The sequence below is a fragment of the Wolbachia endosymbiont (group B) of Silvanus unidentatus genome, from assembly GCF_964028615.1.
Taxonomy (GTDB): domain Bacteria; phylum Pseudomonadota; class Alphaproteobacteria; order Rickettsiales; family Anaplasmataceae; genus Wolbachia.
This window is the reverse complement of the sequence record NZ_OZ034795.1, coordinates 1,671,977-1,729,647: the sequence shown is the minus strand read 5'-3', so window position 1 is coordinate 1,729,647 and position 57,671 is coordinate 1,671,977. Positions and strand designations below refer to the sequence as shown.

Sequence of the window (57,671 nt, the reverse complement as noted above, 5' to 3'; positions counted from 1 at the left end):
TAATCCTAATACTGTGCCGTTTATAGATTCTCCACTATTTATCTTTTGATTTAATTCATTAAGTTTCTTTTCTTTTATACTCTTATCCTGTGTTGTGTTTTTTAGTGTAAATGACTCGCCTTTTATCGCTTCATCTTGATGCTTAAAAAACAACGTTGATATTAAAGCACCTAATATAGTTGGTCTTAGTTTTACTTCTCCTTTTTCCTTTCTTAGTTCCTCTAGCTCGTTCATGAGTTTTTCTTTGCTAATCCTGTTTTTATTTATTACCTTTTTTCCTAGATATTCTAGTTGATATACGAGATCTTCACTGCTCATTTTTTTCATATCTTTCTCTATTCCTTGATCTAACAAATCTTGTATAGAACTTTTGTAAGATTGTTTATCTTCCACCCATGAACTTATTACATCTGCTACTGTTTCTTTTATCATATTGTAGGCTTCACGAAATTCTTGCTTCTCTTGAAACACTTTCCATCTCATGAAGCGAATACAATGATAAATATCACCACTTAACATTACTGATACTGTATCTTTGTAACCCAATTTAATTGCTTTCTTTAAAAACTCTTTTATAACTGAATCTTGGTAATCAAAGTTTTTTTTCATCTGCACAACTCGGCTTTTATCAAGGTACTGTTCTCCATTACACAAAATATGTGCTCTTCTATATATTTTTTTTGCAATACATAGTACTATTTCAGGAGGACATGGCTGCTTAAGTACATATTGTAATAAGTCTATTGGTTTTGAATAACCAGTAAAAGTTCCTTTCCATTTGTATTGACTCTCTACTATATTTTTTCCTTTATTTTTCTCCTCTTTTTGACAAATCATTTCCAGTAACTGTACGTTACCCCTTTGACATACAAGTTCTACAATTTCTTTACGCTTCTCTTTTGTTATTTCGTCGTTAATAAGCTCAAAGTGTTTAAATGTATCTTCTACATCTACACAAGTCTTACTACCAACAGCAAGAATATTGATTCCTTTTTTTATCTCACTCACTGCCTTAGATATTAAATCCTCTTTTTCTTCATCTGTAGGTCCTCCTTCACCCTTCTTTTGCTTGAGATCAAGTATAGTTCTTCTCGTCAATCCACTAAAAGCTAGTTCATCACTACTACAATCCTCTTTTGCTTTTTTCTCAGAGGACATCTCATTTACATCCCTCATAAAGTGATCACTAATACTAGCTAAACAACAACTACTTGGAATTTCTGACGTTGTAATTTGACTGGATAATATTTCAACATCAAAAAACTGTAAAACATCAATCACATTTTCATGAATTTCTTCACCCTTTAGTAATTCTTCCATTGGCTCTTTACATATAGCAGCACAAACTGCCTTTAACTGATCTAAATTCTCATTCACAACTTTTGCTAACACTTCTCTAAAGAACCAGTTACTAGACAAATGAGAACCTAAGTTCAATGATTTGATTAACTCTAATACTATGCCGTCTATACGTTCTCCACTATTTATCTTTTGATTTAATTCATTAAGTTTCTTTTCTTTTTCGCTCTTCTCCACTCTTGTGTTTTTTAGTGTAAATGACTCGCCTTTTATCGCTTCATCTTGATGCTTAAAAAACAACGTTGATATTAAAGCACCTAATATAGTTGGTCTTAGTTTTACTTCTCCTTTTTCCTTTCTTAGTTCCTCTAGCTCGTTCATGAGTTTTTCTTTGCTAATCCTGTTTTTATTTATTACCTTTTTTCCTAGATATTCTAGTTGATATACGAGATCTTCACTGCTCATTTTTTTCATATCTTTCTCTATTCCTTGATCTAACAAATCTTGTATAGAACTTTTGTAAGATTGTTTATCTTCCACCCATGAACTTATTACATCTGCTACTGTTTCTTTTATCATATTGTAGGCTTCACGAAATTCTTGCTTCTCTTGAAACACTTTCCATCTCATGAAGCGAATACAATGATAAATATCACCACTTAATATTACTGATACTGTATCTTTGTAACCTAATTTTATTGCTTGCTTTAAAACCTCTTTTGAATCTTGTACAGCATAATGCAAGTTTCCTTTTATCCTTGCAGCTTGTTTGCTACCAAGATATTGTTCTCCATTACACAAAATATGTGCTCTTCTATATATTTTTTTTGCAATACATAGTACTATTTCAGGAGGACATGGCTGCTTAAGTACATATTGTAATAAGTCTATTGGTTTTGAATAACCAGTAAAAGTTCCTTTCCATTTGTATTGCCTTTCTAACTTCTTGTCTCCTTTATCCTTCTCCTCTCTTTGACAAATCATTTCCAATAACTGCACGTTACCCTTTTGACATACAAATTCCACGAAATTCTTACGATCTGATTGCTCTATTAGATCATTAGCCACTTCAAATAATGCAAATATCCTTTTTGCATCAAACTTTGCGTATTTATTATCCTGTTCTTCATTTTCGTTTTCTGGATCATATTCTGTATTTTTAGCTAAACATAGTTCGTATGCTAGCCTTATTAGTAGTTCAGACTTATTTTGGGAAGCCAACTCTGGATGTTCTTTCATCCACTTTTTTGCATTAATATCTAAACCTATTTTTTCTTTTAATAACTCATACCAACGTTCTCCTTCCGCAACCACTTTTGCAGAACTTGTAGCTAGTGGTTCACATCTATCAGTAGATTTACTTCCAGTTTCTTTAGCAGATTTCTTGGAAGATTTTTGCCTTTTTTTGACCGGCTTAGATGCTTCATCTCCCTTGGAAGAAGAGGAAGGTTTTGAAGTATTTGGCATAGTTACCCCTTATATCTATGAATAAAAAACACTGTATATACCATAAAAAACTAATAGTTTAATAGACATATTTTCAAACCCTGTCAATTAGCTTTGCAAACCCTCACTTTTTTGTGATTTTTGGAAAAAGTAAACAATAAAATCTTTTGTGAAGCTAATTAGCATGATGTTTTTGCTGAAAATATTTTTTAAAAAAGTGGTTGATTTATGGTTTTCTATCCTAATAATAGTATTAGCACAAGTATATTTATTATGTAATGTTGAATGGAGGATAAAATGAATTTTGACCAATATGTTAAAGGTGATTCCTTAATAATGAATACTAAAGGTACTGTAGTGGACATAGAAAGATTGGTAAGCTTTTTACAAAATAATACACACATTAAAAAGCTTTCTCTAGCCAGTTCAGATATTGGCGATGAAGGTGTAAGAGAATTAGCTAATGCTAATCTTATAAATCTTACTTCTCTCCATCTGGAATGGAATAAAATTGGTAATGAAGGTGCAAAAGCTTTAGCTAACGGCAATCTTACAAACCTTACTTCTCTCCATCTAAAATGGAATAGAATTGGTGATAAAGGTGCAAAGGCTTTAGCTAACGGCAATCTTACAAATCTTACTTCTCTTACTTTGGTAGGGAATGAAATTGGTTATATAGGTGCAAGAGCTTTAGCTAAGCTTTCAAATCTTACTTCGTTTACTTTGGTAGGGAATGAAATTGGTGTTAAAGGTGCAGAAGCTTTAGCTAAAGGCAATCTCACAAATCTTACTTTTCTTCATTTAGAATGTAATAAAATTGGTGATGAAGGTGCAAAGGCTTTAGCTAACGGCAATCTTACAAATCTTACTTCTCTTGCTTTAGGATGGAATGAAATTGGTTATATAGGTGTAAAAGCTTTAGCTAAAGGCAATCTTACAAACCTTACTTCTCTTCATTTGAAATTGAATACAATTGGCGCTGAAGGTGCAAAAGCTTTAGCTAACAGCAATCTTACAAATCTTACTTCTCTTCATTTGATGGTGAATGGAATTGATCATAGAGGTGCAAAAGCTTTAGCTAACGGCAATCTTACAAATCTTACTTCTCTTAGTTTGGTAGGGAATAAAATTGGTGATGAAGGTGCAGAAGCTTTAGCTAAAGGCAATCTTACAAATCTTACTTCTCTTCATTTGGAACGGAATAAAATTGGTTATATAGGTGCAACCGCTTTAAGGAAAGCATTAAAGAAGGGTAAGTTTCCAAATCTTGCTTCTCTTAGTTTGGTAGGGAATAAAATTGGTGATGAAGGTACAGAAGCTTTAACTAAGTGTACAAGTCTTACTTCTCTTCATTTAATAGAGAATAAAAAATGGGCAACTACGCCATCTAGAGATACTTTAAATAGAAGGTTTTCCTTAGAGCCAGTATCTATAGAATCTTTCAACAAATTTATACAAAGAGCAAAGCAGCAAGAGGCTGGTGCAGTTGTAGGTTATGATGAAGTTAGTAAAGAGAAGCAAAAGGATTTTAGCCAATATGTGAATGGCAACGCTTTAGTAGTATCAAGTGCTATAATCAATATAAACGAGCTAGTAAGCTTTCTACAAAGTAGAACAGACATTACAAAACTTAGTTTAAAAAGCGCAAGGGTTGGTGCTGAAGATGCAAGAGAATTAGCTAAGCTTACAAACCTTACTTCTCTTCATTTGGAACTTAATACAATTGGTGCCAAAGGTGCAAAAGCTTTAGCTAACGGCAATCTTACAAACCTTACTTCTTTTGATTTGAAATGGGATACAATTGGTGATAAAGGTGCAAAAGCTTTAGCTAACGGGAATCTTACAAATCTTACTTCTCTTAGTTTGATAGGGAATAGAATTGGTGCCAAAGGTGCAAAAGCTTTAGCCAAGGGCAATCTTACAAATCTTACTTCTCTTGATTTGAAATGGGATACAATTGGTGATAAAGGTGCAAAAGCTTTAGCTAACGGGAATCTTACAAATCTTACTTCGCTTAATTTAAAGGGTAGCAAGATTGGTGATAAAGGTGCAAAAGCCTTAAGTGAAGCATCAAAGAGTGGTAAGCTTCCAAATCTTACTTCTCTTGATTTTGGAATGACTCTTGACCAGCATGTTAGAGGTAATTCTTTAATCATAATAGGTACTAAAATAAATATAAGTAAATTGGTACGCTTTTTACAAAATAGAACAAATATTACTAAACTTAGTTTACAAGAGGTAAAAATCGATGATAAAAGCGCAAAGGAATCAGCTCATTTGATGAATAAAATTGGTGTTGAATGTGCAAAAGTTTTATCTAAGCTTCCAGATCTTGCTCCTTCTTATGTGGTAAGGAATAAAATTGGTGCTGAAGATCTGAAAAAATTAGCTAAGCTTCCAAATCTTACTTCTCTTCATTTGATAGGAAATGAAATTGATTATAAAGGTGTAAAAGCTTTAGCTAACGGCAATCTTACAAAGCTTACTTCTCTTAATTTAAGGGGTAGCAAAATTGGTGCTGAAGGTGCAAAAGCTTTAAGTGAAGCATTAAAAGATGGTAAGCTTCCAAATCTTACTTCTCTTGATTTGGGATGGAATGAAATTGGTGCTGAAGGTGCAAAAGCTTTAAGTGAAGCATTAAAAGATGGTAAGCTTCCAAATCTTACTTCTCTTGATTTGGGATGGAATGAAATTGGTGCTGAAGGTGCAAAAGCTTTAAGTGAAGCATTAAAAGATGGTAAGCTTCCAAATCTTACTTCTCTTGATTTGGGATGGAATGAAATTGGTGCTGAAGGTGCAAAAGCTTTAAGTGAAGCATTAAAAGATGGTAAGCTTCCAAATCTTACTTCTCTTGATTTGGGATGGAATGAAATTGGTGCTGAAGGTGTAAAAGCTTTAAGTGAAGCATTAAAAGATGGTAAGCTTTCAAATCTTACTTCTCTTGATTTGGAATGGAATGAAAAAATTAGTAAAGAGAAGCAAAAGGATTCTAATGTAGGTAAATGGGCTATTGTTAAGAGTACACTTTCTGGTATATCTACTGCTAAGCATTCTACAACGTTGCAGGCTTCATCCAAATGATTAAGTATACACAACAAGCTCTTCTTTGTAGTAATCCAGCATAACGCAGAATTGGCCTACTTTTGCCATATGGACTGCTGATCTTCTATGAAAACTCAAACATTGCAAAATAATAAAAATATTATGTTGAAATTAGCTTGACTCATGTTATATATTATATACAATATATTATTTATCTATACTAGGAGGGGAGTATGGTTGGGGTTAAAGAATCTGTGGAACATATCTTGCCAGTGGGTAATAAACAAACTAACGCACAAGAACTAAATTATGAATTAAATCCTGAGCAAGAGTATTTTTATAAATTAAATCTTGAGCAAGAGTATTTTGAAACAGATGAACTATTTGATGATGAATATGAGTTAATTAAATCAGAACATCTATCACAAGTTCTGTGTAATGATCCGTTAGAAACCTTAAGAAAGCGAGGATACTCAGAGAGTGAGATAGATGAAATATACAATCAGGGTGATTCTTGGTGGACTCAAACAGTCATTTCGCCATTTGAAAGTTATAATATGGTGCCACCATCTTTGATGGATAGTCGAGATTCATTACGTAAACAAGTGTGTGTTTGGTTTACTGAAGAACATAAACTTACAGAAAGTGAAGAGGAGTTAAACAAAGAGCTACTAAATATTTTAAAGTATCTAGACTGGTATGATGAAAGTGTTCCCTTTGATTATGATAATGGTGGTGTTTATGAGCTTGAAGAATTTTTAAAAAATAATAAAAGCAATCCGGATCTAAAAGTTGTTCTTAACCTTAAAAGAGGGGAATCTGATGCAACAGTACTGCATGCGGTTTCAGGGGCTCATATATATGAAGTGGGTCGCAATCAGGAAGATCAAGCTGTAAGTTTGCTCTTGGCAGCAGGAGCAGATCCCAACACAAAAAACATCGAAGGAGAGACGCCTTTGCACTATGCTGCTGCTAGTGGTAATAGTAAAGGTGTAAGCTCACTACTTCGGGGAGGTGCTAATCCAAATATATGTGATAGACAAGGAAAAACTCCACAACAGGTTGCAATTGATAATGGTCATTACAATGTGGCAGGGCTTCTTTTAACTAAAGAACAAGAGGAATTGAAACAAGAATTATGCAACATTTGGTTCAATCATTCAGATTTTTTTGCCTTAAATAAATTAAAAGAGCTTGTAAAAAAGTTTTTAGATGAACATAAGAGTAACCTAGACCTAAAAGTGGTATTAAATATTTGGGGAGCGTTATTTCTTAAATACGCTGATGATATTTGTTATTGTAACGCAGGTATTTCTGATGTTAATGAAGCTATTGGTGCAGAAATAAGAGACTTATTTTTGAAGGCAGGTGCATCATGTGATGTACCTCATTGCATAGCAGAGGAAAAACGTCCCCTCGTTTTATGGCACCATTTAATGCCAGATCAAAAGAAAAAATTAGATGATTTTTTAGACAGGGTATCTAAAGCTGAAGATATGGACAAACTAGAAAAAGTTGTAGATGAGGCAATCAGATCTGGAGTGCGGCTAAATTTTAACAAAGACTTTTCTCCAGAAGACCCTATTGCATGTAACTGGTATAGTTTCACAGATTATGTGATAAAAAGAATTGGTGAGTTAAATAAGTTAAAAAGGAATTCTGAAGTTGCTAGTGATATAGTGTATAATTTGGTATCAGCAGGGGCAGTATTGTATAATGAAAATAGTATTAATGTAATTAACGAACTGGAATTAGAATTTAAGTATCATAAAAATAATATCTTTGATGCTTATGCGAGCTACGTCGATAATGCTTATAAACTTGTTAAAATTGCAAGAAGTGCAGCCAATAATAAGCTGAATGATGTAAGAATGGATAACTCTGTTCTTTATTTGGAATATTCAAAAGATAGCACAATAAATGTTGCAATGATCACAGATAAAGTAAGAGATCTAGAGCTAAATCAGAAAGAGGTAGGATATAGAAGAAGTATAATAAAGATCGGAAAAAGCGAGGTGGATATTATAACAGAAAATGGTATAAGGAATTACACTAACCTTGCAGATAATAGTGATATAGTGTTAACTTTCCCTACCAGTCAGGGAGAGTTAGAAGTTAGATTATATCCTGATAAGCAAAATGAAGGTCAAATAAGGGTAGAAGTAAATAATCAAGATCTGCTAGAGCAATTAAAAAATTGTGGAGAAAAATTAGGTAAGAATTGTTTACTTGGTGGATATTCGGTTTATGATGCTATTGAGCAGGGGTATTTTAAAAGGTATGGAAAACCTAGTCAATCTCATAGTACATCTAAAACTTGGGCAGATAAAGTACAAGAATCAAGGAAAAGTCAGCGTGAGGAGATATTAAATTTATGAGCAAAAAATGAAGCGAAAGATATTGGCTTTGCTATTTCAAAAACATCTTGCTTTATTTTATTATTTTAGTAGTAGTATAATATTTTGGGAGGATTTATGCATAATGCAATAGAACAAAACAACCTTAGTAAGGTTAAAGAGCTTGTTAGAAATGGAGCAAGTATTCACACTAGAGATGTAAGTGGCAGAAAGCCTATGCATTCAGCTGCCAAGTTTGGTCGTAATAATATTATAGAGTTTTTGTTAAGCAAAAAAGTAAGTATTGATGATGTTAACAGTAATGACAGTACACCACTACACTTTGCTGCTGGATATGGTCAGTTAGATACTGTAAAGTTTCTTGTAGGCAAAGGAGCTAACATTAATTTTAAGAATAGCATTGGTGGCAGAAAACCTATACATGATGCTATCATTGGAGGTCATAAAAATATTGTGGAGTTCTTATTAAGCAAGGGAGTGAGTGTTAATGATGCTGATGAAATTGGTAGGACCACATTACACTATGCTGCATCCGAGAATAAATTAGAAGTGGCAAAATTTCTAATTGATAAAGGGGCTAATATTTATGCTAATAATACTTGTGGTCAAGAGCCTATACATCTTGCTGCTTACGCAGGGCGCGTAAATATTATAGATTTGTTCTTGAGTAAGGGAGTAAGCATTGAAAATACCGATAAAAATGGTTTAACCCCACTACACTATGCTGCTCGATTTGATCACTTAGATCTTACAAAATTTCTACTTAATAAAGGAGCTAATATTCATGCTAAAACCATTAAGGGTCAAAAACCTATACATCTTGCTGCCCGCGGAGGATACAAAACTGCTAATACTGCTAATATTGTAAAGTGCTTCTTAAGCAGCGGAGTAAGTATTAATGATACTGATACAAATGGGTTAACTCCGCTACATTATGCTGCTAAACATGCTGAATTGGAGGCTGTAAAACTGCTAATAGATGAAGGGGCTGATATTCATGCTCAAACTGTTGATGGTCAAAAGCCTATACATCTTGCCGCTCGCGGAGGAGGACGCACAACTCCTAATATTATAGAGCTATTCTTAAATAAGGGAGTAAGCATTAATGAAATTGATGCAAATGGTTTGACTCCGCTACACTATACTGCTGGTGTTGATGGGTATTTTAAAGAAATCACTGCAAGGTTTCTAATTAATAGAGGTGCCAATACTCAAGTTAAAGATAATAATGGCAAAACACCTTTAGATCTTGCTAGAGAAACTGGACGTATGGGAATTGCAAGTATGTTAAGTACTACAAAAGTGACGGATGTATCATTACACCAGCACTCTGGATCAAGTAAATTTCTCAGTAGAGTTTGAGAAGGATAACGGGAGAAAAACTTTATCTATTTAAAGTAGAAAATTATCATAAATTTTGTGTTAATTTAAAACTAATTAGTGTTAAAAATTTAAGTGATCTAGCTGTTTCTAATAACCACAATCAGCATACGCGAGAACAAGTTTTTTTGGGATGGGTTGGTCTACCACTTGACCCATACGAACTTTTTAATATAGTAACTTTACTATAACGCTAAAATTAGCCATATTAGCCCATTTTATCCATATCTACATACGAACTGGTTTGCCTAATTTTGTTGCAAAGATTTCAAACTTTTATTTTCATAACACCGCTTTTACGTAAAAAGTTCTCAAAAATATACGATCTTTTTTGTAATTTTAGAAAGAGTCAATAATTGAATTTTTTGTGATGCTAAATGAGAGAACCTTTTGAAAATATTCAACCAATAAAAAAGCTTGTATCTCCTACCTAGTGCTCTCTCTTGCATACTTGAAAAAACTACTCAAAAAACTTATACACCAGCCCCACTACCTTTCCCAATTCCTACACTTGCACCTTGGCTTACATTCACATCATCTAAAACAGTTTCTGGATCTACCCCCATTCTTCTTAACATTTCTTCAAATTTTGTTGCCTTTTGAGCTTCTTGTTCTGCCGTTTGCTCTGCCCTTTGTCTTGCCTGAATTGACTGTTCTCTACTTTGCTCTAATGCTCTAATTCTAACTTCTATTTCTTCTATGCGCCTCCTTATATCATTTGATTCTTCTATTGCTTTTTTTGTTCTTTTCTTTTCTTTTTCAAAAAAGGTTTCTTTTTTCTCAAACTTTTTTTCAAGCAACTCTGTTAACTGATTTAGCGCAAAAACTGATATACTTCCTATTTCTCTCCTTTTTGGATTGCCACCGTTGTAATACTGACCTACCACCTCTTGTAACCCTTTGCCATTTTCCTTATTATAATAATAATTTACCATAAGGTTTGCAAATTTGAATAATTCCTGACACGAGAGCTTTTTTATATACTCCTTACTTATTTCAGTAAATTCAGTTTCATCTGCTCCTAACACAAATTTCTGTTGCTCAAAAAAATCACTATTATCCCAACAGAAACAACTTTCTATATTCTCACACAATTTTATTATCAATTTGTAGTATGAATTTATCAAATCAGAATACTCCAATATTGGCTCTACAAATATTTCGTCAGGTTGTACTTTATCTTTTTTGTGACTCTTTAATATTTTATATTGTGTTTCACCTTCTTTTAATAACTTACCCACTTCCAATTTTATTATCTCCAACTCTTTACAATTTTTACATTCCTTACTTAACGATTTTAGATTTTCTATCCAAATCTCTTCATAGAATTTTTGATACTCTTCATTACGTTGTTCAAATTTCTTTCTTATCTCTTTTGTTGAGTCAAGAATGTTTCTTGCTTCTCTTATAGACATTTCCTCATCAAGTATCTTTTTCACAAAACCTAAGTTATTTTTTAATGGCTTTATATAGTGTTCTCTTACTTCTTCCAAATATTGATTCCTTGATTCCATTAACCTTCCTTCTTCCCAATACGCTATATAATGCAACTTATTACATGCAGCTATATTGATTATCTTAAATAAATCTTGACCGCTATTAATTAGATTGACTGAAATTTCTCCAAATAATCTATATATGTAACCATACCCTTGCTTTTCTTTCATTACATAATCATGTACATTATTTAGTGCTTTCAGTATTGCATTAATTCTCTGTTGCATACTATTTGCATTTTGTATACCTGCTTGCACATCTGGATGATACTTTAACGATAGTCTCTTAACATCATTAATTCTATCCTTAGCATATCTATTATGTTCTTCTTTGCTCTTTTTACCCACTTCTACATCTTTCAGGCTTATATCAAGATTCATCAGTAACCATTTTAATTCAAATGATTCCAGTACTTCATTTAAAGTTGCATTAGAATCATTATCAATGTTATTACTTAAAATAACTGCTCTAATCAGATTACTAAACTTATCTGCTATTGCTAGCGTTCCTACTTCTGCAGTATGTCTACCAGCAAGATAAGAAGAACCTGCAGCTATAATTCCTGCTACACATATTGTTACTCCTGCACCTAATGCCGTAGCTCCTGCTCCTAACATTTTTTTTCCCATATCTTTTCCAGCATCTAGCATGTATCCCTCCTTTGTTAGCTGTTGATAATTATAAATATATCCATATTGAACAATATGCCATTGATGTACTATCACATTTGTAAATACACTAAGCACTAATCTCTGCAAAAAAGAGTAGCTATCGTAATTTATCGCTCTTTCACACTGTTCTTTAGTTAGCTCAACATCTTTGATTTTTTTGCTCCATGGCCACCACCAATAAACTCTCATTTCACCAAATGCTTCAAGTAACATCAGGTATTCATTTTCTGATACCTCACCATTTTTATTCTTTTGTAGTAGTACCTTAGAATCAAAACCCTTTTGTTTGCATAAATGCTCAAATAAAGTAGGACCAAACTCCCACAAAAGTACCCGATATTTTCTATGTTCAGAAAAACGTCTAATTATATTGTTTTGCCATAAAGGTAAACTAACACTACCAAATGTATATTCAGGAAAAATTGGTTCCATTAATTTCTCTCAATTCCTGCACTTGCACCTTGGCTTACATTCACATCATCCAAAGCAGTACCTGGATCGACTCCCATTCTTCTCAACATCTCTTCAAGTTTAGCTGACCTTTGAGCTTCTTGTTCTGCCCTTTGCTCTGCCCTTTGTCTCGCTTGATCTGACTGTTCAATACTTTGCTCTAGTGCTCTCTCCCTAGCTCCCGACTCTGCTAGTCTTACACTCTCTTCATGTCTCTCTGCTTTTTCTACCTCTTCAAACTTGTTTTTTGACCATTCTCCTACATCTGTACGATAATCAGGTCCTGTTAATATTTCCTCCCATGCTGGACTCCAGGTTATTGTACGGGAAATATATCTACAAAACCTAGCAATATACATTGATTTAGGCAGGTCATTATAATCATATAAAAGCGTAAGAAAGTTCTTATACAACTTCTTCAGATATGGATTGTTAGATTTTCTTGCTTCCTCTTCTATCTCATTTATATAATCCACTATTACTCTGTCACATCCTGTTCTTATTGCTAAGTAACCAACCTCAATACACTCATAAAGTTTGGCATATGCCTCTTCACGATCTTTTTCAGATGGCTCAGCTTTACCTACAAAAAATTCTACAATTGAACCGAAAAATGAAGTATTACGAGTATTAATATTTTCTACGCAAGTTTTCAATAGACTCATAAACTCTCTTTCACCCTGACCACCTATCTCATTTAGTAATGGCACCTTCTCCCCACTTTTTACAAAAGACCCGTCCTCAGAAGGAGTTTCTGATACTAGTTTAAGTAAATCTACTTCTTCCTTTCCTACAATCGAAAAATCAAATAGCAATTTATGAACCTTTCTCATTACTGTAAAAATCGATTTATCTATTAGAGCTTTATATTCTCCCCCCAATCCTTGCAACCTCTCCTTTATTGTAATTGATTGATTTGTGCTCGGATCTATAACACAACTTGCTAATAAAGATGCACCATTGACTATCAACACACTGATGATATGCATACTAGGTTGATCTTTATCAGCAGCATATTCCATATACTCTTTCAAAAGTTCATGCCTATTGTTTTTCTTGACCTGTTCCTTTATTCTTTCTTTTATTATTCCAATCTTTTGCTCCTTATCTCCTTCCGTGTTGTTGCATTCTTGATATAAAGGATGATGTCCTTCCTCAATTGCAGCATTGAGTACGTTATCAATTAGTTTATCATAAACTTCCTCAATAAATTCACCATTACGTATTCCATTCACTACTTCTTTACTAATACTGGTTAATATCGACCTTAATTTATCATCACCATCCCTTAAACCATCAAGCTTTTTTACTAGTGATTCATTACCTTCATATAAAAGACGAATTGCCTGACCATTTCTAATTCTCAACTGATATTCTTGAGTAATCTTTGTATACATATCACCATATACTTTATTATAATGATCGGATACATCTAACTTTAATACTGGCTGCAAAGCAAGATGGCTCTTAAATGCTTCAGTAATTTCCTTTAAATACTTATTCCCTTCTGTATAATCATCGCCATCATAAGAATAAACAAATCTTCCTGCTGGATCAAACATGTCTTGCACGTTGAATACTTGATATTTATTTTCTACAGTTTCATGCTTAAAACCCTTATATCTTTCTAGTATTTCCCGCTCCACATTTTCTAATTCTTTATTTACTTTTTCTACATCATAATTACTCGCTCTTACATCTAAAAGTTCATCAGGCTGTGCAATGTTACTTCTGGTCGGTAACCTGCCATGTATAAGACGGCCGAAGTTTTTGTCTAAAACTTGTTTTTGTGCAGCAATTATATTAATAGGCAACTGATATTTTAAAGTTTGAGTTATTCCAATAACTTTATAAGAAAGTATGGAGTGAGTAAGCCAATCTTCCCATAATTGACAATATTTAGTGCTCAATAATATCTGCAGTAACTTAGGATCATTTCTATCTATCGCTTCTTTTACCCGTTCACTAAATTGCTTGTCAAAAAAATTAGGCATACTACCTCTCTAGCTATACAATATAGCATACCTTAACTATCATTAAACCACAAATCAACAATTTTTTTTGCATAAACTTTTAATTAATTTTGAGCTAAATTTTAATAAAAATCTCTATAGCAGCTCTTTTGTAGTGTTTCTTATTTTTCAGTAATAAACTGAAATATTTTCTTTTTTCATTGTCATCTCTTCTTGTTACTTTTATAAACGTTACATCGCTAATCCATAAAATTTTTCTATTTGCTCGCTCCACAGCATCGGTATTTCTCTTAAATCCACTAACCTCAAACCCCTTGGCTGCCTCCCATTTACTATATCTTCTTTAATTTTTGGTGCTAAATAATTTAATCTTAAAATTTGTTGTATACGTCTTGTACCTATATTAACTTTAGCACTCAGCTCTTTTATATTTGCGTATTTTCCTTCCTCTAGCTGACGTTTCCATAGGTGAGCCCTCACCACTGCTTTCAGTAATGCATTGTTTGTTTTCCCCTCTGGCTCTACTACTGTGCATTTGTTTCCTTTCTTTTTTATTGGTATAAATTCCACCTTATCCTCTGAGCTCACCTCTATTCCATCTTCTTTTACCATTACTCCCTTTATTAACTTTTTTACTACTTCTTTCTGCTTTCCAAAACTTAAATTTTTCCACTCTTCCGCTTTTTCTTCCCATTTTTCATATAGCTTCTCTGTCTTCCTCATTACTTCTTTTTCCACTTCTCCTGCTACTACATTTCGATTTACTGATTCACAACCCTTTCCCCTTAAATGATTGTTACATACGTAATATCTATACCTTTTGTTCTCTTTTTTTGAGTATGTCAGCGTCATATTTACATCACAGCTCTTGCACTTTATTATTCCCTTTAGCAGTGCTTCCTCATATTTTGCTTTTCTATATGGTTGATTCTTTATCAATTCTTGTGCTTTTTGCCATTTTTCCTCTTTTATTATTGCTTCATGCTTTCCCTCATACTCTTTCTCATAATGCCGTATTTTTCCCATATATATTGGATTTGTTATTATTCTCCTCACCGTTGCTTTTTTAAAGATATCAAACCTTGCTTTCGTTCTGTAACCTTGACTATTTAACTCCCTTGCCAATTCTGCCATTGATTTTAGCTCCATATACCTCTCAAATATATGTTTTACCGTCTTTGCTTCTTTTCCATTTATTATTAATTCCTTATCTTTTACATCATACCCAAGTGGCACAGTTCCACCCATCCATAACCCCTGCTCCTTTGATGTTGCTATTTTATTTTTTACTCTCTCTACTATCATTTCTCTTTCTAGTTGTGCTGCTCCTGACAATACCGTTTGTACAAATTTTCCCATTGGCGTATTATTGTCAAATATTTGTGTTACTGCTATAAAATTTACTCGATGCCTTCTAAAAAATGATGTCACTTCTATGCTGTCTTTTGTTTCTCTTGAGAGCCTATCTAGCGTATATACTATTACACAATCTACTTCTCCTCCTTTAACATCTTCAAATAACTCCTTTATTGCTGGTCTTTCTAAGTTTTTTCCTGAATATCCGCCATCATCGTACCTTTTTGCCAATGCTACCCAGCCTTCTTTGCTCTTTATGTACTTTTCACATGCTACTCGCTGGGCATCAAGGCTATTAAACTTTTGTTCTAGCCCATCCTCATTTGATTTTCTTGTATATATCGCACACCTTACTTCTTTTAGCATTTTCAACTTCCATTTTTATCACGCATTCCAAATAATAAAGGTCCGTTGTAGCTCATTCCCATTATTTTTCCGGCTACTGCTGATAATGACGTAAAAAATTCTTCTCTATAGATTAAACCCTTATCTGTCACCATTACCGCATGCGTCTCTTCTCCTCTCTCTAGTATCAACTCTGTTCCTGCTACTGGTAATTTGTCACTACTTATTCTTTTTCCCTTCTCTAGCCGATCTGCCAGATACTCTAGTCTTTTTGCTCCTTTTCTTGACATTTCTCCATATGCTTCCTCCTGTATTCTATATGCTAATCTTGGTATCAGGTATTTCTTTGAGTATCTAGGCGCTTCTTCTCCATATACCTTCTTCCATATTTTCCTCAGCTCTTCCAATGTTTTTTTCTCCAAACCTTTTACCTTTCTTGCTATTTCTTCCTCCATATTTTTAGCCTTTTATAATTTCTCAAATAACTTTTCAATTCTGTCTGTTTCTTTCTTCAATATTTCAGTTATCTCTTTGCTGTTTTTCGCATAATCCATCCCTGTCATTCCAAATTTATCTGCTTGCTCTATTTCTGCTCCTGCTTTTACTAGCTCCTCCACTATTTCTTTTTCTCCTACCATGCACGCAAGGTGTAGAGGTATGCATTTATTTCCATATTCCTCAGCATTTACTTCTGCTCCTGATTTTATCAATTCTCTCACGATTTCTAGACGTTTCTCCGTTACCGCTAGGTGCAGTGCTGTGTATCCTTTCACATCTGCTGCATTCACATTCACTCCTTTTTCAACTAACAACTTCACTGTTTTTGCGTCTACTGCATAATGCAGAGCTGTTCTTTCCTTCTTGTCTCTTGCATAAATATTTTTAAATGAGTTCTCTAATAGTGACTCCTCTTTTCCTTTTTTACTCATAACCTACCTCACCTTTTTTTGAATTTTAAGCCCTCCTTTTCACCACCTCATCTATCATTTCACTTACTTGGCTTATTATTTTGCTTGCTAAATTTTCACATTCTTCCTTTATTAGTGATTTGTCTCTCTTCCTTATTTCTCCTATCTCTATTATTTTTAGCTCCGGTAAATAACTCCCATTCAACATGTCTGCTATTTCTCCCACTAGCCTCTCTATTTCATAGCATGTCAGTTCTCTACTTTTTGTTACTCCTCCTTTTTCTCTCAAAAATTTACTTGCCTTTTCACTCCCTTTGCTATCACATAGACGATACTTTTCACTTTCCCAGATGTAATACATTGGCGTTGCGCCATACTTATTCAGTTGATTAACCTCAGCTCCTGCTTTTACTAGCTCTTTTATTATTTCAACTCCTGCTCCTTTGCACGCAGAGTGCAGTGGCGTACATCCAGTGACATATTGAGTAGCATTTACTTCTGCTCCTTCCCTTAGCAGCACTTTTACATTTTCTAAACTCTTTGCGAATACTGCACAGTGTAGAGGTGTATAACCATTTTTATCTCTTGCATTTACCTCTGCTCCTTTCTTTATTAAGAACCTCACTGTTTTGTAATCGGAGATTTCTACTGCTTGATGCAAGATCGTCTCTCCTTCTTCATTTCTTTTATTAATATCTTTACTTGATACTTCTTTAAAAAACTTACTCTTGCTAAAACTCATTTCATACCTCACAAAATTAGCTTTTCTAGCGCCAGATAAATTTCTTATGTTTACCTGCTGCTATTCAAGTCATGTCCGTTTTAGCATGAGAAAGCAAGTCCTTTTCTTTTTATTTCATACACTTTAAACTATTATTAATATAATATATGAGGATCTAAATATAAGTATTTAACTTATTATACATATTGCTTGACTATTTTTCCAACTTCTGTGCAAATGTCGATGTTCGTGCCATTTCAGTACTCCCGGGTAAAACACTAAAATGTGCTTTTCTAATTCGTGTATTGAGTCTTTTTGCTCTGAATATAAGTCGTTTTTATAGTAAATGTTGTGTTCTGCTAAAACATATTTTCTGACCTTCTGATCTGTATAATTTTCTACTTTGTAACGATGGATAATACTGAATCTTTCTAAAATTGGCTTGTGTTTTAAACTCCAATGTTGCCCTGAAAGTTTATCGCTTCCCAATACAAATTTATTTCCTCTTTCTTCTACGCTACTAACTGGAAAGCACGTATTTATGTCTCCTAAATCCCAACTGTTTGATAATACTATCTGCGCTTTTGCAAACTTTATTTCTGGCAATAAGCTCTGTGGTAATGGATATAGTGCTTTTAAATTGTACCACAAATGATTTCTTTCATAAATACCGTTATAATTCTTTGTGTGAGGCTCGGTTTCTCCAAGGATTGCTACATCTAGGCGATATATATCATTGCTTAAAGCTCGTTCATAATGATCGCGTAGATAGTTTTCTATAATCCTAATAACTGGACCACTAGACCTGAAAAAATTTATTCTTCCAAACGATAACACTGGCCCATCTTTTTCAACTTTTCTACCTGAGTAATCCGACAACAAACTTCCAAAAAAGCTTTCATCTAAAATAAACCTGTCAACATTGTAGTGATCATTGAAAATCCTCATTAGCCTTGATCTTGCTGGTAATGATAGTTTTGCAAGTTCTACTACTGCATCCACAAAAAAGTCATTTGGAACATCCTTTATTCCTATTTGCAACTCGAAAAAATGTTTACCGGGTGGCTCTTCAATAATTGTAATATCTTCTATATTTGCCCACTTGAGTGCTATTTTGAGTGATGCTGGGGTTCCACGTAGTCTTTGAAATTTTACTCCTTCTACTACGGCTTTTCTTCTATCTTTTACCCAACGCAGTATCTCTTCTAAACCATATTCTTCTATTATCCACGGCAATGTTTCTTCTTTAAGACTAAACTTAAATCCTCTGATACAGTTTGGATCTACTTTATAATCTATCGCATCTACCAATGCTTTTTCTTGTTTTGTTGCGTTTAGTGGCAATAGCATTTTAAATTTCGCAAATTTGCACACTCATTCCCCAGTACCACAACATCCTCTTTTGGCTCGATTAATTCCACATTTTCTACACCATCTACAAATAAATTCGCTATTATCCAAGATCTTGTCACACTCCACCCTAATCTTTTTGCTAATTCAAACCTTTCAATAAACTGCTTCTTGATTTCTTCTTCTGATATTAAAGGACTTATGCTCATTCTGCTGTGAATATCTATTTCCATAATATTGCAACCAACTACTGTTACTGTATCTGTTAAAACCCTTATATCATCTCTAGTAACCTGCTTTTTTACAATTTCAAGTAGCTCTTCTAACGCTATGCCAGTTGTGGATAATTGTGTTGATAAGATTGAAATTTGTACTTTCCCTGGTATAGTTGATTCCACTAGTGCATCTTTTACTCTACTATCTGCTGACAGTGCATGATATTTATAATATTCCTTACTTCCTCCTGTTGACCAACCTGCTATCTTTGCTTTAATTCTTTTTCTAAATCGTTCATCATCTTCCCCTTTTTCTCTTTCTACAACATAAAACTCAGCTAAATTATCAAGATCTTCTCCCCTTGCAAACTTCAGTACATTACTTTTTATTGCTTCGTTTATTCTTTCTCTAAGCAAAAGTTCTCGCCATGCTGCTACTTCTAAAATCTTCATCGCTGGGTCACTTTCAATTAGTGCTGTAAAACTTTTATCTCGACTTATTAATTCTTCTTTCATCCGAGCAAAAATCTCTTCGAAGTTCAGTGATTCAGGCTGCTGCATTTTTAAACAACTACTCCACTAATACCTATGAATTTGCCTTCTGAAAGATACATACCTTCAAGTACAAGAGTCATTTTTCCTTCTTTAGCTTCAGCAATCTTTACTTTTTCTAACTTAAATCTCTTCTCAAATTTCCCCAGTGCTTCTGCTGTTGCTGCATAGATTTCCAAAGTTAAATCTCTATTTATTGGCTTATCTACTAATTCAAATAATCGAGAACCATAATCTCTTCTCATTACTCTACTGTTAATAGGAGTGGTCAGTATATCAATTATCGACTGCTTTAAGTGCTCTATTCCTTCTAATGCTTTTCCTGTTTTAGCATCCATTCCTCGCATATATTTTTCATGGCTCTGACTGAATACTTGCATGTTTTTCACGTGCTATAGAAATAGCCTTTCTCAACTTCTTTTCAAGAATTTCTTTAGAAGGAAGCTGTGTTAAATACTGTGCAACATGAATATTAGAGCCTTCGAGTTCAAGATATTCTATATCCTCTTGATCCTTATCAGCACATAAAATAATCCCTAACGGTTTTTCTTCACCTGCTTTTCGTTCATTTTTATCTAACCAATTTAAATACCATTCCATCTGTCCTTTATAAGCTGGTTCAAAACGGCCTATTTTTAGCTCTATTGCTATAAGGCGTTTTAATCCTCTGTGAAAAAATAGCAGGTCCAAATACCTGTCAGTTGTTTTAGTACTCATCCTTTTTTGACGTGTTACAAAACAAAAATCATTCCCAAACTCTTGTAAAAATTTTGTCAATTCATCCAAGATTGTATTTTCTAGATCAGTCTCACTATAACTTGATGGCAATTCCATGAAGCTAAGGAAGTATGGGTCATGAAAAATGAATTCTGGTGCTAACATATTTTCTTCACGTAAATTTTTTATACTCCTTCTTATGAAATCTTCAGGTTTTTTTGCTAGTGCTGTACGTTCATACAACATAGTATCGATTTTACTACGTAGTGCCCTAACACTCCACCTTTCAATACGACACATTTCTATATAATAATTACGCTTCAGCTCATCAGAAATTGCAATAATTTCTACAAAATGTGACCAACTCAATTGTTGTGACAGTGTCGCGACAATCTCTTGATCAGGAAAGAATTTAGAAAATTGCACCATACGAAATAATGACGCTCTATCAAACCCACGTCCATATTTAATCTGAAGTTCTTTTGCAAGTTGGGAGATGATTTGCTTCCCATAATCTGCGCGTTTGTGCTTTAGAATATCTTGGTCAATTCTGGAGCCAATTTGCCAGTTTAGCAATACTAGAGTAGAGTTGAATTGAACAGAAAGATGATTCTTTGCTCTATCTATTAAATTACTAACGTCTCCTAATAGGCTAGTAGTTATATCCATGTTCATAACCTTACTTTTTGTAAGTATAACAGATGGTTTATTTTTATCCTGAAAAAACATTATTACTACCACTCATTACTTTAGAACCACAAGATATTGAATCTCCAACTCTTCCTATACCATACCCATTTGTAAACACTGTTTTTGACCCTTCAGTTAATACTCTACTTTCTGTAAAATTATCTCCTTTTCGGCAAACTGGTTTACCATTCACAAAAACATTATTACTGCCGCTAATGCAAAAATGTGGTGTTGCTTCTGCACAATGATCTCCTACTCGCACAACCGATTTATTCATCAATTAAGGTTTATTTTATCTGCCTTCAATTTTATTCCACTTTTTGTCATTTCTATACTTGATTCCCCAGCTTTCAGTGTTATTTTGTCTACTACTTCAATCTCTAAATGATGTTTATCTTTATCGTATGACAACTTTGTTCCATCTTGAAATGTTAAGCTACTCACCTCTTTTTTATTTTCTGGAGCAGAGTACTTTTGTTGATATATTCCAGGAAGTACTACTCCTAAAGATAATTCTCCCAGCGGGGAAAGTATAACTACTTGCTCATCAATATCTGGCGGACACCAATCTCTATCTTTTCCTGCTTTACTTGTTATCCACGGCAACCAATCTGTTAAAAATTCTCCTATTTTCACTCTTACTTTTGCTTTTTCATAATCTATTTCTTTTACAATTCCTATTCGTACAATGTTTGCTAACTTTCTTTGCAGCTCTGAAATAGCAAAATTACTCTCTAACATTTTCTCCTATTGTAATCGTATGTGGCTTAATCGTATTTTCTGTCCATATCGATTTACCTAAATGAAGCTGATGACTCCACTCAACCAACCACACCAAATACGCATCTAATTCGGGTCTAAATCCGTCAATTTCCGCAGATATAAATTCTCCTGGTGAAACATTTTCCACATTCCAAGTATTTTTATTTACTACTCTTGCTACTTCTGCTGCTAATGTTCTGACAATAATAGCTGCATTTTCTATTGTGCTATCAATCACAATTCGTGCTTCAAATCTTGCTTTCAGTGCTAATTCCTCTGTTCCTGGATCTTTTCCCGATTCTAAACTCACAAGCTCTACAAATAACGCTGGCGCTAATAATTCTTTTCTTATCGATGGATAAATATCACAAGTTTGAATTGCTGATATTTCTTCTTTTAACTTAGTGCAAATTGCTTTATGTAAATCTTGCCAATTCATATAGATGTAATGTAACTTAATTCGCGGTGGAAGAATTTTTCAAATACCTTTTCAACTTCATAATTAACAAGATTACCTATTATCCTTGAAGCCTCTGGTTCTAGTAGCAACTTAATTTCCTTTATTGGTAATGCTGTTCTTCCTTCACGCTTAAAAATACCGCTATTTCCTTTTGGCATAACTGCTGCAAATCCTCCTATAAACTCATGCTTTCCTACTTTCGATCCTCTTCTTGTTTTTTGTATTTTACCAATTGTCGATGCTCTAATGTCATAGAGATTTGCTCTAATTAACACTTCTAATCTGCTAGTTTTCGCCTTAAAAATTCTTAGCCTTCTTCTCATTAACGTCAATTTTATCTTCTTTTCCTCACTAATTTCCTTAGCTGCTTGCGCTTTTAACCATAGTGCCGTTTTGTTTAATGCCTTTACCGTTGCTAATTCTACTTTTCTTCTTTTAGCATTTACACTTTCTATTACCTCAACTTCTATATGAATAGACATTTTACACCCCAGACGCTTTTATTTTCCACGTTATTCCAGACTTGTCTCTAAGTGGCGGTGAGTGTACTTTATATCTTCGATCACCTATAACAAAAACATCTCCTACTATTGGCTTTAACAGTAGGGTCGAGAACTGGCGCGCCTCTTTAGGGTTTGGTGGCTGATCCATTATTTTCATGTTGGGCCTCAATCCAAAATTCCCATATTCACGTTTCCAGCTCCCGCCTCATCAAACGCAGCATGCAGTTTTCCCGCACTACGCTTTCCTAGTAGATTCTTTACCAAAATTTATAACATATTGTGCTGGTGATGCTTTCGGAATGTAATATCTTATTCTGTAGTCCGAATATAGACCCAGGGTTTTATATATCCATTCTCTACTCCACCTCTTCCAGCCAAATCCTTTTCTTGCTTTTCTGGCTTTCATTAAATTGCGTCTTATTTTCTTCTCTACCCAATGCTTCACGTAGTGAAAGCTTCGACTTGAGTTTCCAATCCTAAAATAGTTTATCCACCCTCTCAATATCGGATTAATGATATGAATCACTCTCTCTATTGGTTGCGATTTATGCCAACGAAATACTTCCTTCAACTTGTGAAGTAGGTTTGTTCGTGCTTTCATCTGTGGTGTTGTTTCTACCGTCCATTTTCCTTGTTTTGTAATTTTCTCTCGAAAATTGAATCCTAGAAAGCTGAACTTTTCCCCTTCTTTTAGGTTAACAACTTTTGTCTTTTCTTCATTTACTTCTACTTCTATTTTTGCTAATTCCTCTTGTAACCTTTTGTATACTGACTTTTCCAGCCATTCCCATTTTGGGTGTCTATCTATCAGTATTACTAAATCGTCTGCCCATCTTGCGTATTCTATATGTTGATATTTTCCTTCTTTGGTCACCTCTTTTGCTTTCTCTAGCATTTTATCTACCTCATTGAGGTATATATTGCTCAATAACGGCGAAATCGTTGATCCTTGCGCTATTCCTCGTTTTCCTCCCATCTTGAGGATTAGCTTGATCAAGTGCATGATTTCTTTATCATTTATTCTCTTGGCAATCTTTTCCATAAGAATATGATGTCGCACATTATCAAAGTAGGATTTCAGATCTATGTCAATAGCTTTTGTATTGTCTTTGATTGCTGCTTTCTCTACCCTTTTTATTGCTTCATGCGCTTTTCTCTTAGGTCTATATCCATATGATCCGTCCTGAAAGTCAGATTCGAATATTGGTTCAATTATTAGCTTTAGTGCACTTTGCACTATTCTATCACGGATGCAGGGTATGTTCAATGCTCTGAGTTTTCCCCCAGCTTTTGGTATTTCCTTTCTCCGGTTCCTATTTGGGCTATAGGTCTTGGTTATTAGTTCATATCTTATTTGTTGGAGATACTTTTCTAAGCCTTCTGCTTCTATCAATTCGAATGTCACTCTGTCAATTCCTGGTGCCCCATTACTCCTCTTTGTTAGCTTGTAGGCTTCTTTCAGTGTTTCCATTTTGCAAACATGAACATAGATTCCCCAGAATCGCCATTCCGGTTCTGCCTTCGCTTTGGTATATATCTTTCTTCTCAGGTCTTGTAATTTTATTGGCATTTTTATCATTTTACCTTTACCTCCCTTTTGTTAAAAGATTTCTACTAGTAGGGTACCTTTGCTCCATGAGCATTACCTCACTTCTTCGCTACTACGCACCCATCCGCCACCCTTTCATCTTCGGTTCATTTCCTGTTTCCAGTTATAGAACCTACCTCTCCAAGATATTTCTCCTTGGGATGAGGAGGGCTTCTCCAGTTGTTTTGTATGTCCTTGTTATCGTGCCATCACTATCACCCCGCTGAAGTAGAACAGTTGTATCAGTCGTTTTTCAACCTTCTGTACTGCCTTCACCATTTGACGGCTGGTTCGGCCTTCAGTACTGTGTTTTCGAGGCCACCTATGTGTTCACTTCCGTTATGGCCCGATAACTCGCCTTTATCCTTACGATAACGTTGTCGGTAGGCTTCAGTATCTTGGTTTCCCTCCATACTGCTACCCAAGCTACAGGACTCCGACTCTTATCCTGGTAGGTTTGACTCCTACTGAACATACTTACCTTCTCTGGACGCACCATCAAACGCACTTACTTCTAACGCTAAAGTTTCTTCCACAAATTGTCCTTCACCAATCTCGTATAATTTATCTGGCTGTTGCTTTAATACTTGTACCATGTATGACTTATCCTTTGATTTATACAAAGCCACTTCTCCTAAATGGGCAAAACAATCTTCTAATAATCGCTTAATATTCTCTTGCATATTTCTTTTTGATATACTAACCTTTACATGCTAAGAAAGCGCATACCGGTAGAGTCGTTCTGTGCCTCACCAACTTGTAATTACTCTACCAGTATGTTATGCTATAGCGACTTTTACTAATACCCCTGGTCTATGGCACATTGGCAGAGGATTTGACTGCGTATGTAAATCAGTCCCTCTATCAAACCTCCTTGGTTCTTGCTTTGCATATAGTGGCTGTCCAAGAGTATTTACTGTTTCATTAAAATCTGCTGGTGCAAAATATGTCGTAAATGTGCTTGCTGTTCCTACTGGAAAACAGTGCCCTGTATCTTTCTCAATAAATCTTCTCACGGTTCCTTCAGGGTCAGTTGCTTGCCCTCTATACTCCTCAAATGTTATGCCACAGAACGTAAATCCTGATCTCATATCGTTTCTTAGCGCTGCTCCTTCTTGCCATCAACTATGTTTTTTAAAATTTTTTGAATTTAGTCTCATTTGTTGATAATTTTGTATTTTTATTCAATTGAAAAATGTATTTTGGCAACAAAAACCCTAGTTTATACAGAAAGAAATTTATATCAAACAGCAAGCACTGCTTAGATTTTATGGTTAACGAATATGTGCTTTAAATGTGTGTAGACGCACATATTCGTTAACCTATTTTCTATACAGATTTTTTTTATTTCATATTAATTGCTTCTTTAAGTCTTGCATTGGCAATTACTATGATTTTTCGCATTAGAGCTGTTATAGCTACCATCTTCTTTTTACCTCTACCAATAAGATCAGAATAAAAAGCACCAAGTGCAGATTTAGATCTTGCAGCAGCCATAGCAGCTGTGAAAAGCTTTGCACGAACGTTGCTTCTACCACCTGTTATCCTTCGATAACCAATAGTTTTACCGCTTTCTTTTGGATGTGGAGCAACTCCAGCAAGACTTGCAACTTCTTTTTTGTTTAGGTGGCCAAGTTCTGGCATTAGACACACAAAAACTTGTGATAACTTGAGACCTATTCCTGGCACTGTTCTCAAGATTTTTTGACGCTTTTGTAACTCTGGATTTTTATCAATAATTCTTTGTATGGCATCGTTGAACTCATTTATCTGACTGGTAAAAAAGTCTATTGTTTTTTGGCAACTTTCCTTTATATAGTCGTTTTCAGGTGCTGCAAGCCTACATTTCTCTTGAGTTCTCATTTGCGTAATGTCATCACGACGTTGACAGAGTGCAACTAAGGCGGTTTGTTCTTTTGACATACGCACAAATAGAGATAGAGCACTATAGCGTTCAAAACCATATTGAGCAAGGGCTCTTGCATCTGATTGATCTGTCTTTGCTAAAGTTCCATGTGATATGATAAAACTTTTTACTTTACGAGTATTAGCTCGATGTACAGCAACATTCTTATCAACAAGAAAATGTGCTAAGCCAAGCTCATATTTTCCAGTGTTTTCTAAAGTTACTAGAGAATTAGGTAGGATATCTGAAAATTTTTGAAACAACTGTTGCCAACCAGTAGCATCATTGTCAAACTTGATAGCTCTCCTTTGGTTATAAGCTGCAGCAACATTTTTAAATTTTCCGATATCAATGCCAATGAAATTTTGATAAGATGTAATCATAATAAATAACCTCGATAGTTTAATTAATTTAAGATTGTAAACGGGTGCATACATATGTCCCATGCAACTATTCAAACGTATCGAGAGATGGGGCTAGTTTACCTTGATGGCTACGGTTGTAATACCAACTTTCATTCGGTCGCACACGCCCGTGATAGCCCTATTCCTATAGTGAGTAGGGTTATCTTTCCCTCTTATCTCTTTTATATCACATTTTTAACTTACAATCTTTCATATGCTTCTTTCACTTTACTATGCGAAGTTAATGCATCAAAAAATTCAGGGCTTACCAAGGCATGTACTCCTGTCATATATTCACCACTTAGATTATCTTCTATATGCCGGAGTACTTCCATACACTTACGCTTTACATCAGTTGTTGCAGTTCCTAGTGCAAAATTTACTACTTTTGGTGTTATTTCAAATTCGTTGTACAGATTTAATAATTCTGACCCATCAGCATCAAGAATAATTCCCTTCAGCGCTCCCATTCGCAAATGCTCTAATGTTATTGCATGTTTGTTTCTCATTGATTGCAAATGATCAGTTATTACATCTGCAAGCGCTTTAAGTTCACTCTCTGATCCAAATGCCCTTATTCCTTGTACTTCTTCTGGCAGCACTACATCATCATGCGGAATGTGCGGAATCGTAAACGTTCTTACCTTTCTTTTTCCTCTTTTTCCTACTGTTGCTGGTGCTCCTGGTATTTGTGTTGGTAATAAACTTAATACTCCGTTGTGTTCTTCTATGGTAATATGTCTAAATCTTACTGACCTACTTGGAAACAAATTTAAATTTTCAACTCGTCCATAATTTATCGGCAATATATTCATCGCATTTGTTAGTGCCGTCATGCTAAATGCTGTATTTGTAAATGGATTTTGCATTCTTTTTCTCCTTATTAATTTTAGTTAAACTCCCTTGCGGATAATGATCCCTCGTGCTTCAAGTTGCTTTATTGCTTCAGCTTTCTGTTCTTCAGTGATATTTGCTGGCCACACAACTGCATGATCTGCTAGTATTGCACCACGAGTAATAATTACTGCTTTGGCATTTTCTGTCGCATTTACATCACTTAATATTGCACCTATTGCTGTTTGTGTGCCGTCTGTTCCAGTGGGATTAAGGACTCTAATAAAACCATCTTCCGTCTTTTTGGCAACTACTGTACCAAGCTTAAGATTTTGACCTTTAGCTACTGTTATTTGATCTCTTGAATATAGACTTGATGCCTCATACTTTAATAAGTCACCATGAGCCAATGACGTCTGATAGATTATTTTGTTCAGTTATACATGTCATATTTTCTTTTCTCCTTTTTTCCCTTTAGTTTACCGCCATGTTTGTAGTTGTTGTACCAGGCGGTTATAAAAAAACTTAAATACTTGATTGTGCTCTAGCTTTAGCTACTTGCATCATCAACTCCTCTCCTGAATTCTGTGGTATTGCACTCAGTATCTCTGTCTTTTTCGTTCTCTCTGCAAGTAACTCCATTAAAACCTCCCTTGCCTGCTCAACACTTACGCTTTGCTCAATAAATTCTCCTATTTTCTCTGGCATTCGTGATAAGTTACATAAACGTATTAATTCAAGAACTTCATTACGATACTTAGTTAAATTATCAGTTTCTAGGTCAGTTGTAGTTCGTTCATTCATAGTAATACTCCTGTTTTTATTAATAGATGAAAGAATTGTAATTCCGTCTGCAAGACCTATCTCTACTGCTTTCTCCCCAAAATATAGCCCTGCTTCCGTTGATCGAATCTTTTCAATTGAAAGACCTCTGTTCCTCGCTATTAGCTGCACAAACATTTCATATAGTCGGTCTACTTCTTTTTGTAAGCTTTCCAGACTTTCAGACGTCATTGGCTCATGTGGATTTAAATCATTTTTTCTACTTCCTGCAAATACTGTGGTATATTTTATTCCCTGTTTTTCATCAAACCCACTTTGATCTATATGACTTGCTATTACTCCTATACTGCCAATACCAGAAGTTCTGCTCACAAATACCTTCTCAGCGCTAGAGGCTATAGCATATGCAGCAGAGTATGCATCATCATTTGCTATCGCTATTATCCTCTTTTTTGCTCTTGATTCATAAATAAAGTCAGCTAGGTCAAATATACCGTTTACCTCTCCTCCGGGGCTATCTATATCAAGCAGAATAGTTTCTATATCTTTGTTTGATAATGCTTCTTCTATTTCTTCTTGAATTTTCTCATATGATGTCATTCCCAGAAAATCGTCAAAAGCCCCTGGTTTTTTGGTCAAAATTCCATGTATTGCTATTACTGCTGTTTTTTCTATATTCTGATTTACTGCATGTTTTATATTTTTAAAGATAGGTTGTTTTCCGTTATATAGTGACAACAGGTCAAAGCTTTTTTGCTCTATCATCATCGGCCTACATAGCCAGTTGGTTTGTAAAATTTTCATAATGTAAATGAGATTTATTTTGTTTGTGTCCTGACATCAGAATCAAAGAGAAGGTTGAAAGAATCAGCACGCTTTTGATCTTCTGCTATTTCTTGGTCAATTTCTTCTACATCGTAACCCATTTCTGATACTACTTCTGAGCGACTCTTGAAGCCATTTCTTACCGCCATTTGCTGTGCTTGCTGGTCTTTCAGTGGATCTACCCAATCAAATCCCTGTGGTATCCATTTTACTTCTTCTTTCGCTGCTTTTACTACTTTTTCATCTATACTCAGTTCTCCACAAAGTACTGCTAACTCTAGCCATTTACTCCATACTGGTCTGCAAAATTGAAATACCATAATGTTATGTTGCAGCATAGCACATCGACGACGAAACTCTATTAATCCTGCTCGAATGGATGAATAATTAACACCTGTTAAATCTCCTGTTAGCTGCTCATATGTTATTCCTGTACCTATTGCTATTGCCCTCAGTTGCTGTCTCATGAATGCTTCATAACTTCCTCCAACATCTGATGGCTCTGAAAATTTTATGTCTTCTCCTGGGTCTAAAAGCTGCATTGTTCCTGGCTCTAAACCTGATAATGCTACTCCTTGCTCATTACTTTCACTTTCTCCTAAAATATTTGCTTCAGGATCAAGTCTTGTAATAAACCCTGCAAACATTGCTGCAGTTTTCTTTCTCACCAGCTCTGCATCATCATATTGATCAAGCTCATAAAGCTTCAGCAGTATATTAGAAAGCCAAGGCTCCCCTCTGATTTGCCCAGGTCTTAAAGGTCTATAAATATGTAAAACATCATTTGCTGGTACTCTCACTGATTCACCAAACGAGCCTTCACCAGGGTGTTCTTTAAATAGGTAATATGCTTCTCTTTGCCCAAGCCTGTTAAACTCAATCCCGTTTCTTATTACATTACCATTTCCTAAAGTTTGATTTGTTTTATTATCTAAATGTTCAGACTCAAGTACTTGCAGTTGTAATGGTACAGAAAATCTATCTTCCAGCTTTCTCGTTCTTAAACGTACAAAACATTCTCCTCCCTCTATCATACTTCTGCATACTAGAGCTTGTAATCCATAAAAATCACTTACTCCGTTACTGTCTGCTTCATCTGTCCATCTTAGCCATAATTCTTGCACCTTCTTTCGAAATTCTCCATCTCTTGCTTTTGATTGTGGTTTTATTCCTGTTCCAATAGAGTTACTTACTATCGTATCAATTATATTTGCAGCGTAAGGATTTTTTCTCACCATATCACGTGATCTACTACGTAAAGTTTCAAGGTTTTGAGACAGCAAATTGTTTATACTTCCTAACTCTGGTTGAAAGTGAAAAAATCTTCTTCCTGAGCCTGCTGCATCCCACGCTGAGCTTTTTATCTTTGGTTTGTTAAATAATTGCTTGAAGGTTTTGAGCAGCATTTATAAAATTCCTTTACTCGTTGAAAAAACAATTTTCCTCTTTGGCCTCATGCCTGCAACTTTTAACCCCGCTTTTATTCGTTGCCTGAGATCCAATAAATCCTTTATTTGAACTTCCCCGTACCGCACAACATGGTCACCATATGCAATTGAGACAACTCTTTCTCCGCTTTGCAGTTTTTGAATTGCTTTCTCAACTTGAGTTAAATATTTTTCACTGTACATTTTGATTACCAAGCCACTTACTCTGTCTTACTTTTTTAGGTTTTTTACTTTCTGGTTTTTCACTTAAACTATTCCATTTACTCTCTGGCCATCTGTCTATTCCCAGTGCTATCGATGCTGCTCTTGCGTAAACTCGGCAATCTAGTACTTCATTTCTTTCTCTTACCTTTTGCCACTCTTGTTTGGTGTATCCTTTCACCACTTTGCTGACTAATTGCTCTGCCGTTAACTGCTTAAAATATTCGGGTGCATACTCAGGAAAATGACAATATCCAGGTAGAGCTTTTCCCTCTTCTTCTTTTAAAATATTAAGTAGCTGAAAAAGCTCTGACTTTAATATCGATACTCCTACTGGCCAGAGCTTTATTCCTCTTTTTAGCTTTTGACCACCAACTGTTATATCTACTCTACTTGGGCTGCTCAGTGGCACTAGGGCTTTATTTACACCTTTGACTGCCATTACTCTTCCAGATCCTTGATGACCTCTTACCCAGTTGTAAACTTCCTGCGTTGCATACCCTGCATCCACTGCCATCATGCTTATCATATATTCAAGCCCATTTTCACCAATAAAATGATGATTGAGGAGCTCCGAAAGCTTTCCCCATACTTCTCCTCTTCCAGTATCACCTTCAAATACTCGGTAATCTATTGACCAATTTTCTCTGCCTTTTCCCCATGCTACAACTTCTACTTCTAAGCGATCTTTTTGTACATCTACTCCTGCTGTAAGCACCACTTCTCTCCTAGGTACTGTGCCTACGGGAAAAAATTCTCTCCTGTTAAATAATTGCTTCCAATCTGGCACTTCTCCTTTATCTACCCAGGTTTCTCCTAAAGTGGTATTTATCCATACTTTTAGTAATTGTTCACTTTCTTTTGCATGTAAAAAATCTTCTACTGCTTGTTGCCAACTATACCAGCCAACTGGGCTATAAAGACTTGAAAGATGAAATCCTTTTTTCTCACCTTTTACTCTATTAGTAGCTCTCCATTCTCCACGTTCCAGCATCTCTGTCTTTTGATGATTTTCTATCTTTTTACCACATTCTATACATATATAGTGTGCTGTATTTGGATTTTTATCTTCCCATTTAATTTGTGACCATTTCAGAACTTGATAGTAATTACAATGCGGACATGGAACAAAAAAGTATCTCTTATCTGTTGCTTCAAATTCCTTCTCAATTCTGCTGATTCCATGAATCGTTGGTGTTGAAACTAAAAAAATCTTTCGCCGTGCAAATGTATTAGTTCGAGCAATACTGAGCAGTACTGGATCTCCTTCACCTCCTGAATCTCCTGGATACGCATCTATCTCATCAAGAAAGAGATATTTTACTGGCATAGATCGGAGGCCTACACTGCTATTTGCTCCAGTTATTACTACTATTCCACCTGGAAACTCCTTACTTTGTACAGTATTCCCTGAATCTCTTGACCTTGGGTCTTTTACTTTACTTTTTAAACATGGTGTACTCTCTATTAACGGTGCAAATCTTCCCTTCGACCAACGTTTTCCCATTTCAACTGTTGGCTGTACTACCAGCATTGGACCTGGTGTTTGATCGATGATATAGCCAATCCAATTGTTGCCAGCTTCTGTTCCCCCAATCTGCGCTCCTTTCATGAATACTACTTTTTCTGCAGGTGAAGATGGAGAAAGTGAATCCATGATTTCTTTTAAATAAGGAGTTCTTTCTGTTCTCCATTTTCCTGGCTCTGATGCTGCAGTTGGCGCTAAAACTCGATACTCATTCGCCCACTCTGATACTTTAAGGTGCGGATCTGGCCTTAAACCTTCAGAAAAAGATGTAGCGTATATCATATTGCTAGCTCTTCACCATCATTAGATGATACTTCAACATCACTTAAAATAGAACTGCACTCACTTGTTTTCTCACTTTCGAGTTCAATAAACATTTTCTTTTCAAGTGCTTCTTCTATATACTTCTGAATTAAATTACTCATTATTATTGCAGCTATGAGCGCAACTATTCCCACCATTACCGCAGCTATAATGTTAGGGTAAATTCCTACTATCGCTATTGCGCATATTGTTATAGTGACACAGATGATATTGGTATATTTCTTTATTTTTTTGTCTGCTATTTTCCTTTCTTCAAAATATTTATTGCTCAATAAATGAAATGTTGGAAAGTTCTTCTGTCTTCCAAATAACACTATTTCTTTCTCTTTACTCAGTAGTTCTATTAATTTTGCATTGTTCGTTATTATTGCATACTGAAAAACATCCGTGGCATCTGCTCCTCTCTTTAGCAACAACTTTACTACGTTAAAGTGACCATGCTTTGCAGCAACATAAATTCCCGTTTTTCCACTCTCATCTACAGCATCTATTTCAACTCCTTCACCAAGAATACCGTCTATTAGGTCTTCATATCCTTTTCTGGCAGCTAAATGAAGCAAACTGTTTTTATCAGCTCCGTATCTATTACTTGCTAAAATCTTTACTATATCTAATCTATTTGCTTCTTTTGCATAACAAAATGGTGTCTTGCCATTATCATCCTTAATTAAAGGATCTATATCTTCTCGAGTTAGTAAAACTTCTATTGTTTTAAGTCTTTCAGCGTAATGTAGAGGTGTTTTATTTTCATAATCTTGTAAATTAACCCCAGCATTAGGAACATTTATTAAGCATCTTACAATATCTAAACATAAGTCCCTTTCGTCGTAATTACTACTACTTATAGCTACGTGCAAAGAAGATAATTTCATTGCATTTCTGCCGCTACCAGCTATATTGACATTCGCACCAAGATTTGAAAGTAATTTTACTACTTCTAGCTTCTTGTTGTTCACTGCATAATGCATTGCTGCATGATTTCTCACGTCAAGAACATCCTTATCCGCGTTTCCTTCTCTAATTAAAATTTCTACTATTTCTTCATGTCCAGCTCCTGCCGCTAAGTGTAATGGTGTATGTAGTAAAGCATTCTGCTCATTAACATTAACTCCTTTGTTAAGTAAAAATCTTACAGCATTTGCTTCATTCAACATCGCAGCTAAGTGAAGCAAGCTATCTCCCTCTGATCCATATTTATGATTGATTAGTGCTTGTAATATTTCTTCTCTTGCACAAGAAAGCGCACTTTTACCATCATCATCAGCGATCAGTGGATTAATATTTTTCCTGTTCAGTAAGAGTGCAACCATACTAAGCTCGTTAATTTCTACTGCATAATGCAGCGGTGTCCTTCCATTTAATCCTCTAACGTTTACATCTACTCCTGGCTGATTAATGAGACACTTTATTAATTCTAAACTTAACTTAGCAGACATTATTAAAATTTAGCGTTAGATAATTCTTCAAGTGAGTTTGTAATCTCTTCAGTTAGCGTCTTATGAATCTTTTCAGTGTCACTCAGTGATGCAAGCAGTGCTGAAACCCTATTTGGAATATTAAGCAAATTATTACGGACAACTCTTGCTACATTAAATGCATCGCGCTTTACTTCCTCTACTGCTACAAGTTCACCAATCTCAGCTTTTGCTTTTGCCTCCAATAATCTACCCCGCTCCATCTCATTTTTTATTCGCGTTTTTAGCAACATTGTAGAAAGGTTATTTGTATTTTCTGGATTTTTCCTCCTAAGTGGCTGACTTGGATCTCTTATTGTTTCTATAGCCCTGTTTGCTTGTTCTCGGTCAATGAGTCCATCCTCCAGCTCAACTATTCCTTTTTTTACTAAATAACAGACATATTGCTTTGATACTCCTATCTCTCTTGCCCATTCTGTTTGTGTGATTTTTTCCACTCTTTTTGCTCCTTTTTACGAATTTTCTTCTTGAATTTCTGCAAAAGTTTTACCAGTACTGGCTAAAATGGCATCTCTTCCGGTATATATTTGCCAACGTTTTATGGTTACATCTACAAATTTTGAATCTAGCTCTATTGTTCTGCAAATTCTTCCTGTTCTCTCACATGCAATCAGTGTGCTGCCAGAGCCACTAAATGGATCAAGTACTATGTCTCCTGGTCTGCTGCTGTTTACTATTGCTCTCTCCATTAGCTCTACTGGCTTCATCGTTGGATGTAATGTATTGTGCGTTGGCTTATCATAAAACCACAGATCACTTTGATTTCTACCGCCATGCCACTCACGTTTATTGCCACTCTTCCATCCATAGAGCATTGCTTCGTATTGTCTTTGATAATCAGACCTGCCTAGCGTAAAATGATTCTTTGCCCAAATAATAAATGTTGACCATTTTCCTCCCGCTTCCTCAAATGCTTTTTGCAACGTTGAAAACTCTGATGATGATATACAGATATAAATCGCACCTTTGGTGTATGCTAAAATATTGGAACAGATGTCATAGAGAAAAAGTTCGTACTTTTCACCTTGATTATCATTTAATATTTTTTTATCTTCTCTCTCTTGACTACTACCATAATCAACGTTATATGGAGGATCACAAACAGTAATGTCTGCCATTTTATCATCTAACAGCGCTTTATATGATTCAACTACAGAGCTATCACCACAATAGATTCGATGATCACCTAAAATCCAAAGATCACCTGGTTTTGTTATTTCTACTTTTTTGTCATCAACAACTAAGTCAGAAAGATCTTCTTCTTCACCATCTAAATCATCAAGAAAGTTTTGAACTTTTTCTAATTCAAATCCAGTCATTTTAAGATCAAATTGTAAATCTTCTAATTCTTGAATTTCCACCTTCAAAAGATCATCATCCCACTTTGCCCAATTAGCTGATTGATTTGCCAGTAATCGAAAAGCTTTGGTTTGTGGTTCATTTAGATTATCACTTAAGACCACTGGAATACTTTCCATACCAAGTTTTCTTGCTGCTTTAAGTCTTAAATGACCATCAACCACAGTACCATCACTTTTTGCAACTATTGGAATACGAAAGCCGAATTCCCTGATTGAAGCACACATTCTGTTTACTACATCATCATTTTTACGAGGATTACGCTTATATTCGACGAGGTTTTCAACAGGATAGTAGTGGATTGCTAAATTCATATCTTAATAATTAAAAAGTTAATATTCAAAATATCTCTGACGCTAAAGAAGGCCTGAGGTCAAACCCACCAAACCCGCCATTATGGCCGAAAGGACCCACTTTTTATGGATTTTTCGTCTTGTTAATATTTTTCCATAACATAGAACATCAAAGCTAAAGCATCTGCTTGATTATCATCTCTAGGTGAAAAACCTTTTTCACGTATCGCTTCAATAACTTCACTCTTACTTGCATTGCCTTTGCCTGTGATAAAGCGTTTTATAGTCTTAACAGGAACACTCTGATAGGGAATATGATTCTCTTCACACCAAGCAGAGAGAACTGCAAGAAAACCACCATAACAATGCGCTGCATCAGTTCCAAGGTGTCTTCTCACTTCCTCAAAATAAACTGTTTCAATACTTGGAAATTTTTCTTTCATTTCATTCAACCACTTACGAAAATTTAGAAATACCATGCCACCTCCACTAAAACGACTAGTATGAAAACTCTCACTGCCACTTTGAACTATTCCATCATGTAGAATAGCCCATCCGGTTTGTTTCCCTAAATCTAGTGTTAGTATTGACATTCTGTAAGATATTTGTTTGGAGGTAGCCTAAGCAATAACATGGACACTTAAGTTACCTCTTGAAAATAGTGGGAGTGAAAATTACGAGTTTCAAACTTTCATACCCCTCTACTAATATATATCGCAAAAACTTCACAGAATGTTCAAAAAAATATTATTTTTTATGTTTTTTCAAATTACGCTGAACAAATTCATTTCATTTTGCGATTAATTACTTATGAGGAAACAGAAAAAATCCCTGATAAGTTTTAATGGAGAATTTATGAATATTTCATGCGATTTCAACAATACTATTTCACAAAGTTATCTACCATCATCAGAAGAAACAGCGAACATAAAATTAAGGCTTCTGGCCGATCTCAGATCTTGTCTTTCTTACTTGCTACCAAATGGGGTTTTTCATGGTAATAGGTTTTATGTAGGTGATGTACATGGTAATCGAGGAAAAAGTTTAGTAGTAGAATTAACTGGTAGTAAAGCTGGGCTTTGGAAAGATTTTGCAACAAATCAAGGTGGTGATATTATTGATCTTTGGGCAGAAGTACACTCCAAAACAGAATTTCATGAGATAATGGCTTCTATAGCTGAGTGGCTTGGGTATAACAAAAAATATACAGAGAAGCAATACATTGACGAAGACTTTGAGAAATTTATTACCTACAGTTGGAATTATTATGATGAAAATGGTCAGGTGATTGTAAAAGTTTACCGTTCTGATTTTCCTGGAAAGAAAAAAGTATACAAGCCTTTTAATGTTAAAACGTTGAGTTATAAAGCACCTGATACAAGACCACTATACAATATCCCTGGTATTTTGAAGTCTGATAAAATCATTCTTGTTGAAGGTGAAAAATGCGCAGAAGCACTAATAGAAAAAGGAATTACTGCAACAACCACAATGTCTGGAGCAAATGCAGATGCGGACAAAACTGACTGGTCACAACTTAAAGGCAAGCATATTGTTATTTGGCCGGATAACGATGAGCCTGGTAAACAATATGCTGAAAATGCTACTACAAAACTTCTCAGCTTAGGTATTGCATCGCTTTCTATAGTCAAAATTCCAGAAGGTAAACCAAAAGGTTGGGATGCTGCGGACTATGTACAAGAAAACACAAATGTTTCTGACTTCATTGAAAATAACTTGAAAAAGGTAATTATTAGACCACCACTGAACATTTTAGACTGGAGTGCAGATCGTTTTGTAGGTCCAGTACCAGAGCAAAAGTTTCTTGTTGAAGGAATATTTCCCTTGGGTGTTACTTCAATAGTAGCTGCTATGGGAGATACAGGTAAGGGTATGCTACTCCTCGATTTGGCGCTTAAGGTTGCAAGTGACACAGATCAGATATGTGGTTTTGGTTCACCTGTTACTGAACATGGATCAGTAGTAATCTTTTCAGCAGAAGATGATGCAGGCGAGGTACACCGTCGGCTTGAACGTCTTGATCCTGAATGTAAAAGATTAAAATTTAAAGATAAGCTGTTTATAGTACCACTACCAAACGTAAGAGGATCACTGACAATACTGAGAAGTATTCGTGGTAAAATTATTGAAGTTTCGCCTGAATTTGAGTCTATAATAAAACAACTTGATAAAATTAAAGATCTGAAATTAGTTGTGTTTGATCCTCTTGCATCGTTTATTCATGCAGACATAAATGCTGATCCTGCTGTAGGAGATTATCTAATGTGTTTATTGTCTGATTTAGCATGTAGTACCGGAGCTTCGATAGTTACTGCTCATCATCTGAGAAAACCAAAAGGAGAAAAGCCTATATTAACTGCTGAACAAGCACGTGATGCAATTAGAGGCACATCTGCTCTTGTTAATGGTGTCAGATGCTCATATGCTTTTTGGCCAGTAGAAGGTACAGCTAAGCCAGAGATCTTTCAATCAATAGGAGAAGCTCCAAGACAGAATGCGTTATTTTATGGAGCAGTTGTTAAGGCAAATGGTTTAGCTGACCGAACTGTACGTACTTACCTGAGAAACCAAGAAACAGGGCTATTAGAAGATATAACAGTGCAACTAAAAGGTAAAAATGCTAGTGAAAAAGACCTTAAAATGTATCTTGTTGATGCAATTGCAAGATCTGCTGTTGCAGGGCATCCATTCACTCATACAGGAAATACAGGAGTATACAAACAACGGCACAGATTACCTGATATTCTTCATGGTCTAGGGAGAGATAGACTAGAGCGTATAGTACAAGAACTTCTACAAACAAAGAAGTTAGTAAAAGGAATGTCTACAGGCTCGAGAGAAGATAAATGGCTTGATGTTAGAGAAGGCCCTTTTGCTCGTGGTGTTGGAAAATTTATTCATGGAGCTGAAGGTATTATACCAAATCTCATTGCTAACAAGACAAATTAGAAACAGCCCTTTTTGACTATAATTGAAGAGTTTAAGCAAATTCATAATATGTTCTATTTGTCTTTCCAATAACAAAATTAGTTGTAGATAAAATTACGGGTAAGCTCTTCAAGCATCTGAGGGTTTACCCTATTTTTTTATTACAAGCATTGGAATACATTATATATTATAACTTCAACTAGAAGTTGATAGAATATATAAAAAATCATACCACTAATAATTGAATTATGTTCCTATTCCTGCGTTACTGAATCAGTAATCAGAAATTAAGGAATGAAAAATACCTCTAGAAACCTAAACTTTATACTCTCTATTCCTAAAAGTGTTCCTAGAAAGCACCCCTCTAAAGTTGGCCATTATGGCTGATTCTACGTTCCTAAAACCCTTATATTATTATATAATATATATGAGTAATAAATAAAAGTAATAATAAATAATAGTAAATTACAAACAGTATAAAATGTTAATGAAAGTAAAAAGACTACAAAAATATTACTAAGATATTTAAATTGAATAAAAAAGAACAAATGGCTCACAATAGCGTTTTTAAAAGATTCTACGACTTTAAGGTCAATTATACTACCTTGAACTAAAGAACGCTTATAAACCACATTAAAACCGATTAAAAGGCAATTAACACTACATTTTAACTTCGCAAAAGATTCCTACCCAACTTTATCATGTTTTATTTTAGTTATAAAGAAATTTTTTTTAAAGCTGAATTAACTTGAAAGAACATAAAAAACCTAACAAACAGTGGAAGGATAAACATGCTGAGTTTTAAAATCAAAGTCTTTAGTAGATTTAAAAGGCCTAATCATTTTTGTCTTTTTGATGAGCTTTATCGAACCAATTTTAAAATTATTTAAACTTTTTTTGAAAAATTTCCGGAAAAAGTTGTGACTAATCCGGTATAATTATTATAGAGGACTATGAATTTTAGATGCTCCAGAAAGAAGCGGTTAAACAAATGCTTAGAAAAAAATAAAATGACCTTCAATTGCGTTTCAAGACGATTCTGTAATGAATTATACCACCTCTATGCAATAACGCTTGTTGTTTGTAAAGAAATTTCTTACAAGCCTGACAAAAAAATTCACCTTTCTTTATAGGGTTAAAAAAGTTTTATAAAATCTTTAATTCTTTAGTAGAAATCTTATTGGATCAACCTATTTTTCTTCTTTTCACCGAACCATGTCTGAACAAATTTTTCACATGGGGGATGCTTCAAGAAAAAAGGCCAGAATATCAATAGTTTTATTTTTTCATATGGGGGAACGAATTTTTCCCATGCCGTACAAAGTGAGGTTAAAACCCTTCATCCTTATTCCTTTCAATCTTTCATGGAGTGCTATATGCAATCTAAAAATAAATATCCTGGTATTGATCCTTCAATCATTAAACAAATACGAAAACGTGCTAGACAAATTAAATCTTATAAATGCTGTGTTAATTCTGATATTGAAGATATAAAGCAGCAGCTCTTATGTGAAACTTGGTCTGATTTAAGCCAGTATAATGGTGAAGAAAGTGGTAGAAATGCATTTATTCATAGTGTCATAAAAAACCATGCAATAAGCCTTCTACGCAAACAATCCTGTGCTAAACGTGGTAGTAAAGCAGGCGTAGCATTTGTTGATATTACTGACTTGGATGATGTTATTGATGAAAATAGTAATTTTGCAGATAAAGTAGCAGCTAGTGTTGATATAAACGAAGCAATTTCAAAACTACCAAAGCTCTGGCAGGACATTTGTTATCAGCTTGAATCTCATAGTATCTCTGAAATCGCAGAAATACATGGAATATCTAGAACAACCATCTATGACATTAGAGAACAAATACGCGCTAAACTTGCTCATCTCAAAATATATTTATGAAAATTTTTGAACAAATCGTCGTCATTTTGCGATTACATATTATGAAGGGGTAATAAAACTATGACTTTAAAAATAATAAATAGTGAACAAAGAGTAAAAATGGTAACAGGTGTGAAGATAGTAATCTTCGGACCATATGGAATTGGTAAGACCAGTCTGCTTAAAACTTTGAATGAACCGACACTTTGTCTTGATTTTGAAGCTGGGCTACTTGCTGTTCAAGATTGGCAAGGGGATTCTATAAGTATTCGTACCTGGAATCAAGCTCGCGATATTGCCTGCCTAATTGGTGGACCTAATCCTGCATTAAAATCTGATTCAGCATATAGTCAAAGACACTATGAGCATGTATTCAGTAAGTACAAAGATCTAGAATTCTCTAAATATAGCTGTATTTTTATCGACAGTATTACAGTAGCCTCGCGGTTATGTCTTTTATGGGCAAAAATGCAACCAGAAGCTTTCTCTGACAGAAATGGCAAACAAGACATGAGAGCTGCATACGGGTTACTTGCTCAAGAAATGATGGCTTGGCTCAATCAGTTTCAACATATTCCCAATAAAGATATCATTACAGTTGGTACGTTAGGTCAATATTTAGATGACTTCAATCGCCCAACTTGGCTACCACAATGCGAAGGAGCTAAAACTGCCAGTGAAATACCTGGTATTGTTGATGAAGTAATTAGCATGGTAAGCATCAAGAAGGATGATGGTACAGAGGTACGTTCCTTTGTTTGCCATACTATTAATTCTTGGGGATATCCTGCTAAAGATCGTAGTGGTTGCCTTGATATGGTTGAAGAGCCGCATTTAGGTAAATTACTTACAAAAATCAAAACTAAAACCTTTTCTACTTCTACTCAATTTATGCCACACAACTAACTTTTGGAGGTTACATATGTTACAAGACTTTTTAACTACTGGTCAAAAGATTCCCTTTTTCAGTATGAAAGAATATTTGAATGACCAATCACCTATACCGAAAGACATCGTCTCACCAAGAATTTTAACTCAGAGAAGTTTATTGGTTCTAGGTGGCCCTCCTAAAATAGGTAAAAGTGACTTTTTGATCTCTTGGCTTGTCCATATGGCTGCAGGTGTTTCTTTTCTTGGTATGACTCCAAGTAGACCTTTGAAAATCTTCTACATGCAAACTGAAATTGAATACGAATATATGAAGGAACGTTTGCAATGTCTTCAACTTGATCCAGAACTTTTGGCAATAGCTGCTAATAACCTAATAATTACGCCAAAAGTGCATTTATCATTTTGCCATGAAGAAATAAATTACATAAAAGAAATTGCGAAGGAACGCTTTAAGCCTGATATTTTGGCAGTGGACCCTCTGCGCAACATCTTTAGTAGTGAGTATGGCAATGAAAACGATAATAGCGCTATGCTATTCTTTCTGCAAAAAACTCTTGAAAAACTACGTAATGCTATTAACCCAAATGCTGGAATAATATTAACGCATCACACGAAAAAATTATCCAAGAAAATGCTCGAAGAAGATCCATTTCAGGGCTTAAGTGGTGCTGGATCTCTCAGGGGATTTTACACTACTGGCATGGTGATGGTTGCTTATGATGAGGAAAGTACCAGACGTCAAATAGTACTTGAGCTACGCAATGGTAAACGTGTGCCAAATAAACTTATCGATAAGATCAACGGTAGCTGGCAGCTTCTTGATCAATGGAATAACTGAGCTTTTTTTAAAAATCAATTGATATATAGGGGGCAACTTATGCTGCAAGATTTTTTAACTGATTTCAATAATGCAAAACTACAGAGTAGTTTAATACCTAAAGGTACAATAGTCAAGGTAAAAATGGCAATTAAGCCTGGTGGTTACGAAAATTGGTTCACTAAAAGCTATGATACTGGCAGCATCTATTTAAACGCTGAATTTACCGTCATTGAAGGTCCATACGCAAAATGTAAGATTTACCAAATAATTGGTATTAAAAGTGGCAAATCAGAAGGTAAAGAAGATACTTGGGGAGAATCTGGACGTTCTATGATTCGCAGTATTTTAGAGTCAGCTCGTAATATTCATACAAATGACACATCAGAAAAAGCAGTTCTTGCGCGAAAAATCAACTCAATTGCAGATTTAAACGGCCTGGAGTTCACAGCAAAAGTAGGCATTGAGGCTAATAATACCTATGGAGATAGGAACAGAATTGCTACGGTCATTACTCCTGAACAAGAGAAAAATTCAGACGCTGATTGGATACCATTCTAAATAAATTGCAACTATTTTTATAGTAAATTAATCGGAGGTTACATGGAGTTTTGCATTACTGAATCAAGACAAGAGATAAAAATGTTATTGGCTCACAATATTAAAGAGTGTCTGTCTTACTTATTGCCTGGTGGTAAATTTGGTTATGGGTTCTATTCTGGAAATATTAATAAAGACCACTTGATGGTAGTGGCAGAAGGTAAGCAAACTGGCACTTGGTATAACTGTGATAAGAAAACTAACGGAGATATTATTGAACTCTGGAGCATAATAACCAATAAAACTGATTTTTCTGAGATTACCAGCCTTATAACCAAGTGGCTTAGTGAGCGTATAATAGCAAAATATAGCTACCTTGATAAAAATAATGAGGCTATAGCTTATGTTTATTTGTATAAAAACAATTATAGACATATATGGAATCTAAGAACCTCTAGGAATGGTCTGAAGCCATTATATAACATTCCCGGTATTATTAAGTCTGATGAAGTGATTATAGTTAAAGGTGAAAACCGTGCTGATAGTTTAATAAAGAGAGGTTTTACAGCAACAACTGCAATAGATGATGATATTGAGAAAACGGATTGGTCTATGCTAACAGATAAGCATATAATAATTTGGCCGGAAAAAGATGAACAATATGTTAAAAAAGTAGCAGTGGAACTAGACAATTTAGGTATGTCCTGTGAGAATCCTGAAAGTTTAGGTATATCATCTGAGAACCGTGAAAGTTTAAGTGTATTATCTGAGAAAAAAGCATTTCCTGCTAGTCATTATCTAAATGATAAATCTCCATCACCAGAGGATATAATTTTACCGAGAATTCTTACTCCTGGAGGACTTTTACTACTTGGAGGAGCTCCAAAGGTTGGCAAGACTGATCTACTGCTTTCTTGGTTAGCACATCTGTCAGCGGGACTACCGTTTTTGAGTATGGTTCCAATTAGACCATTAAAGATCTTTTATCTTCAAACTGATCTTGAATATCCCTACATTAAGGAACGGCTACAACAATTGAAATTTGATGATAAATCTCTAGAATTAATATCAAAAAATTTAATTATTACACCAAAAACAAGCTTACTTTTGAATTCTCAAGGAGTAGAAGAAGTAAAAGATATTATAGCAGAGAGACTAGACGTTAAAACAGTTGATATCATTGCTATAGATACACTACGTGGTGTTTTTGATTTCAATCAATATAAAGGAGAAAATAGTAATAGCTCGATGTTTTGTTTTTTAAAAGATAGAGTTGAAAAATTGAGGTCTATAACAAACCCTAGTTGTGGAATCATTTTAACGCACAATACTAACAAGGTATCGAAAAAGTCATTAGTAGAGGAACCATTTCAAAACTTTAGCGGAGCATCGGCTTTAAGAAGTTTTTATACTTCAGGGATAATGATGATCAAGCCAAACGGAGAACAAAATACTCGTCAATTGATATTTGAACTTAGAAATGGTAAATCTATTTTACCTATGCAGATCGAAAAAGTAAATGACAGTTGGCAAACTGTATCAGAAAAACCAACTGTAAAACAACGTCGAAAAAAAAGTTATGACATCATTTTACGGTTAATTAATGAGAGAGCAGCTAAGGGAAAATTTTATACTAAAAGCCAATTTTGCTATTTATTTGAAGATACATTTGGTTTGAAGAGTTGTCATTCCATTCGTAGATATGTTAACGCATTAGTTGCTTCAGGTTATATTAAATTCTATGAAAAAGAAATACCAGAGCGCGTAAAAGTTATGAAAGTTGTAAGTTAAAAATGTGATATAAAAGAGATAAGAGGGAAAGATAACCCTACTCACTATAGGAATAGGGCTATCACGGGCGTGTGCGACCGAATGAAAGTTGGTATTACAACCGTAGCCATCAAGGTAAACTAGCCCCATCTCTCGATACGTTTGAATAGTTGCATGGGACATATGTATGCACCCGTTTACAATCTTAAATTAATTAAACTATCGAGGTTATTTATTATGATTACATCTTATCAAAATTTCATTGGCATTGATATCGGAAAATTTAAAAATGTTGCTGCAGCTTATAACCAAAGGAGAGCTATCAAGTTTGACAATGATGCTACTGGTTGGCAACAGTTGTTTCAAAAATTTTCAGATATCCTACCTAATTCTCTAGTAACTTTAGAAAACACTGGAAAATATGAGCTTGGCTTAGCACATTTTCTTGTTGATAAGAATGTTGCTGTACATCGAGCTAATACTCGTAAAGTAAAAAGTTTTATCATATCACATGGAACTTTAGCAAAGACAGATCAATCAGATGCAAGAGCCCTTGCTCAATATGGTTTTGAACGCTATAGTGCTCTATCTCTATTTGTGCGTATGTCAAAAGAACAAACCGCCTTAGTTGCACTCTGTCAACGTCGTGATGACATTACGCAAATGAGAACTCAAGAGAAATGTAGGCTTGCAGCACCTGAAAACGACTATATAAAGGAAAGTTGCCAAAAAACAATAGACTTTTTTACCAGTCAGATAAATGAGTTCAACGATGCCATACAAAGAATTATTGATAAAAATCCAGAGTTACAAAAGCGTCAAAAAATCTTGAGAACAGTGCCAGGAATAGGTCTCAAGTTATCACAAGTTTTTGTGTGTCTAATGCCAGAACTTGGCCACCTAAACAAAAAAGAAGTTGCAAGTCTTGCTGGAGTTGCTCCACATCCAAAAGAAAGCGGTAAAACTATTGGTTATCGAAGGATAACAGGTGGTAGAAGCAACGTTCGTGCAAAGCTTTTCACAGCTGCTATGGCTGCTGCAAGATCTAAATCTGCACTTGGTGCTTTTTATTCTGATCTTATTGGTAGAGGTAAAAAGAAGATGGTAGCTATAACAGCTCTAATGCGAAAAATCATAGTAATTGCCAATGCAAGACTTAAAGAAGCAATTAATATGAAATAAAAAAAATCTGTATAGAAAATAGGTTAACGAATATGTGCGTCTACACACATTTAAAGCACATATTCGTTAACCATAAAATCTAAGCAGTGCTTGCTGTTTGATATAAATTTCTTTCTGTATAAACTAGGGTTTTTGTTGCCAAAATACATTTTTCAATTGAATAAAAATACAAAATTATCAACAAATGAGACTAAATTCAAAAAATTTTAAAAAACATAGTTGATGGCAGGAGGGAGCAGCACTTCGAGACGATATGAGATCAGGATTTACGTTTTGTGGTATAACATTTGAGGAATATAGAGGACAAGCAACTGACCCTGAAGGAACCGTGAGAAGATTTATTGAGAAAGATACAGGGCACTGTTTTCCACTAGGAACAGCAAGCACATTTACAACATATTTTGCACCAGCAGATTTTAATGAGACAGTAAATACACTAGGAAAACCACTTTATGCAAAACAAGAGCCAAGGAGGTTTGATAGAGGGACTGATTTGCATACACAGTCGAACCCTCTGCCAATGTGCCACCGCCCGGCCGTTTTGGTCAAGGTCGTTGCAACATAAAAATACTGATAGAGCAACAAAAAGGCAGTTAGTATTCTATCAGCATATAGCGTACTGATGAAAACTTAATGAATAAAATAGAAGAATGCAAGAGAGTATTAAGCGATTATTTAAAGATTGTCTTATCCATTTAGGGGAGTTAGCTTTATATGAGTCAAAGAATAAGTCATATATGGTACAGGTATTAAAGCAACAGCCAGATAAATTATACGAGATTGGTGAAGGACAATTTGTGGAAGAAACTTTAGCGTTAGAAGTAAGTGCGTTTGATGGTGCGTCCAGAGAAGGTAAGTATGTTCAGTAGGAGTCAAACCTACCAGGATAAGAGTCGGAGTCCTGTAGCTTGGGTAGCAGTATGGAGGGAAACCAAGATACTGAAGCCTACCGACAACGTTATCGTAAGGATAAAGGCGAGTTATCGGGCCATAACGGAAGTGAACACATAGGTGGCCTCGAAAACACAGTACTGAAGGCCGAACCAGCCGTCAAATGGTGAAGGCAGTACAGAAGGTTGAAAAACGACTGATACAACTGTTCTACTTCAGCGGGGTGATAGTGATGGCACGATAACAAGGACATACAAAACAACTGGAGAAGCCCTCCTCATCCCAAGGAGAAATATCTTGGAGAGGTAGGTTCTATAACTGGAAACAGGAAATGAACCGAAGATGAAAGGGTGGCGGATGGGTGCGTAGTAGCGAAGAAGTGAGGTAATGCTCATGGAGCAAAGGTACCCTACTAGTAGAAATCTTTTAACAAAAGGGAGGTAAAGGTAAAATGATAAAAATGCCAATAAAATTACAAGACCTGAGAAGAAAGATATATACCAAAGCGAAGGCAGAACCGGAATGGCGATTCTGGGGAATCTATGTTCATGTTTGCAAAATGGAAACACTGAAAGAAGCCTACAAGCTAACAAAGAGGAGTAATGGGGCACCAGGAATTGACAGAGTGACATTCGAATTGATAGAAGCAGAAGGCTTAGAAAAGTATCTCCAACAAATAAGATATGAACTAATAACCAAGACCTATAGCCCAAATAGGAACCGGAGAAAGGAAATACCAAAAGCTGGGGGAAAACTCAGAGCATTGAACATACCCTGCATCCGTGATAGAATAGTGCAAAGTGCACTAAAGCTAATAATTGAACCAATATTCGAATCTGACTTTCAGGACGGATCATATGGATATAGACCTAAGAGAAAAGCGCATGAAGCAATAAAAAGGGTAGAGAAAGCAGCAATCAAAGACAATACAAAAGCTATTGACATAGATCTGAAATCCTACTTTGATAATGTGCGACATCATATTCTTATGGAAAAGATTGCCAAGAGAATAAATGATAAAGAAATCATGCACTTGATCAAGCTAATCCTCAAGATGGGAGGAAAACGAGGAATAGCGCAAGGATCAACGATTTCGCCGTTATTGAGCAATATATACCTCAATGAGGTAGATAAAATGCTAGAGAAAGCAAAAGAGGTGACCAAAGAAGGAAAATATCAACATATAGAATACGCAAGATGGGCAGACGATTTAGTAATACTGATAGATAGACACCCAAAATGGGAATGGCTGGAAAAGTCAGTATACAAAAGGTTACAAGAGGAATTAGCAAAAATAGAAGTAGAAGTAAATGAAGAAAAGACAAAAGTTGTTAACCTAAAAGAAGGGGAAAAGTTCAGCTTTCTAGGATTCAATTTTCGAGAGAAAATTACAAAACAAGGAAAATGGACGGTAGAAACAACACCACAGATGAAAGCACGAACAAACCTACTTCACAAGTTGAAGGAAGTATTTCGTTGGCATAAATCGCAACCAATAGAGAGAGTGATTCATATCATTAATCCGATATTGAGAGGGTGGATAAACTATTTTAGGATTGGAAACTCAAGTCGAAGCTTTCACTACGTGAAGCATTGGGTAGAGAAGAAAATAAGACGCAATTTAATGAAAGCCAGAAAAGCAAGAAAAGGATTTGGCTGGAAGAGGTGGAGTAGAGAATGGATATATAAAACCCTGGGTCTATATTCGGACTACAGAATAAGATATTACATTCCGAAAGCATCACCAGCACAATATGTTATAAATTTTGGTAAAGAATCTACTAGGAAAGCGTAGTGCGGGAAAACTGCATGCTGCGTTTGATGAGGCGGGAGCTGGAAACGTGAATATGGGAATTTTGGATTGAGGCCCAACATGAAAATAATGGATCAGCCACCAAACCCTAAAGAGGCGCGCCAGTTCTCGACCCTACTGTTAAAGCCAATAGTAGGAGATGTTTTTGTTATAGGTGATCGAAGATATAAAGTACACTCACCGCCACTTAGAGACAAGTCTGGAATAACGTGGAAAATAAAAGCGTCTGGGGTGTAAAATGTCTATTCATATAGAAGTTGAGGTAATAGAAAGTGTAAATGCTAAAAGAAGAAAAGTAGAATTAGCAACGGTAAAGGCATTAAACAAAACGGCACTATGGTTAAAAGCGCAAGCAGCTAAGGAAATTAGTGAGGAAAAGAAGATAAAATTGACGTTAATGAGAAGAAGGCTAAGAATTTTTAAGGCGAAAACTAGCAGATTAGAAGTGTTAATTAGAGCAAATCTCTATGACATTAGAGCATCGACAATTGGTAAAATACAAAAAACAAGAAGAGGATCGAAAGTAGGAAAGCATGAGTTTATAGGAGGATTTGCAGCAGTTATGCCAAAAGGAAATAGCGGTATTTTTAAGCGTGAAGGAAGAACAGCATTACCAATAAAGGAAATTAAGTTGCTACTAGAACCAGAGGCTTCAAGGATAATAGGTAATCTTGTTAATTATGAAGTTGAAAAGGTATTTGAAAAATTCTTCCACCGCGAATTAAGTTACATTACATCTATATGAATTGGCAAGATTTACATAAAGCAATTTGCACTAAGTTAAAAGAAGAAATATCAGCAATTCAAACTTGTGATATTTATCCATCGATAAGAAAAGAATTATTAGCGCCAGCGTTATTTGTAGAGCTTGTGAGTTTAGAATCGGGAAAAGATCCAGGAACAGAGGAATTAGCACTGAAAGCAAGATTTGAAGCACGAATTGTGATTGATAGCACAATAGAAAATGCAGCTATTATTGTCAGAACATTAGCAGCAGAAGTAGCAAGAGTAGTAAATAAAAATACTTGGAATGTGGAAAATGTTTCACCAGGAGAATTTATATCTGCGGAAATTGACGGATTTAGACCCGAATTAGATGCGTATTTGGTGTGGTTGGTTGAGTGGAGTCATCAGCTTCATTTAGGTAAATCGATATGGACAGAAAATACGATTAAGCCACATACGATTACAATAGGAGAAAATGTTAGAGAGTAATTTTGCTATTTCAGAGCTGCAAAGAAAGTTAGCAAACATTGTACGAATAGGAATTGTAAAAGAAATAGATTATGAAAAAGCAAAAGTAAGAGTGAAAATAGGAGAATTTTTAACAGATTGGTTGCCGTGGATAACAAGTAAAGCAGGAAAAGATAGAGATTGGTGTCCGCCAGATATTGATGAGCAAGTAGTTATACTTTCCCCGCTGGGAGAATTATCTTTAGGAGTAGTACTTCCTGGAATATATCAACAAAAGTACTCTGCTCCAGAAAATAAAAAAGAGGTGAGTAGCTTAACATTTCAAGATGGAACAAAGTTGTCATACGATAAAGATAAACATCATTTAGAGATTGAAGTAGTAGACAAAATAACACTGAAAGCTGGGGAATCAAGTATAGAAATGACAAAAAGTGGAATAAAATTGAAGGCAGATAAAATAAACCTTAATTGATGAATAAATCGGTTGTGCGAGTAGGAGATCATTGTGCAGAAGCAACACCACATTTTTGCATTAGCGGCAGTAATAATGTTTTTGTGAATGGTAAACCAGTTTGCCGAAAAGGAGATAATTTTACAGAAAGTAGAGTATTAACTGAAGGGTCAAAAACAGTGTTTACAAATGGGTATGGTATAGGAAGAGTTGGAGATTCAATATCTTGTGGTTCTAAAGTAATGAGTGGTAGTAATAATGTTTTTTCAGGATAAAAATAAACCATCTGTTATACTTACAAAAAGTAAGGTTATGAACATGGATATAACTACTAGCCTATTAGGAGACGTTAGTAATTTAATAGATAGAGCAAAGAATCATCTTTCTGTTCAATTCAACTCTACTCTAGTATTGCTAAACTGGCAAATTGGCTCCAGAATTGACCAAGATATTCTAAAGCACAAACGCGCAGATTATGGGAAGCAAATCATCTCCCAACTTGCAAAAGAACTTCAGATTAAATATGGACGTGGGTTTGATAGAGCGTCATTATTTCGTATGGTGCAATTTTCTAAATTCTTTCCTGATCAAGAGATTGTCGCGACACTGTCACAACAATTGAGTTGGTCACATTTTGTAGAAATTATTGCAATTTCTGATGAGCTGAAGCGTAATTATTATATAGAAATGTGTCGTATTGAAAGGTGGAGTGTTAGGGCACTACGTAGTAAAATCGATACTATGTTGTATGAACGTACAGCACTAGCAAAAAAACCTGAAGATTTCATAAGAAGGAGTATAAAAAATTTACGTGAAGAAAATATGTTAGCACCAGAATTCATTTTTCATGACCCATACTTCCTTAGCTTCATGGAATTGCCATCAAGTTATAGTGAGACTGATCTAGAAAATACAATCTTGGATGAATTGACAAAATTTTTACAAGAGTTTGGGAATGATTTTTGTTTTGTAACACGTCAAAAAAGGATGAGTACTAAAACAACTGACAGGTATTTGGACCTGCTATTTTTTCACAGAGGATTAAAACGCCTTATAGCAATAGAGCTAAAAATAGGCCGTTTTGAACCAGCTTATAAAGGACAGATGGAATGGTATTTAAATTGGTTAGATAAAAATGAACGAAAAGCAGGTGAAGAAAAACCGTTAGGGATTATTTTATGTGCTGATAAGGATCAAGAGGATATAGAATATCTTGAACTCGAAGGCTCTAATATTCATGTTGCACAGTATTTAACACAGCTTCCTTCTAAAGAAATTCTTGAAAAGAAGTTGAGAAAGGCTATTTCTATAGCACGTGAAAAACATGCAAGTATTCAGTCAGAGCCATGAAAAATATATGCGAGGAATGGATGCTAAAACAGGAAAAGCATTAGAAGGAATAGAGCACTTAAAGCAGTCGATAATTGATATACTGACCACTCCTATTAACAGTAGAGTAATGAGAAGAGATTATGGTTCTCGATTATTTGAATTAGTAGATAAGCCAATAAATAGAGATTTAACTTTGGAAATCTATGCAGCAACAGCAGAAGCACTGGGGAAATTTGAGAAGAGATTTAAGTTAGAAAAAGTAAAGATTGCTGAAGCTAAAGAAGGAAAAATGACTCTTGTACTTGAAGGTATGTATCTTTCAGAAGGCAAATTCATAGGTATTAGTGGAGTAGTTGTTTAAAAATGCAGCAGCCTGAATCACTGAACTTCGAAGAGATTTTTGCTCGGATGAAAGAAGAATTAATAAGTCGAGATAAAAGTTTTACAGCACTAATTGAAAGTGACCCAGCGATGAAGATTTTAGAAGTAGCAGCATGGCGAGAACTTTTGCTTAGAGAAAGAATAAACGAAGCAATAAAAAGTAATGTACTGAAGTTTGCAAGGGGAGAAGATCTTGATAATTTAGCTGAGTTTTATGTTGTAGAAAGAGAAAAAGGGGAAGATGATGAACGATTTAGAAAAAGAATTAAAGCAAAGATAGCAGGTTGGTCAACAGGAGGAAGTAAGGAATATTATAAATATCATGCACTGTCAGCAGATAGTAGAGTAAAAGATGCACTAGTGGAATCAACTATACCAGGGAAAGTACAAATTTCAATCTTATCAACACAATTATCCACAACTGGCATAGCGTTAGAAGAGCTACTTGAAATTGTAAAAAAGCAGGTTACTAGAGATGATATAAGGGTTTTAACAGATACAGTAACAGTAGTTGGTTGCAATATTATGGAAATAGATATTCACAGCAGAATGAGCATAAGTCCTTTAATATCAGAAGAAGAAATCAAGAAGCAGTTTATTGAAAGGTTTGAATTAGCAAAAAGATTAGGGTGGAGTGTGACAAGATCTTGGATAATAGCGAATTTATTTGTAGATGGTGTAGAAAATGTGGAATTAATCGAGCCAAAAGAGGATGTTGTGGTACTGGGGAATGAGTGTGCAAATTTGCGAAATTTAAAATGCTATTGCCACTAAACGCAACAAAACAAGAAAAAGCATTGGTAGATGCGATAGATTATAAAGTAGATCCAAACTGTATCAGAGGATTTAAGTTTAGTCTTAAAGAAGAAACATTGCCGTGGATAATAGAAGAATATGGTTTAGAAGAGATACTGCGTTGGGTAAAAGATAGAAGAAAAGCCGTAGTAGAAGGAGTAAAATTTCAAAGACTACGTGGAACCCCAGCATCACTCAAAATAGCACTCAAGTGGGCAAATATAGAAGATATTACAATTATTGAAGAGCCACCCGGTAAACATTTTTTCGAGTTGCAAATAGGAATAAAGGATGTTCCAAATGACTTTTTTGTGGATGCAGTAGTAGAACTTGCAAAACTATCATTACCAGCAAGATCAAGGCTAATGAGGATTTTCAATGATCACTACAATGTTGACAGGTTTATTTTAGATGAAAGCTTTTTTGGAAGTTTGTTGTCGGATTACTCAGGTAGAAAAGTTGAAAAAGATGGGCCAGTGTTATCGTTTGGAAGAATAAATTTTTTCAGGTCTAGTGGTCCAGTTATTAGGATTATAGAAAACTATCTACGCGATCATTATGAACGAGCTTTAAGCAATGATATATATCGCCTAGATGTAGCAATCCTTGGAGAAACCGAGCCTCACACAAAGAATTATAACGGTATTTATGAAAGAAATCATTTGTGGTACAATTTAAAAGCACTATATCCATTACCACAGAGCTTATTGCCAGAAATAAAGTTTGCAAAAGCGCAGATAGTATTATCAAACAGTTGGGATTTAGGAGACATAAATACGTGCTTTCCAGTTAGTAGCGTAGAAGAAAGAGGAAATAAATTTGTATTGGGAAGCGATAAACTTTCAGGGCAACATTGGAGTTTAAAACACAAGCCAATTTTAGAAAGATTCAGTATTATCCATCGTTACAAAGTAGAAAATTATACAGATCAGAAGGTCAGAAAATATGTTTTAGCAGAACACAACATTTACTATAAAAACGACTTATATTCAGAGCAAAAAGACTCAATACACGAATTAGAAAAGCACATTTTAGTGTTTTACCCGGGAGTACTGAAATGGCACGAACATCGACATTTGCACAGAAGTTGGAAAAATAGTCAAGCAATATGTATAATAAGTTAAATACTTATATTTAGATCCTCATATATTATATTAATAATAGTTTAAAGTGTATGAAATAAAAAGAAAAGGACTTGCTTTCTCATGCTAAAACGGACATGACTTGAATAGCAGCAGGTAAACATAAGAAATTTATCTGGCGCTAGAAAAGCTAATTTTGTGAGGTATGAAATGAGTTTTAGCAAGAGTAAGTTTTTTAAAGAAGTATCAAGTAAAGATATTAATAAAAGAAATGAAGAAGGAGAGACGATCTTGCATCAAGCAGTAGAAATCTCCGATTACAAAACAGTGAGGTTCTTAATAAAGAAAGGAGCAGAGGTAAATGCAAGAGATAAAAATGGTTATACACCTCTACACTGTGCAGTATTCGCAAAGAGTTTAGAAAATGTAAAAGTGCTGCTAAGGGAAGGAGCAGAAGTAAATGCTACTCAATATGTCACTGGATGTACGCCACTGCACTCTGCGTGCAAAGGAGCAGGAGTTGAAATAATAAAAGAGCTAGTAAAAGCAGGAGCTGAGGTTAATCAACTGAATAAGTATGGCGCAACGCCAATGTATTACATCTGGGAAAGTGAAAAGTATCGTCTATGTGATAGCAAAGGGAGTGAAAAGGCAAGTAAATTTTTGAGAGAAAAAGGAGGAGTAACAAAAAGTAGAGAACTGACATGCTATGAAATAGAGAGGCTAGTGGGAGAAATAGCAGACATGTTGAATGGGAGTTATTTACCGGAGCTAAAAATAATAGAGATAGGAGAAATAAGGAAGAGAGACAAATCACTAATAAAGGAAGAATGTGAAAATTTAGCAAGCAAAATAATAAGCCAAGTAAGTGAAATGATAGATGAGGTGGTGAAAAGGAGGGCTTAAAATTCAAAAAAAGGTGAGGTAGGTTATGAGTAAAAAAGGAAAAGAGGAGTCACTATTAGAGAACTCATTTAAAAATATTTATGCAAGAGACAAGAAGGAAAGAACAGCTCTGCATTATGCAGTAGACGCAAAAACAGTGAAGTTGTTAGTTGAAAAAGGAGTGAATGTGAATGCAGCAGATGTGAAAGGATACACAGCACTGCACCTAGCGGTAACGGAGAAACGTCTAGAAATCGTGAGAGAATTGATAAAATCAGGAGCAGAAGTAAATGCTGAGGAATATGGAAATAAATGCATACCTCTACACCTTGCGTGCATGGTAGGAGAAAAAGAAATAGTGGAGGAGCTAGTAAAAGCAGGAGCAGAAATAGAGCAAGCAGATAAATTTGGAATGACAGGGATGGATTATGCGAAAAACAGCAAAGAGATAACTGAAATATTGAAGAAAGAAACAGACAGAATTGAAAAGTTATTTGAGAAATTATAAAAGGCTAAAAATATGGAGGAAGAAATAGCAAGAAAGGTAAAAGGTTTGGAGAAAAAAACATTGGAAGAGCTGAGGAAAATATGGAAGAAGGTATATGGAGAAGAAGCGCCTAGATACTCAAAGAAATACCTGATACCAAGATTAGCATATAGAATACAGGAGGAAGCATATGGAGAAATGTCAAGAAAAGGAGCAAAAAGACTAGAGTATCTGGCAGATCGGCTAGAGAAGGGAAAAAGAATAAGTAGTGACAAATTACCAGTAGCAGGAACAGAGTTGATACTAGAGAGAGGAGAAGAGACGCATGCGGTAATGGTGACAGATAAGGGTTTAATCTATAGAGAAGAATTTTTTACGTCATTATCAGCAGTAGCCGGAAAAATAATGGGAATGAGCTACAACGGACCTTTATTATTTGGAATGCGTGATAAAAATGGAAGTTGAAAATGCTAAAAGAAGTAAGGTGTGCGATATATACAAGAAAATCAAATGAGGATGGGCTAGAACAAAAGTTTAATAGCCTTGATGCCCAGCGAGTAGCATGTGAAAAGTACATAAAGAGCAAAGAAGGCTGGGTAGCATTGGCAAAAAGGTACGATGATGGCGGATATTCAGGAAAAAACTTAGAAAGACCAGCAATAAAGGAGTTATTTGAAGATGTTAAAGGAGGAGAAGTAGATTGTGTAATAGTATATACGCTAGATAGGCTCTCAAGAGAAACAAAAGACAGCATAGAAGTGACATCATTTTTTAGAAGGCATCGAGTAAATTTTATAGCAGTAACACAAATATTTGACAATAATACGCCAATGGGAAAATTTGTACAAACGGTATTGTCAGGAGCAGCACAACTAGAAAGAGAAATGATAGTAGAGAGAGTAAAAAATAAAATAGCAACATCAAAGGAGCAGGGGTTATGGATGGGTGGAACTGTGCCACTTGGGTATGATGTAAAAGATAAGGAATTAATAATAAATGGAAAAGAAGCAAAGACGGTAAAACATATATTTGAGAGGTATATGGAGCTAAAATCAATGGCAGAATTGGCAAGGGAGTTAAATAGTCAAGGTTACAGAACGAAAGCAAGGTTTGATATCTTTAAAAAAGCAACGGTGAGGAGAATAATAACAAATCCAATATATATGGGAAAAATACGGCATTATGAGAAAGAGTATGAGGGAAAGCATGAAGCAATAATAAAAGAGGAAAAATGGCAAAAAGCACAAGAATTGATAAAGAATCAACCATATAGAAAAGCAAAATATGAGGAAGCACTGCTAAAGGGAATAATAAAGTGCAAGAGCTGTGATGTAAATATGACGCTGACATACTCAAAAAAAGAGAACAAAAGGTATAGATATTACGTATGTAACAATCATTTAAGGGGAAAGGGTTGTGAATCAGTAAATCGAAATGTAGTAGCAGGAGAAGTGGAAAAAGAAGTAATGAGGAAGACAGAGAAGCTATATGAAAAATGGGAAGAAAAAGCGGAAGAGTGGAAAAATTTAAGTTTTGGAAAGCAGAAAGAAGTAGTAAAAAAGTTAATAAAGGGAGTAATGGTAAAAGAAGATGGAATAGAGGTGAGCTCAGAGGATAAGGTGGAATTTATACCAATAAAAAAGAAAGGAAACAAATGCACAGTAGTAGAGCCAGAGGGGAAAACAAACAATGCATTACTGAAAGCAGTGGTGAGGGCTCACCTATGGAAACGTCAGCTAGAGGAAGGAAAATACGCAAATATAAAAGAGCTGAGTGCTAAAGTTAATATAGGTACAAGACGTATACAACAAATTTTAAGATTAAATTATTTAGCACCAAAAATTAAAGAAGATATAGTAAATGGGAGGCAGCCAAGGGGTTTGAGGTTAGTGGATTTAAGAGAAATACCGATGCTGTGGAGCGAGCAAATAGAAAAATTTTATGGATTAGCGATGTAACGTTTATAAAAGTAACAAGAAGAGATGACAATGAAAAAAGAAAATATTTCAGTTTATTACTGAAAAATAAGAAACACTACAAAAGAGCTGCTATAGAGATTTTTATTAAAATTTAGCTCAAAATTAATTAAAAGTTTATGCAAAAAAAATTGTTGATTTGTGGTTTAATGATAGTTAAGGTATGCTATATTGTATAGCTAGAGAGGTAGTATGCCTAATTTTTTTGACAAGCAATTTAGTGAACGGGTAAAAGAAGCGATAGATAGAAATGATCCTAAGTTACTGCAGATATTATTGAGCACTAAATATTGTCAATTATGGGAAGATTGGCTTACTCACTCCATACTTTCTTATAAAGTTATTGGAATAACTCAAACTTTAAAATATCAGTTGCCTATTAATATAATTGCTGCACAAAAACAAGTTTTAGACAAAAACTTCGGCCGTCTTATACATGGCAGGTTACCGACCAGAAGTAACATTGCACAGCCTGATGAACTTTTAGATGTAAGAGCGAGTAATTATGATGTAGAAAAAGTAAATAAAGAATTAGAAAATGTGGAGCGGGAAATACTAGAAAGATATAAGGGTTTTAAGCATGAAACTGTAGAAAATAAATATCAAGTATTCAACGTGCAAGACATGTTTGATCCAGCAGGAAGATTTGTTTATTCTTATGATGGCGATGATTATACAGAAGGGAATAAGTAT

Annotated in this window: 52 protein-coding genes and 6 pseudogenes (2 of these 58 running past the window's edge); 28 read left to right on the top strand and 30 right to left on the bottom strand. The window is 35.0% G+C overall.

Annotated features, from left to right (window positions below; translation table 11 throughout):
• On the bottom strand, nt 1-2,766 hold part of the coding region annotated (locus ABWU65_RS08150; protein ID WP_353280618.1) for a hypothetical protein (this coding region is incomplete at its 3' end). The annotated region extends 1,721 nt beyond the left edge of the window; 2,766 of 4,487 annotated nt are visible.
• Between the two features lie 276 nt (nt 2,767-3,042).
• Here ABWU65_RS08150 and ABWU65_RS08145 point away from each other — a divergent pair.
• The 4 genes from ABWU65_RS08145 to ABWU65_RS08130 all read left to right on the top strand — a co-directional run bounded on the left by ABWU65_RS08145 (nt 3,043) and on the right by ABWU65_RS08130 (nt 9,715).
• Nucleotides 3,043-5,826: a hypothetical protein gene (locus tag ABWU65_RS08145; protein ID WP_353280002.1), complete on the top strand. Its 2,784-nt coding sequence runs from the start codon at nt 3,043-3,045 to the stop codon at nt 5,824-5,826.
• Nucleotides 5,827-6,020: 194 nt separating this feature from the next.
• Nucleotides 6,021-8,165: an ankyrin repeat domain-containing protein gene (locus ABWU65_RS08140; RefSeq protein ID WP_353280003.1), complete on the top strand. Its 2,145-nt coding sequence runs from the start codon at nt 6,021-6,023 to the stop codon at nt 8,163-8,165.
• 96 nt (nt 8,166-8,261) lie between these two features.
• Nucleotides 8,262-9,506: an ankyrin repeat domain-containing protein gene (locus ABWU65_RS08135; protein WP_353280004.1), complete on the top strand. Its 1,245-nt coding sequence runs from the start codon at nt 8,262-8,264 to the stop codon at nt 9,504-9,506.
• Complete coding sequence (locus ABWU65_RS08130) at nt 9,503-9,715, top strand: hypothetical protein (RefSeq protein ID WP_353280617.1); 213 nt, start codon at nt 9,503-9,505, stop codon at nt 9,713-9,715. Before ABWU65_RS08135 ends, ABWU65_RS08130 begins: the two co-directional genes overlap by 4 nt.
• Before the next feature lie 282 nt (nt 9,716-9,997).
• Here ABWU65_RS08130 and ABWU65_RS08125 read toward each other — a convergent pair whose 3' ends face one another.
• From ABWU65_RS08125 to ABWU65_RS07985, 29 genes and pseudogenes are all read right to left on the bottom strand, one after another.
• A complete protein-coding gene (locus ABWU65_RS08125; RefSeq protein ID WP_353280089.1) occupies nt 9,998-12,124 on the bottom strand; it encodes a hypothetical protein in 2,127 nt (708 codons plus the stop codon).
• Nucleotides 12,124-14,136 carry a hypothetical protein gene (locus tag ABWU65_RS08120; protein ID WP_353280091.1) on the bottom strand — a complete coding sequence of 671 codons (2,013 nt, stop codon included), beginning with the start codon at nt 14,134-14,136 and terminating at the stop codon, nt 12,124-12,126. The genes ABWU65_RS08125 and ABWU65_RS08120 overlap by 1 nt, the downstream gene beginning before the upstream one ends.
• A gap of 210 nt (nt 14,137-14,346) precedes the next feature.
• Nucleotides 14,347-15,837, bottom strand: coding sequence for a recombinase family protein (locus tag ABWU65_RS08115; RefSeq protein ID WP_353280093.1), 1,491 nt, complete (start codon nt 15,835-15,837; stop codon nt 14,347-14,349).
• Between the two features lie 2 nt (nt 15,838-15,839).
• Nucleotides 15,840-16,271: a DUF2924 domain-containing protein gene (locus ABWU65_RS08110; protein ID WP_353280094.1), complete on the bottom strand. Its 432-nt coding sequence runs from the start codon at nt 16,269-16,271 to the stop codon at nt 15,840-15,842.
• Nucleotides 16,272-16,283: 12 nt separating this feature from the next.
• Nucleotides 16,284-16,745, bottom strand: a complete 462-nt coding sequence (locus ABWU65_RS08105; protein ID WP_353280095.1) for an ankyrin repeat domain-containing protein — start codon at nt 16,743-16,745, stop codon at nt 16,284-16,286.
• A 25-nt stretch (nt 16,746-16,770) separates the two neighbouring features.
• Nucleotides 16,771-17,466: an ankyrin repeat domain-containing protein gene (locus ABWU65_RS08100; RefSeq protein WP_353280096.1), complete on the bottom strand. Its 696-nt coding sequence runs from the start codon at nt 17,464-17,466 to the stop codon at nt 16,771-16,773.
• A 168-nt stretch (nt 17,467-17,634) separates the two neighbouring features.
• Complete coding sequence (locus ABWU65_RS08095; protein WP_353280098.1) at nt 17,635-18,795, bottom strand: phage tail protein; 1,161 nt, start codon at nt 18,793-18,795, stop codon at nt 17,635-17,637.
• Complete coding sequence (locus ABWU65_RS08090) at nt 18,780-19,571, bottom strand: baseplate J/gp47 family protein (protein ID WP_353278841.1); 792 nt, start codon at nt 19,569-19,571, stop codon at nt 18,780-18,782. Before ABWU65_RS08090 ends, ABWU65_RS08095 begins: the two co-directional genes overlap by 16 nt.
• Before the next feature lie 2 nt (nt 19,572-19,573).
• Nucleotides 19,574-19,909 carry a GPW/gp25 family protein gene (locus ABWU65_RS08085; RefSeq protein WP_353278945.1) on the bottom strand — a complete coding sequence of 112 codons (336 nt, stop codon included), beginning with the start codon at nt 19,907-19,909 and terminating at the stop codon, nt 19,574-19,576.
• A 7-nt stretch (nt 19,910-19,916) separates the two neighbouring features.
• Nucleotides 19,917-20,954 carry a YhcG family protein gene (locus ABWU65_RS08080; protein ID WP_353280100.1) on the bottom strand — a complete coding sequence of 346 codons (1,038 nt, stop codon included), beginning with the start codon at nt 20,952-20,954 and terminating at the stop codon, nt 19,917-19,919.
• A gap of 37 nt (nt 20,955-20,991) precedes the next feature.
• The gene (locus tag ABWU65_RS08075) at nt 20,992-21,246 is read right to left on the bottom strand and encodes a PAAR domain-containing protein (RefSeq protein ID WP_063630987.1); all 255 of its coding nucleotides are present in this window, start codon (nt 21,244-21,246) and stop codon (nt 20,992-20,994) included.
• On the bottom strand, nt 21,246-21,710 hold the full coding sequence (locus ABWU65_RS08070; protein ID WP_353280102.1) for a phage baseplate assembly protein V: 465 nt from the start codon (nt 21,708-21,710) through the stop codon (nt 21,246-21,248). Before ABWU65_RS08070 ends, ABWU65_RS08075 begins: the two co-directional genes overlap by 1 nt.
• The gene (locus tag ABWU65_RS08065) at nt 21,697-22,170 is read right to left on the bottom strand and encodes a hypothetical protein (protein WP_253303090.1); all 474 of its coding nucleotides are present in this window, start codon (nt 22,168-22,170) and stop codon (nt 21,697-21,699) included. Before ABWU65_RS08065 ends, ABWU65_RS08070 begins: the two co-directional genes overlap by 14 nt.
• Nucleotides 22,167-22,673: a phage tail protein gene (locus ABWU65_RS08060; protein ID WP_353280104.1), complete on the bottom strand. Its 507-nt coding sequence runs from the start codon at nt 22,671-22,673 to the stop codon at nt 22,167-22,169. Before ABWU65_RS08060 ends, ABWU65_RS08065 begins: the two co-directional genes overlap by 4 nt.
• 1 nt (nt 22,674) lies before the next feature.
• On the bottom strand, nt 22,675-22,851 hold the full coding sequence (locus tag ABWU65_RS08055) for a hypothetical protein (protein ID WP_264376337.1): 177 nt from the start codon (nt 22,849-22,851) through the stop codon (nt 22,675-22,677).
• A 78-nt stretch (nt 22,852-22,929) separates the two neighbouring features.
• A complete protein-coding gene (gene ltrA, locus ABWU65_RS08050; protein ID WP_264374788.1) occupies nt 22,930-24,273 on the bottom strand; it encodes a group II intron reverse transcriptase/maturase in 1,344 nt (447 codons plus the stop codon).
• A 506-nt stretch (nt 24,274-24,779) separates the two neighbouring features.
• Nucleotides 24,780-24,965, bottom strand: a pseudogene (locus ABWU65_RS08045) (hypothetical protein); the annotation flags it as partial.
• 96 nt (nt 24,966-25,061) lie between these two features.
• Nucleotides 25,062-25,403: pseudogene (locus tag ABWU65_RS08040) on the bottom strand (major capsid protein); the annotation flags it as partial.
• 223 nt (nt 25,404-25,626) lie between these two features.
• A complete protein-coding gene (locus tag ABWU65_RS08035) occupies nt 25,627-26,571 on the bottom strand; it encodes an IS110 family transposase (protein ID WP_353279985.1) in 945 nt (314 codons plus the stop codon).
• 227 nt (nt 26,572-26,798) lie between these two features.
• Nucleotides 26,799-27,461, bottom strand: a pseudogene (locus ABWU65_RS08030) (major capsid protein); the annotation flags it as partial.
• A 24-nt stretch (nt 27,462-27,485) separates the two neighbouring features.
• Nucleotides 27,486-27,876, bottom strand: a pseudogene (locus tag ABWU65_RS08025) (head decoration protein).
• 75 nt (nt 27,877-27,951) lie between these two features.
• Nucleotides 27,952-29,013, bottom strand: a complete 1,062-nt coding sequence (locus ABWU65_RS08020; protein ID WP_264685423.1) for a S49 family peptidase — start codon at nt 29,011-29,013, stop codon at nt 27,952-27,954.
• Between the two features lie 14 nt (nt 29,014-29,027).
• Entirely contained in the window at nt 29,028-30,440 is a 1,413-nt protein-coding gene (locus ABWU65_RS08015; protein ID WP_353280615.1) for a phage portal protein, read from the bottom strand.
• Complete coding sequence (locus tag ABWU65_RS08010) at nt 30,441-30,665, bottom strand: gpW family protein (protein WP_264687029.1); 225 nt, start codon at nt 30,663-30,665, stop codon at nt 30,441-30,443. It lies immediately after the preceding gene.
• A complete protein-coding gene (locus tag ABWU65_RS08005) occupies nt 30,655-32,493 on the bottom strand; it encodes a phage terminase large subunit family protein (protein WP_353279983.1) in 1,839 nt (612 codons plus the stop codon). The genes ABWU65_RS08010 and ABWU65_RS08005 overlap by 11 nt, the downstream gene beginning before the upstream one ends.
• The gene (locus ABWU65_RS08000) at nt 32,490-33,971 is read right to left on the bottom strand and encodes an ankyrin repeat domain-containing protein (RefSeq protein ID WP_353279982.1); all 1,482 of its coding nucleotides are present in this window, start codon (nt 33,969-33,971) and stop codon (nt 32,490-32,492) included. Before ABWU65_RS08000 ends, ABWU65_RS08005 begins: the two co-directional genes overlap by 4 nt.
• A gap of 2 nt (nt 33,972-33,973) precedes the next feature.
• Nucleotides 33,974-34,447 (bottom strand): hypothetical protein, encoded by a 474-nt coding sequence (locus ABWU65_RS07995; RefSeq protein ID WP_353279981.1) that lies wholly within the window; start codon nt 34,445-34,447, stop codon nt 33,974-33,976.
• 15 nt (nt 34,448-34,462) lie between these two features.
• Nucleotides 34,463-35,683 carry a DNA modification methylase gene (locus ABWU65_RS07990; RefSeq protein ID WP_353279980.1) on the bottom strand — a complete coding sequence of 407 codons (1,221 nt, stop codon included), beginning with the start codon at nt 35,681-35,683 and terminating at the stop codon, nt 34,463-34,465.
• A 122-nt stretch (nt 35,684-35,805) separates the two neighbouring features.
• Nucleotides 35,806-36,255 (bottom strand): crossover junction endodeoxyribonuclease RuvC, encoded by a 450-nt coding sequence (locus ABWU65_RS07985; protein ID WP_353279979.1) that lies wholly within the window; start codon nt 36,253-36,255, stop codon nt 35,806-35,808.
• A gap of 262 nt (nt 36,256-36,517) precedes the next feature.
• Here ABWU65_RS07985 and ABWU65_RS07980 point away from each other — a divergent pair, with 262 nt between their 5' ends.
• The 24 genes and pseudogenes from ABWU65_RS07980 to ABWU65_RS07865 form a co-directional block, all read left to right on the top strand.
• Entirely contained in the window at nt 36,518-38,632 is a 2,115-nt protein-coding gene (locus ABWU65_RS07980) for an AAA family ATPase (protein ID WP_370397693.1), read from the top strand.
• A 1,355-nt stretch (nt 38,633-39,987) separates the two neighbouring features.
• Entirely contained in the window at nt 39,988-40,512 is a 525-nt protein-coding gene (locus ABWU65_RS07975) for a sigma-70 family RNA polymerase sigma factor (RefSeq protein WP_007301868.1), read from the top strand.
• Nucleotides 40,513-40,572: 60 nt separating this feature from the next.
• Nucleotides 40,573-41,397, top strand: coding sequence for an ATP-binding protein (locus ABWU65_RS07970; RefSeq protein WP_012482039.1), 825 nt, complete (start codon nt 40,573-40,575; stop codon nt 41,395-41,397).
• Between the two features lie 16 nt (nt 41,398-41,413).
• Nucleotides 41,414-42,220 (top strand): AAA family ATPase, encoded by an 807-nt coding sequence (locus ABWU65_RS07965; protein WP_353280107.1) that lies wholly within the window; start codon nt 41,414-41,416, stop codon nt 42,218-42,220.
• Between the two features lie 39 nt (nt 42,221-42,259).
• Nucleotides 42,260-42,760 (top strand): hypothetical protein, encoded by a 501-nt coding sequence (locus ABWU65_RS07960; RefSeq protein ID WP_007301871.1) that lies wholly within the window; start codon nt 42,260-42,262, stop codon nt 42,758-42,760.
• 42 nt (nt 42,761-42,802) lie between these two features.
• Nucleotides 42,803-44,530 carry an AAA family ATPase gene (locus ABWU65_RS07955; protein WP_353280109.1) on the top strand — a complete coding sequence of 576 codons (1,728 nt, stop codon included), beginning with the start codon at nt 42,803-42,805 and terminating at the stop codon, nt 44,528-44,530.
• 216 nt (nt 44,531-44,746) lie between these two features.
• Complete coding sequence (locus ABWU65_RS07950; protein ID WP_353279985.1) at nt 44,747-45,691, top strand: IS110 family transposase; 945 nt, start codon at nt 44,747-44,749, stop codon at nt 45,689-45,691.
• A gap of 223 nt (nt 45,692-45,914) precedes the next feature.
• A pseudogene (locus ABWU65_RS07945) lies at nt 45,915-46,256 on the top strand (major capsid protein); the annotation flags it as partial.
• A gap of 85 nt (nt 46,257-46,341) precedes the next feature.
• Nucleotides 46,342-46,527, top strand: a pseudogene (locus ABWU65_RS07940) (hypothetical protein); the annotation flags it as partial.
• A 506-nt stretch (nt 46,528-47,033) separates the two neighbouring features.
• Entirely contained in the window at nt 47,034-48,377 is a 1,344-nt protein-coding gene (gene ltrA, locus ABWU65_RS07935; RefSeq protein ID WP_264374788.1) for a group II intron reverse transcriptase/maturase, read from the top strand.
• A 78-nt stretch (nt 48,378-48,455) separates the two neighbouring features.
• Nucleotides 48,456-48,632 carry a hypothetical protein gene (locus tag ABWU65_RS07930; RefSeq protein WP_264376337.1) on the top strand — a complete coding sequence of 59 codons (177 nt, stop codon included), beginning with the start codon at nt 48,456-48,458 and terminating at the stop codon, nt 48,630-48,632.
• Nucleotide 48,633: 1 nt separating this feature from the next.
• Entirely contained in the window at nt 48,634-49,140 is a 507-nt protein-coding gene (locus tag ABWU65_RS07925) for a phage tail protein (protein ID WP_353280104.1), read from the top strand.
• A complete protein-coding gene (locus tag ABWU65_RS07920; protein WP_253303090.1) occupies nt 49,137-49,610 on the top strand; it encodes a hypothetical protein in 474 nt (157 codons plus the stop codon). Before ABWU65_RS07925 ends, ABWU65_RS07920 begins: the two co-directional genes overlap by 4 nt.
• Nucleotides 49,597-50,061 carry a phage baseplate assembly protein V gene (locus ABWU65_RS07915; RefSeq protein WP_353280102.1) on the top strand — a complete coding sequence of 155 codons (465 nt, stop codon included), beginning with the start codon at nt 49,597-49,599 and terminating at the stop codon, nt 50,059-50,061. Before ABWU65_RS07920 ends, ABWU65_RS07915 begins: the two co-directional genes overlap by 14 nt.
• Nucleotides 50,061-50,315, top strand: a complete 255-nt coding sequence (locus ABWU65_RS07910; RefSeq protein WP_063630987.1) for a PAAR domain-containing protein — start codon at nt 50,061-50,063, stop codon at nt 50,313-50,315. The genes ABWU65_RS07915 and ABWU65_RS07910 overlap by 1 nt, the downstream gene beginning before the upstream one ends.
• A 37-nt stretch (nt 50,316-50,352) precedes the next feature.
• Nucleotides 50,353-51,390, top strand: coding sequence for a YhcG family protein (locus tag ABWU65_RS07905; protein WP_353280100.1), 1,038 nt, complete (start codon nt 50,353-50,355; stop codon nt 51,388-51,390).
• 7 nt (nt 51,391-51,397) lie between these two features.
• Entirely contained in the window at nt 51,398-51,733 is a 336-nt protein-coding gene (locus ABWU65_RS07900; RefSeq protein WP_353278945.1) for a GPW/gp25 family protein, read from the top strand.
• Nucleotides 51,734-51,735: 2 nt separating this feature from the next.
• Entirely contained in the window at nt 51,736-52,527 is a 792-nt protein-coding gene (locus ABWU65_RS07895) for a baseplate J/gp47 family protein (protein ID WP_353278841.1), read from the top strand.
• A complete protein-coding gene (locus tag ABWU65_RS07890; protein WP_353280098.1) occupies nt 52,512-53,672 on the top strand; it encodes a phage tail protein in 1,161 nt (386 codons plus the stop codon). The genes ABWU65_RS07895 and ABWU65_RS07890 overlap by 16 nt, the downstream gene beginning before the upstream one ends.
• Before the next feature lie 168 nt (nt 53,673-53,840).
• On the top strand, nt 53,841-54,536 hold the full coding sequence (locus ABWU65_RS07885) for an ankyrin repeat domain-containing protein (RefSeq protein WP_353280096.1): 696 nt from the start codon (nt 53,841-53,843) through the stop codon (nt 54,534-54,536).
• Between the two features lie 25 nt (nt 54,537-54,561).
• Entirely contained in the window at nt 54,562-55,023 is a 462-nt protein-coding gene (locus ABWU65_RS07880) for an ankyrin repeat domain-containing protein (protein WP_353280095.1), read from the top strand.
• Nucleotides 55,024-55,035: 12 nt separating this feature from the next.
• Nucleotides 55,036-55,467, top strand: a complete 432-nt coding sequence (locus ABWU65_RS07875; protein ID WP_353280094.1) for a DUF2924 domain-containing protein — start codon at nt 55,036-55,038, stop codon at nt 55,465-55,467.
• 2 nt (nt 55,468-55,469) lie between these two features.
• Nucleotides 55,470-56,960, top strand: coding sequence for a recombinase family protein (locus tag ABWU65_RS07870; RefSeq protein ID WP_353280093.1), 1,491 nt, complete (start codon nt 55,470-55,472; stop codon nt 56,958-56,960).
• 210 nt (nt 56,961-57,170) lie between these two features.
• Nucleotides 57,171-57,671: the start of a hypothetical protein gene (locus ABWU65_RS07865; protein WP_353280091.1), read on the top strand. Its footprint extends 1,512 nt past the window's final position; 501 of the gene's 2,013 nt are visible here — the first part of the coding sequence; its start codon is at nt 57,171-57,173; its stop codon lies off the right edge, out of view.

Excerpts from the sequence above, each read along its gene's own strand:
- ABWU65_RS08145 (WP_353280002.1), top strand. The coding sequence starts at position 3,043 with ATGAATTTTGACCAATATGTTAAAGGTGATTCCTTAATAATGAATACT.
- ABWU65_RS08140 (WP_353280003.1), top strand. The coding sequence starts at position 6,021 with ATGGTTGGGGTTAAAGAATCTGTGGAACATATCTTGCCAGTGGGTAAT.
- ABWU65_RS08135 (WP_353280004.1), top strand. The coding sequence starts at position 8,262 with ATGCATAATGCAATAGAACAAAACAACCTTAGTAAGGTTAAAGAGCTT.
- ABWU65_RS08125 (WP_353280089.1), bottom strand. The coding sequence starts at position 12,124 with ATGGAACCAATTTTTCCTGAATATACATTTGGTAGTGTTAGTTTACCT.
- ABWU65_RS08120 (WP_353280091.1), bottom strand. The coding sequence starts at position 14,136 with ATGCCTAATTTTTTTGACAAGCAATTTAGTGAACGGGTAAAAGAAGCG.
- ABWU65_RS08115 (WP_353280093.1), bottom strand. The coding sequence starts at position 15,837 with ATGCTAAAAGAAGTAAGGTGTGCGATATATACAAGAAAATCAAATGAG.
- ABWU65_RS08110 (WP_353280094.1), bottom strand. The coding sequence starts at position 16,271 with ATGGAGGAAGAAATAGCAAGAAAGGTAAAAGGTTTGGAGAAAAAAACA.
- ABWU65_RS08105 (WP_353280095.1), bottom strand. The coding sequence starts at position 16,745 with ATGAGTAAAAAAGGAAAAGAGGAGTCACTATTAGAGAACTCATTTAAA.
- ABWU65_RS08100 (WP_353280096.1), bottom strand. The coding sequence starts at position 17,466 with ATGAGTTTTAGCAAGAGTAAGTTTTTTAAAGAAGTATCAAGTAAAGAT.
- ABWU65_RS08095 (WP_353280098.1), bottom strand. The coding sequence starts at position 18,795 with ATGCTATTGCCACTAAACGCAACAAAACAAGAAAAAGCATTGGTAGAT.
- ABWU65_RS08090 (WP_353278841.1), bottom strand. The coding sequence starts at position 19,571 with ATGCAGCAGCCTGAATCACTGAACTTCGAAGAGATTTTTGCTCGGATG.
- ABWU65_RS08085 (WP_353278945.1), bottom strand. The coding sequence starts at position 19,909 with ATGCGAGGAATGGATGCTAAAACAGGAAAAGCATTAGAAGGAATAGAG.
- ABWU65_RS08080 (WP_353280100.1), bottom strand. The coding sequence starts at position 20,954 with ATGAACATGGATATAACTACTAGCCTATTAGGAGACGTTAGTAATTTA.
- ABWU65_RS08075 (WP_063630987.1), bottom strand. The coding sequence starts at position 21,246 with ATGAATAAATCGGTTGTGCGAGTAGGAGATCATTGTGCAGAAGCAACA.
- ABWU65_RS08070 (WP_353280102.1), bottom strand. The coding sequence starts at position 21,710 with ATGTTAGAGAGTAATTTTGCTATTTCAGAGCTGCAAAGAAAGTTAGCA.
- ABWU65_RS08065 (WP_253303090.1), bottom strand. The coding sequence starts at position 22,170 with ATGAATTGGCAAGATTTACATAAAGCAATTTGCACTAAGTTAAAAGAA.
- ABWU65_RS08060 (WP_353280104.1), bottom strand. The coding sequence starts at position 22,673 with ATGTCTATTCATATAGAAGTTGAGGTAATAGAAAGTGTAAATGCTAAA.
- ABWU65_RS08055 (WP_264376337.1), bottom strand. The coding sequence starts at position 22,851 with ATGAAAATAATGGATCAGCCACCAAACCCTAAAGAGGCGCGCCAGTTC.
- ltrA (WP_264374788.1), bottom strand. The coding sequence starts at position 24,273 with ATGATAAAAATGCCAATAAAATTACAAGACCTGAGAAGAAAGATATAT.
- ABWU65_RS08035 (WP_353279985.1), bottom strand. The coding sequence starts at position 26,571 with ATGATTACATCTTATCAAAATTTCATTGGCATTGATATCGGAAAATTT.
- ABWU65_RS08020 (WP_264685423.1), bottom strand. The coding sequence starts at position 29,013 with ATGAAAATTTTACAAACCAACTGGCTATGTAGGCCGATGATGATAGAG.
- ABWU65_RS08015 (WP_353280615.1), bottom strand. The coding sequence starts at position 30,440 with ATGCTGCTCAAAACCTTCAAGCAATTATTTAACAAACCAAAGATAAAA.
- ABWU65_RS08010 (WP_264687029.1), bottom strand. The coding sequence starts at position 30,665 with ATGTACAGTGAAAAATATTTAACTCAAGTTGAGAAAGCAATTCAAAAA.
- ABWU65_RS08005 (WP_353279983.1), bottom strand. The coding sequence starts at position 32,493 with ATGATATACGCTACATCTTTTTCTGAAGGTTTAAGGCCAGATCCGCAC.
- ABWU65_RS08000 (WP_353279982.1), bottom strand. The coding sequence starts at position 33,971 with ATGTCTGCTAAGTTAAGTTTAGAATTAATAAAGTGTCTCATTAATCAG.
- ABWU65_RS07990 (WP_353279980.1), bottom strand. The coding sequence starts at position 35,683 with ATGAATTTAGCAATCCACTACTATCCTGTTGAAAACCTCGTCGAATAT.
- ABWU65_RS07985 (WP_353279979.1), bottom strand. The coding sequence starts at position 36,255 with ATGTCAATACTAACACTAGATTTAGGGAAACAAACCGGATGGGCTATT.
- ABWU65_RS07980 (WP_370397693.1), top strand. The coding sequence starts at position 36,518 with ATGAATATTTCATGCGATTTCAACAATACTATTTCACAAAGTTATCTA.
- ABWU65_RS07975 (WP_007301868.1), top strand. The coding sequence starts at position 39,988 with ATGCAATCTAAAAATAAATATCCTGGTATTGATCCTTCAATCATTAAA.
- ABWU65_RS07970 (WP_012482039.1), top strand. The coding sequence starts at position 40,573 with ATGACTTTAAAAATAATAAATAGTGAACAAAGAGTAAAAATGGTAACA.
- ABWU65_RS07965 (WP_353280107.1), top strand. The coding sequence starts at position 41,414 with ATGTTACAAGACTTTTTAACTACTGGTCAAAAGATTCCCTTTTTCAGT.
- ABWU65_RS07960 (WP_007301871.1), top strand. The coding sequence starts at position 42,260 with ATGCTGCAAGATTTTTTAACTGATTTCAATAATGCAAAACTACAGAGT.
- ABWU65_RS07955 (WP_353280109.1), top strand. The coding sequence starts at position 42,803 with ATGGAGTTTTGCATTACTGAATCAAGACAAGAGATAAAAATGTTATTG.
- ABWU65_RS07950 (WP_353279985.1), top strand. The coding sequence starts at position 44,747 with ATGATTACATCTTATCAAAATTTCATTGGCATTGATATCGGAAAATTT.
- ltrA (WP_264374788.1), top strand. The coding sequence starts at position 47,034 with ATGATAAAAATGCCAATAAAATTACAAGACCTGAGAAGAAAGATATAT.
- ABWU65_RS07930 (WP_264376337.1), top strand. The coding sequence starts at position 48,456 with ATGAAAATAATGGATCAGCCACCAAACCCTAAAGAGGCGCGCCAGTTC.
- ABWU65_RS07925 (WP_353280104.1), top strand. The coding sequence starts at position 48,634 with ATGTCTATTCATATAGAAGTTGAGGTAATAGAAAGTGTAAATGCTAAA.
- ABWU65_RS07920 (WP_253303090.1), top strand. The coding sequence starts at position 49,137 with ATGAATTGGCAAGATTTACATAAAGCAATTTGCACTAAGTTAAAAGAA.
- ABWU65_RS07915 (WP_353280102.1), top strand. The coding sequence starts at position 49,597 with ATGTTAGAGAGTAATTTTGCTATTTCAGAGCTGCAAAGAAAGTTAGCA.
- ABWU65_RS07910 (WP_063630987.1), top strand. The coding sequence starts at position 50,061 with ATGAATAAATCGGTTGTGCGAGTAGGAGATCATTGTGCAGAAGCAACA.
- ABWU65_RS07905 (WP_353280100.1), top strand. The coding sequence starts at position 50,353 with ATGAACATGGATATAACTACTAGCCTATTAGGAGACGTTAGTAATTTA.
- ABWU65_RS07900 (WP_353278945.1), top strand. The coding sequence starts at position 51,398 with ATGCGAGGAATGGATGCTAAAACAGGAAAAGCATTAGAAGGAATAGAG.
- ABWU65_RS07895 (WP_353278841.1), top strand. The coding sequence starts at position 51,736 with ATGCAGCAGCCTGAATCACTGAACTTCGAAGAGATTTTTGCTCGGATG.
- ABWU65_RS07890 (WP_353280098.1), top strand. The coding sequence starts at position 52,512 with ATGCTATTGCCACTAAACGCAACAAAACAAGAAAAAGCATTGGTAGAT.
- ABWU65_RS07885 (WP_353280096.1), top strand. The coding sequence starts at position 53,841 with ATGAGTTTTAGCAAGAGTAAGTTTTTTAAAGAAGTATCAAGTAAAGAT.
- ABWU65_RS07880 (WP_353280095.1), top strand. The coding sequence starts at position 54,562 with ATGAGTAAAAAAGGAAAAGAGGAGTCACTATTAGAGAACTCATTTAAA.
- ABWU65_RS07875 (WP_353280094.1), top strand. The coding sequence starts at position 55,036 with ATGGAGGAAGAAATAGCAAGAAAGGTAAAAGGTTTGGAGAAAAAAACA.
- ABWU65_RS07870 (WP_353280093.1), top strand. The coding sequence starts at position 55,470 with ATGCTAAAAGAAGTAAGGTGTGCGATATATACAAGAAAATCAAATGAG.